62 protein-coding genes and 2 riboswitches (2 of these 64 only partly in view) are annotated in these 57004 nt (G+C 37.7%); of the genes, 55 read left to right on the top strand and 7 right to left on the bottom strand.

Annotated features, from left to right (window positions below):
• From IGL37_RS06715 to IGL37_RS06655, 13 genes are all read left to right on the top strand, one after another.
• Positions 1–588 carry the 3' portion of an SGNH/GDSL hydrolase family protein gene (locus IGL37_RS06715; protein ID WP_002380349.1) on the top strand. The gene continues 312 nt to the left of window position 1, outside the view, so the window shows 588 of its 900 coding nt (coding positions 313–900); the start codon falls outside the window, past its left edge; its stop codon occupies positions 586–588.
• Entirely contained in the window at positions 581–1234 is a 654-nt protein-coding gene (locus IGL37_RS06710; protein WP_002357446.1) for a YpmS family protein, read from the top strand. Before IGL37_RS06715 ends, IGL37_RS06710 begins: the two co-directional genes overlap by 8 nt.
• 16 nt (positions 1235–1250) lie before the next feature.
• Positions 1251–1766, top strand: a complete 516-nt coding sequence (gene msrA / locus IGL37_RS06705; protein ID WP_002377304.1) for a peptide-methionine (S)-S-oxide reductase MsrA — start codon at positions 1251–1253, stop codon at positions 1764–1766.
• 5 nt (positions 1767–1771) lie between these two features.
• Positions 1772–1990 (top strand): YozE family protein, encoded by a 219-nt coding sequence (locus IGL37_RS06700; protein ID WP_002364020.1) that lies wholly within the window; start codon positions 1772–1774, stop codon positions 1988–1990.
• 87 nt (positions 1991–2077) lie between these two features.
• Positions 2078–3520: a S41 family peptidase gene (locus IGL37_RS06695; protein ID WP_050590288.1), complete on the top strand. Its 1443-nt coding sequence runs from the start codon at positions 2078–2080 to the stop codon at positions 3518–3520.
• Between the two features lie 18 nt (positions 3521–3538).
• The gene (gene lepB / locus IGL37_RS06690) at positions 3539–4093 is read left to right on the top strand and encodes a signal peptidase I (RefSeq protein ID WP_002382369.1); all 555 of its coding nucleotides are present in this window, start codon (positions 3539–3541) and stop codon (positions 4091–4093) included.
• A gap of 114 nt (positions 4094–4207) precedes the next feature.
• Positions 4208–4657 carry a hypothetical protein gene (locus IGL37_RS06685; protein WP_002357452.1) on the top strand — a complete coding sequence of 150 codons (450 nt, stop codon included), beginning with the start codon at positions 4208–4210 and terminating at the stop codon, positions 4655–4657.
• Between the two features lie 148 nt (positions 4658–4805).
• Positions 4806–5174: a GntR family transcriptional regulator gene (locus tag IGL37_RS06680; RefSeq protein ID WP_002357453.1), complete on the top strand. Its 369-nt coding sequence runs from the start codon at positions 4806–4808 to the stop codon at positions 5172–5174.
• The gene (locus IGL37_RS06675; protein WP_033917933.1) at positions 5171–6025 is read left to right on the top strand and encodes an ATP-binding cassette domain-containing protein; all 855 of its coding nucleotides are present in this window, start codon (positions 5171–5173) and stop codon (positions 6023–6025) included. Before IGL37_RS06680 ends, IGL37_RS06675 begins: the two co-directional genes overlap by 4 nt.
• A gap of 1 nt (position 6026) precedes the next feature.
• On the top strand, positions 6027–6758 hold the full coding sequence (locus tag IGL37_RS06670) for a hypothetical protein (protein ID WP_002360209.1): 732 nt from the start codon (positions 6027–6029) through the stop codon (positions 6756–6758).
• A gap of 192 nt (positions 6759–6950) precedes the next feature.
• A complete protein-coding gene (locus IGL37_RS06665) occupies positions 6951–7631 on the top strand; it encodes an ABC transporter ATP-binding protein (protein ID WP_002357457.1) in 681 nt (226 codons plus the stop codon).
• Positions 7632–8915, top strand: coding sequence for an ABC transporter permease (locus IGL37_RS06660; RefSeq protein WP_002378364.1), 1284 nt, complete (start codon positions 7632–7634; stop codon positions 8913–8915).
• A 90-nt stretch (positions 8916–9005) separates the two neighbouring features.
• Positions 9006–9974, top strand: coding sequence for an NADP-dependent oxidoreductase (locus IGL37_RS06655; RefSeq protein WP_002415541.1), 969 nt, complete (start codon positions 9006–9008; stop codon positions 9972–9974).
• 79 nt (positions 9975–10053) lie between these two features.
• Here IGL37_RS06655 and IGL37_RS06650 read toward each other — a convergent pair whose 3' ends face one another.
• The 4 genes from IGL37_RS06650 to IGL37_RS06635 form a co-directional block, all read right to left on the bottom strand.
• Positions 10054–10656 carry an alpha/beta hydrolase gene (locus IGL37_RS06650; RefSeq protein ID WP_002361880.1) on the bottom strand — a complete coding sequence of 201 codons (603 nt, stop codon included), beginning with the start codon at positions 10654–10656 and terminating at the stop codon, positions 10054–10056.
• 12 nt (positions 10657–10668) lie between these two features.
• Positions 10669–11631 carry a ring-cleaving dioxygenase gene (locus tag IGL37_RS06645; RefSeq protein ID WP_033601946.1) on the bottom strand — a complete coding sequence of 321 codons (963 nt, stop codon included), beginning with the start codon at positions 11629–11631 and terminating at the stop codon, positions 10669–10671.
• Between the two features lie 10 nt (positions 11632–11641).
• On the bottom strand, positions 11642–12070 hold the full coding sequence (locus IGL37_RS06640; RefSeq protein ID WP_033592055.1) for a MarR family winged helix-turn-helix transcriptional regulator: 429 nt from the start codon (positions 12068–12070) through the stop codon (positions 11642–11644).
• 128 nt (positions 12071–12198) lie between these two features.
• Entirely contained in the window at positions 12199–12993 is a 795-nt protein-coding gene (locus IGL37_RS06635; RefSeq protein ID WP_002364009.1) for an SDR family NAD(P)-dependent oxidoreductase, read from the bottom strand.
• Positions 12994–13189: 196 nt separating this feature from the next.
• Here IGL37_RS06635 and IGL37_RS06630 point away from each other — a divergent pair, with 196 nt between their 5' ends.
• Positions 13190–13942: a DUF7006 family protein gene (locus tag IGL37_RS06630; RefSeq protein ID WP_002385886.1), complete on the top strand. Its 753-nt coding sequence runs from the start codon at positions 13190–13192 to the stop codon at positions 13940–13942.
• A gap of 104 nt (positions 13943–14046) precedes the next feature.
• Positions 14047–14769 carry a TraX family protein gene (locus IGL37_RS06625; protein ID WP_002357468.1) on the top strand — a complete coding sequence of 241 codons (723 nt, stop codon included), beginning with the start codon at positions 14047–14049 and terminating at the stop codon, positions 14767–14769.
• Between the two features lie 59 nt (positions 14770–14828).
• On the opposite strand, the gene IGL37_RS06620 is transcribed toward IGL37_RS06625, so the two are convergent.
• Positions 14829–15863, bottom strand: coding sequence for a YdcF family protein (locus IGL37_RS06620; RefSeq protein ID WP_033917934.1), 1035 nt, complete (start codon positions 15861–15863; stop codon positions 14829–14831).
• 281 nt (positions 15864–16144) lie between these two features.
• Here IGL37_RS06620 and ptb point away from each other — a divergent pair, with 281 nt between their 5' ends.
• From ptb to IGL37_RS06585, 7 genes are all read left to right on the top strand, one after another.
• Positions 16145–16966, top strand: a complete 822-nt coding sequence (gene ptb, locus IGL37_RS06615) for a branched-chain phosphotransacylase (protein ID WP_002364006.1) — start codon at positions 16145–16147, stop codon at positions 16964–16966.
• Positions 16967–16984: 18 nt separating this feature from the next.
• Positions 16985–18067: a butyrate kinase gene (gene buk / locus IGL37_RS06610; RefSeq protein WP_033917935.1), complete on the top strand. Its 1083-nt coding sequence runs from the start codon at positions 16985–16987 to the stop codon at positions 18065–18067.
• A gap of 5 nt (positions 18068–18072) precedes the next feature.
• Entirely contained in the window at positions 18073–19482 is a 1410-nt protein-coding gene (gene lpdA, locus IGL37_RS06605; protein WP_033917936.1) for a dihydrolipoyl dehydrogenase, read from the top strand.
• A 10-nt stretch (positions 19483–19492) separates the two neighbouring features.
• A complete protein-coding gene (locus tag IGL37_RS06600) occupies positions 19493–20485 on the top strand; it encodes a thiamine pyrophosphate-dependent dehydrogenase E1 component subunit alpha (RefSeq protein WP_002374771.1) in 993 nt (330 codons plus the stop codon).
• 21 nt (positions 20486–20506) lie between these two features.
• Positions 20507–21493 carry an alpha-ketoacid dehydrogenase subunit beta gene (locus tag IGL37_RS06595; RefSeq protein ID WP_002357475.1) on the top strand — a complete coding sequence of 329 codons (987 nt, stop codon included), beginning with the start codon at positions 20507–20509 and terminating at the stop codon, positions 21491–21493.
• A 23-nt stretch (positions 21494–21516) separates the two neighbouring features.
• Positions 21517–22815 (top strand): dihydrolipoamide acetyltransferase family protein, encoded by a 1299-nt coding sequence (locus IGL37_RS06590; RefSeq protein ID WP_033917937.1) that lies wholly within the window; start codon positions 21517–21519, stop codon positions 22813–22815.
• A 143-nt stretch (positions 22816–22958) separates the two neighbouring features.
• Entirely contained in the window at positions 22959–24011 is a 1053-nt protein-coding gene (locus tag IGL37_RS06585; protein WP_002384478.1) for a PTS sugar transporter subunit IIC, read from the top strand.
• A gap of 8 nt (positions 24012–24019) precedes the next feature.
• Here the strand turns inward: IGL37_RS06585 and IGL37_RS06580 are convergent, their stop codons facing one another.
• Positions 24020–24910 (bottom strand): LysR family transcriptional regulator, encoded by an 891-nt coding sequence (locus IGL37_RS06580; protein WP_002365698.1) that lies wholly within the window; start codon positions 24908–24910, stop codon positions 24020–24022.
• 176 nt (positions 24911–25086) lie between these two features.
• Between IGL37_RS06580 and IGL37_RS06575 the strand changes: the two genes are divergently transcribed.
• The 12 genes from IGL37_RS06575 (at position 25087) to IGL37_RS06520 (ending at position 38088) form a co-directional block, all read left to right on the top strand.
• Complete coding sequence (locus tag IGL37_RS06575; RefSeq protein WP_033594756.1) at positions 25087–26028, top strand: 2-dehydropantoate 2-reductase; 942 nt, start codon at positions 25087–25089, stop codon at positions 26026–26028.
• 275 nt (positions 26029–26303) lie between these two features.
• On the top strand, positions 26304–27155 hold the full coding sequence (gene ylqF / locus IGL37_RS06570) for a ribosome biogenesis GTPase YlqF (RefSeq protein WP_033917938.1): 852 nt from the start codon (positions 26304–26306) through the stop codon (positions 27153–27155).
• A gap of 1 nt (position 27156) precedes the next feature.
• A complete protein-coding gene (locus IGL37_RS06565; protein ID WP_033917939.1) occupies positions 27157–27924 on the top strand; it encodes a ribonuclease HII in 768 nt (255 codons plus the stop codon).
• Between the two features lie 60 nt (positions 27925–27984).
• Positions 27985–28848 (top strand): DNA-processing protein DprA, encoded by an 864-nt coding sequence (dprA, locus tag IGL37_RS06560; protein ID WP_002382350.1) that lies wholly within the window; start codon positions 27985–27987, stop codon positions 28846–28848.
• Positions 28849–28938: 90 nt separating this feature from the next.
• The gene (locus IGL37_RS06555; protein WP_002394473.1) at positions 28939–29592 is read left to right on the top strand and encodes a CPBP family intramembrane glutamic endopeptidase; all 654 of its coding nucleotides are present in this window, start codon (positions 28939–28941) and stop codon (positions 29590–29592) included.
• Between the two features lie 184 nt (positions 29593–29776).
• Positions 29777–31855, top strand: a complete 2079-nt coding sequence (gene topA, locus IGL37_RS06550) for a type I DNA topoisomerase (protein WP_033917940.1) — start codon at positions 29777–29779, stop codon at positions 31853–31855.
• Positions 31856–31962: 107 nt separating this feature from the next.
• Positions 31963–33270: an FADH(2)-oxidizing methylenetetrahydrofolate--tRNA-(uracil(54)-C(5))-methyltransferase TrmFO gene (gene trmFO / locus IGL37_RS06545; protein WP_033917941.1), complete on the top strand. Its 1308-nt coding sequence runs from the start codon at positions 31963–31965 to the stop codon at positions 33268–33270.
• A gap of 211 nt (positions 33271–33481) precedes the next feature.
• A complete protein-coding gene (xerC, locus tag IGL37_RS06540; RefSeq protein WP_002357488.1) occupies positions 33482–34381 on the top strand; it encodes a tyrosine recombinase XerC in 900 nt (299 codons plus the stop codon).
• Positions 34382–34409: 28 nt separating this feature from the next.
• Entirely contained in the window at positions 34410–34958 is a 549-nt protein-coding gene (gene hslV / locus IGL37_RS06535) for an HslVU peptidase proteolytic subunit (RefSeq protein ID WP_002357489.1), read from the top strand.
• Between the two features lie 14 nt (positions 34959–34972).
• Positions 34973–36376, top strand: a complete 1404-nt coding sequence (gene hslU, locus IGL37_RS06530; protein ID WP_002360239.1) for an ATP-dependent protease ATPase subunit HslU — start codon at positions 34973–34975, stop codon at positions 36374–36376.
• A gap of 20 nt (positions 36377–36396) precedes the next feature.
• A complete protein-coding gene (codY, locus tag IGL37_RS06525) occupies positions 36397–37179 on the top strand; it encodes a GTP-sensing pleiotropic transcriptional regulator CodY (RefSeq protein WP_002357492.1) in 783 nt (260 codons plus the stop codon).
• A gap of 33 nt (positions 37180–37212) precedes the next feature.
• On the top strand, positions 37213–38088 hold the full coding sequence (locus IGL37_RS06520; RefSeq protein ID WP_002363997.1) for an aldose 1-epimerase family protein: 876 nt from the start codon (positions 37213–37215) through the stop codon (positions 38086–38088).
• A gap of 41 nt (positions 38089–38129) precedes the next feature.
• Here the strand turns inward: IGL37_RS06520 and plsY are convergent, their stop codons facing one another.
• On the bottom strand, positions 38130–38759 hold the full coding sequence (gene plsY, locus IGL37_RS06515; protein WP_002360243.1) for a glycerol-3-phosphate 1-O-acyltransferase PlsY: 630 nt from the start codon (positions 38757–38759) through the stop codon (positions 38130–38132).
• Positions 38760–38964: 205 nt separating this feature from the next.
• Positions 38965–39124, top strand: a riboswitch (cobalamin riboswitch).
• A 118-nt stretch (positions 39125–39242) separates the two neighbouring features.
• On the opposite strand from plsY, the gene IGL37_RS06510 reads away from it, so the two are divergent.
• The 21 genes from IGL37_RS06510 to eutH all read left to right on the top strand — a co-directional run.
• Positions 39243–40271 (top strand): ABC transporter substrate-binding protein, encoded by a 1029-nt coding sequence (locus tag IGL37_RS06510; protein ID WP_033918015.1) that lies wholly within the window; start codon positions 39243–39245, stop codon positions 40269–40271.
• Positions 40264–41271, top strand: a complete 1008-nt coding sequence (locus tag IGL37_RS06505; RefSeq protein WP_002361862.1) for a FecCD family ABC transporter permease — start codon at positions 40264–40266, stop codon at positions 41269–41271. Before IGL37_RS06510 ends, IGL37_RS06505 begins: the two co-directional genes overlap by 8 nt.
• On the top strand, positions 41268–42035 hold the full coding sequence (locus tag IGL37_RS06500; protein WP_002357498.1) for an ABC transporter ATP-binding protein: 768 nt from the start codon (positions 41268–41270) through the stop codon (positions 42033–42035). The genes IGL37_RS06505 and IGL37_RS06500 overlap by 4 nt, the downstream gene beginning before the upstream one ends.
• A 141-nt stretch (positions 42036–42176) precedes the next feature.
• Positions 42177–42620, top strand: coding sequence for a EutP/PduV family microcompartment system protein (locus IGL37_RS06495; protein WP_002363995.1), 444 nt, complete (start codon positions 42177–42179; stop codon positions 42618–42620).
• A complete protein-coding gene (locus IGL37_RS06490; RefSeq protein ID WP_002408470.1) occupies positions 42617–43198 on the top strand; it encodes a cob(I)yrinic acid a,c-diamide adenosyltransferase in 582 nt (193 codons plus the stop codon). Before IGL37_RS06495 ends, IGL37_RS06490 begins: the two co-directional genes overlap by 4 nt.
• A 44-nt stretch (positions 43199–43242) precedes the next feature.
• Positions 43243–43392, top strand: a riboswitch (adenosylcobalamin (AdoCbl) riboswitch).
• Between the two features lie 292 nt (positions 43393–43684).
• Positions 43685–44815, top strand: coding sequence for a 1-propanol dehydrogenase PduQ (locus IGL37_RS06485; protein WP_430598835.1), 1131 nt, complete (start codon positions 43685–43687; stop codon positions 44813–44815).
• 159 nt (positions 44816–44974) lie between these two features.
• Positions 44975–45322: an ethanolamine utilization microcompartment protein EutS gene (eutS, locus tag IGL37_RS06480; protein ID WP_002345864.1), complete on the top strand. Its 348-nt coding sequence runs from the start codon at positions 44975–44977 to the stop codon at positions 45320–45322.
• Between the two features lie 27 nt (positions 45323–45349).
• Complete coding sequence (locus tag IGL37_RS06475; RefSeq protein ID WP_002357503.1) at positions 45350–45922, top strand: ANTAR domain-containing response regulator; 573 nt, start codon at positions 45350–45352, stop codon at positions 45920–45922.
• Positions 45923–47356 (top strand): sensor histidine kinase, encoded by a 1434-nt coding sequence (locus IGL37_RS06470; protein ID WP_002357504.1) that lies wholly within the window; start codon positions 45923–45925, stop codon positions 47354–47356.
• A 66-nt stretch (positions 47357–47422) separates the two neighbouring features.
• Positions 47423–48871: an ethanolamine ammonia-lyase reactivating factor EutA gene (gene eutA, locus IGL37_RS06465; RefSeq protein ID WP_052133303.1), complete on the top strand. Its 1449-nt coding sequence runs from the start codon at positions 47423–47425 to the stop codon at positions 48869–48871.
• A 17-nt stretch (positions 48872–48888) separates the two neighbouring features.
• Entirely contained in the window at positions 48889–50253 is a 1365-nt protein-coding gene (locus IGL37_RS06460) for an ethanolamine ammonia-lyase subunit EutB (protein ID WP_002357506.1), read from the top strand.
• A gap of 17 nt (positions 50254–50270) precedes the next feature.
• Positions 50271–51182, top strand: coding sequence for an ethanolamine ammonia-lyase subunit EutC (gene eutC / locus IGL37_RS06455; RefSeq protein WP_002363986.1), 912 nt, complete (start codon positions 50271–50273; stop codon positions 51180–51182).
• Positions 51183–51195: 13 nt separating this feature from the next.
• Complete coding sequence (gene eutL / locus IGL37_RS06450; RefSeq protein ID WP_002357509.1) at positions 51196–51849, top strand: ethanolamine utilization microcompartment protein EutL; 654 nt, start codon at positions 51196–51198, stop codon at positions 51847–51849.
• Positions 51850–51862: 13 nt separating this feature from the next.
• A complete protein-coding gene (locus tag IGL37_RS06445) occupies positions 51863–52381 on the top strand; it encodes a BMC domain-containing protein (protein WP_033917944.1) in 519 nt (172 codons plus the stop codon).
• Positions 52372–53850 carry an acetaldehyde dehydrogenase (acetylating) gene (locus tag IGL37_RS06440; RefSeq protein WP_002357511.1) on the top strand — a complete coding sequence of 493 codons (1479 nt, stop codon included), beginning with the start codon at positions 52372–52374 and terminating at the stop codon, positions 53848–53850. The genes IGL37_RS06445 and IGL37_RS06440 overlap by 10 nt, the downstream gene beginning before the upstream one ends.
• 123 nt (positions 53851–53973) lie before the next feature.
• Entirely contained in the window at positions 53974–54264 is a 291-nt protein-coding gene (locus tag IGL37_RS06435; protein ID WP_002357513.1) for a BMC domain-containing protein, read from the top strand.
• A 67-nt stretch (positions 54265–54331) separates the two neighbouring features.
• Positions 54332–54901, top strand: coding sequence for a hypothetical protein (locus IGL37_RS06430; RefSeq protein ID WP_002357515.1), 570 nt, complete (start codon positions 54332–54334; stop codon positions 54899–54901).
• 3 nt (positions 54902–54904) lie between these two features.
• A complete protein-coding gene (gene eutD / locus IGL37_RS06425; protein ID WP_002357516.1) occupies positions 54905–55540 on the top strand; it encodes an ethanolamine utilization phosphate acetyltransferase EutD in 636 nt (211 codons plus the stop codon).
• A gap of 14 nt (positions 55541–55554) precedes the next feature.
• Positions 55555–56154: a TIGR02536 family ethanolamine utilization protein gene (locus tag IGL37_RS06420; protein WP_002357517.1), complete on the top strand. Its 600-nt coding sequence runs from the start codon at positions 55555–55557 to the stop codon at positions 56152–56154.
• 12 nt (positions 56155–56166) lie between these two features.
• A complete protein-coding gene (locus IGL37_RS06415) occupies positions 56167–56430 on the top strand; it encodes a EutN/CcmL family microcompartment protein (protein WP_002357519.1) in 264 nt (87 codons plus the stop codon).
• Between the two features lie 12 nt (positions 56431–56442).
• Positions 56443–57004 carry the 5' portion of an ethanolamine utilization protein EutH gene (gene eutH / locus IGL37_RS06410; protein ID WP_002357520.1) on the top strand. Its footprint extends 539 nt past the window's final position, so 562 of the gene's 1101 nt are visible here — the first part of the coding sequence; its start codon is at positions 56443–56445; its stop codon lies off the right edge, out of view.

The following is a 57004-nucleotide window of genomic DNA, read 5'->3' as shown; positions in this document are numbered from 1 at the left end:
AGTGACCAAATTTTAAAACGAATCAAAGAAAAACCTGAAATTCAAAAGGGCCTTGCCTCTGCGGACGTGATTACGCTAACGGTTGGTGGAAATGACTTAATGAAAGTAATTAGTAGTAATATTTTCGACTTGAAAGTCAGCTCGTTCAATCGTCCACAAAAAGCCTATCAACGCCGAGTAAGACGATTACTTGAAGAAATCCGAGAATACAACGAGAAAGCCCCTATTTATGTCTTAGGAATTTACAATCCCTTCTACTTAAACTTTTCCGAAATTACAGAAATGCAAGAAATCGTTGATAACTGGAATCAAGCAACCGAAGAAATGGTTCAAGAGCAAAAACGAGCCTATTTCATTCCTATCAATGATTTACTCTATAAAGGTCGTGGCGATGAAGTTGGCGTAACTGGTGGCGACTCAGAAACTACAGGAAGTAGTGCTAGCAAAGAGGATTTAAACAATTTGTTATATGAAGAAGATCGCTTCCATCCGAATAATCTTGGCTACCAAATTATGGCCGGAGCTGTCCGGAATGAAATGGTCAAGACAGAGAAAGAATGGATAACCAAATCAGAAGGTAGTGAATAAAATGAATGAAGAAAAGCCAAAAACAAGTAAATCAATTAAAAAGACACAACCAACCAATCTTAAACGAAATCCCTGGAAAATCGCTTTTCTTGTTCTAGTGGGTTTAGTCATTGGTAGTGTAGCTTTCGTGACATTTCGAGCAACACAAGTTCGCGAACCAGATTTAAAGAAAATACCAGCAATTGTTGAAAAAGAAGGCGAGCCAGTGGTCACCATTCAGTCAAAAAAACAACAAGTGAACAAACTGATTGACTTTTATTTAGCCGACTTTCAAAAAGGTTCGGAGATCAAATATAAATTTTATTTAGAAAATGATGCTTTATTAAATGGAACATTTCAGGTGTTAGGGCATGACATTCCTTTTTACTTATATTTTGATCCTTACGTGATGGCGAATGGTAATGTACAATTAAAAGCAAAAAGTTTATCTATAGGAACGTTAGGCTTGCCAATTAAAGAAGTATTGAAATTTGCTAAACGTTCTTACAAACTACCTAAATGGGTTGAAATCAATCCAGATGATCAAACTGTTTTATTACGTTTAGATCAGTTTAGAATGCAAAATGGTCTATTTGTTCGAGCAGAAAAGATTAATTTAGTTGACGATGACATTCGAATGAATATATACTTGCCAAAAGAGAAATAAAAAAGGAGTGTTAGAGATGGAAGAAAAAGCAATTTTTGCAGGCGGCTGTTTCTGGTGTATGGTGCAGCCTTTTGATACACAACCAGGGATTATCTCAGTTGTTTCGGGTTATACAGGTGGGCACGTGCCTAATCCAACATATGAACAGGTTCTAACACACACAACAGGCCATACGGAAGCAGTAGAAATCACTTTTGATCCAGCGATTATTTCTTACGAACAATTAGTGGAGATTTATTGGCAACAAACAGATCCTACTGATGCTTTCGGTCAGTTTCAAGACCGCGGCGATAATTATCGGCCAGTTATTTTTTATCGTTCCCAAGAACAAAAAGAAATTGCTGAGAAAAGTAAAGAACGTCTAGCTAATAGTGGTCGTTTTACAGAACCAATTGTTACCACCATCGAACCAGCAGCACCATTTTATCCTGCTGAAGAATACCATCAAGACTTTTATAAAAAAGACGCTTTGCGTTATGGATTGTCCCATCAACGTAGAAGTGAATTTATCGAAGAAAAATGGAGTGATTAATTTACATGAGACGAAGCTTTTACCATTACTTAATGACATTAAAAGGTCCGGCTAAAGATTCTGAAACTGATTTTGCCAATGAAGCGGCCAAAGATATTCAGTTTCCAAAACAAACCGAGGATTATCATGAACTTTCTTCTTATTTAGAAATGAATGCTGACTATTTAAGCAACATGGACATCTTTGATGAGTTATGGGAAAAGTACCTTGAAAACAATAAATAAATCCAGAGGAAAAGCAAACAAAGCTTTTCCTCTTTTTTCATTCATGTTATAGTAAACAAAAGTAGTGACGAATTTGTTAGAAATGAGATGAAATCTATGAAGAACAAACGAACTGTTCCTTTTTATCAATATATTATTTCGCTCCTCTGTGTCGCATTTTTAGCTGGAGGAAGTAGTTATATTTATTTTGATCATCGTGTTAAAAAGATGAGTCAAGAAGGGGCAATTACCAATGCTGATTTAAGCAAAGTGCAGGATTTATATAATGAAATTAGTACCAATTATGTAGGTGAAGTAGATAAAAATGAATTAGTTGAAGGCGCCTTAAAAGGCATGTCTGAAGCTATTGGAGACCCATACTCAACTTATCTAAATGAATCTGCTGCCAATGATTTAAACGAAAGCTTATCTGGCGATTTTGAAGGAATTGGTGCCACTATGACAATGAAAGATGGCGAACCAGTTGTAGCAGAGGCCCCTGTAGCAGATTCCCCAGCTGAAAAAGCGGGAATCAAAGAAGGCGATATTATTGAAAAAGTTGATGGTACAGCTACAAAAGGGATGAAACTAGCAGAAGTCGTCTCAAAAGTCCGAGGTAAAAAAGGAACTTCCGTTGAATTGACTATCCAAAGAGAGGGAGAAACTAAAAATATCTCAATCAAACGTGGGAAAATTCCCGTTAAAACAGTGACTGGTGAGTTAGACAAAAAAGATGCACAAATTGGCTCGATTAAAATTACGTCCTTTGGTAAAAAAACATATCAAGAATTGAAAGAAACAATCACGAATTTACGAGACAAAGGAGCTAAATCCTTTGTAATTGATGTACGCCAAAATCCTGGTGGACTGCTAGATCAAGCAGAGCGAATGGCCAGTATGTTTTTAAAAAATGGCGAAACAATTGTTCAATTTGAAGACAAAAAAGGACGTACGATGAAAGAAGTTGCTTCCAAAGAATTAGACGGCGGCTTTAAAGTAAAAGAACCTGTTGCAGTTATCATTGATGGCAATAGTGCCAGTGCATCCGAAATTTTTGCTGCAGCACTGCATGAATCTGCGAATGTCCCATTAATTGGAACGAAAACATTTGGCAAAGGAACGGTCCAAACGGTGAAGGATTTAAATGACCAAACCGAAATAAAATTGACTGTTTTAAAATGGTTAACACCAAAAGGCGAATGGATCAACGAAAAAGGAATTGAACCAACCATCAAAGCTGATTACCCCGAGTATGCCTATTTAAAATTGATTCCTCGCGATAAAACGCTAAAAGAAGGAGATCAATCTGAAGATATTCAGAACTTAAATGCTATTTTAGCTGTATTAGCGTATCCTGTTGATGAAAACAATGCAAACTACACCGCAGAAACAAAAGCAGCGGTTAGCGATCTTCAACAGAAAAATGGCTTGCCTGTAACTGGAGAAATCGACAATGAAACAGCCACAAAAATTGAAGCCACTTTAGGTAAATTAATTCTTGAAAATGACGCTGCCTACGATACAGCAGTCAAAGAAATTCAAAAAAACTAGAAAAAAGGTGGCACGAAGTTGAAGAAGAAACGTGATTATGTTGGGTATTTAATGTACTTTCTGAAAATTTTAGTACCAGCAATCGTAGCCGTTTTTATTTTAAGAGGATTTTTCCTGATTCCTGTTCGGGTGGATGGCCATTCCATGCAAAAAACCTTGAATCAAGGAGATATGATTGTGATGGAAAAATTCTCCGCCATTAAACGGTTTGATGTGGTGGTCTTTAAAACAGACACAGGATCGATTCTGATTAAACGTGTGATTGGTTTACCAGGAGAAGCTGTGCGTTACGAAAACGATCAATTATATGTCAATAATCAGCCAATCGCTGAACCCTATTTAACTAAAAACAGAAAAAAAGATCATGAAACGATGCCTTACACTACGAATTTTGATTCAAAAGAATTGTTAATGCAAGAAAAATTACCTAAAGATAGCTATTTTGTACTTGGTGATAATCGCCGTATGTCCAAAGACAGCCGTTCTTTTGGTGCAATACATGCAGATCAAATCTTAGGGAAAGCACAATTTGTTTATTACCCACTCACTCATATGAAGATCATTCCTAAATAAGTAAGACCACTAGTTCGTTTATTTAAATAACGACTAGTGGTCTTTTCTAATCTGAAAAATTGTTCTCTTAGCTGAAAAATGTTAAGGTTAAAGTAATGATAGATGTAGGAGGTCATGCAAATGATTAGAAAAACAATTTTAGCAAGTTCTATCTTAGGCGTTGGGTTGCTAATTGGTGCATGTGGGAATCAAACCCAAACTCAAATGAATTCAACTAATACCAGTGAATCATCACAGCCTAAAGTAACCGAATCAAGTCGCAAGTCATCTGAAAGTGCGTCTAATAACGAAGGTGTATCAAGCGATTCTAGTAAATCCACAAGTTCCACTACAGAATCAGAAATCTTAAAAGGTCTGGCGGAAGAAAAAACGCTAAAAGAAAAAATCCCGTCCTTAAATCAAACAACGATTAAGAAAGTCACTGATAATGAGTATAAACGCATTCTTGTGATGGAAGAAAAGGCTACAGGAACGACCTATAAAAGTATTTTGATAAAAAAACAAAATCGCTTAAAAATTGTCAACGAAACAACCGATGAATTGTTATACAATGGAACCCTATAAGAATGAAACCATTCAATAAACTCAAAAGTATAGCCATTGTTTTCAAAGAAAAATTTCTTTGGAAACAATGGTTTTTTTATTGACAAAAGAATTTCTAGGATATATAGTTAGTTACATAAGTAGTTAACCATTTAAGCGAGGTGTAAAAATGGAATTTAATTTTTCGGGGGAAAAGCCTTTATTTCAGCAAGTAGCCGATCAGATTGCCGAAGGAATTTTTAATGGCGCTTACTTAGAAGGCGAACAAATTCCCTCAACCACAGAAATATCAAAAAGTTATCAAATCAATCCAGCCACCGTTTTAAAAGGAATGAATTTATTAGTAGAACGACAGTTGATTGAAAAGAAACGGGGGATTGGCATGTTTGTTTTACCAGGCGCTCAAGAGAGAGTAAGAAGTGCACGGAAAGAAGAATTTTTAAATAAAGAAGTCTTAGAAGTTGTCGCAGAAGCTAAAAAATTAGGGATTACAGCTGAACAATTAAAACAACTAATTGAAAGAGGGTATGACGCATGAGTTTGCGGGTGGAATCAGTAAGTAAAAAATATCATCAAAAAAAAGCACTAGATAATATTTCAATTACTTTTGAAAAAGAAACGATTTATGGGCTCTTAGGCAGAAACGGGGCTGGTAAAAGTACGTTATTAAATATCATTAATAATCGAAGTTTTGCCACTTCAGGTTCCGTTCAATTGGCGGGAGAAACAGTGACCGATAATGAGACTGCTTTGAATCATATTTACTTAATGAGTGAAGATAATTTATTTCCTCCTCAGTTAAAAATTAAAGATATTTTTAAAACGACTGAAGGTTTTTATGGATCCTTTGACTGGTCTTTAGCCAAACAAATGTTAAGCGATTTTGATTTAGATGGTAAAAAGACATTCAAAAAATTATCAACTGGTTATCGGAGTATTGCTAAACTAATAGTGGCGCTATCCGTCCCCTGTGAGTATATTTTTTTAGATGAGCCAGTCTTAGGTTTAGACGCCAATCATCGGGAATTATTTTATACTTATTTAATTGAGACATACCAAGAACGTCCCCGTACGTTTGTGATTTCCACCCATTTGATTGAAGAAATTGCGAATTTATTAGAAGATATTATCATCATTGATCAAGGAAAATTGATTCGCGCAGAATCCATTGAAACAATTTTGAAAAACGGTCGCATTATTTCTGGGCCGAAAGAACAAGTAGAGCGCTATACTCAGTCATTGGAAATCTTAGGCATGGACACTTTAGGTGGGGCAGTTACGGCTTACGTGTACGGCGACTTGCCGACTGAAAAAGCAGAGGTTCAAATTGCGCCGCTAAATTTACAAACATATTTTGTACAATTAACCAATAGAAAGAAGGAAAAGTAAAATGAAATTTAAAACAGCTTTGCGGTATCGTGTTATTTATCAAGTCCGTTCCTTAGCAATTTATTTTGGCTTTTATGCTTTGTTCGGCATTCTTTTTCCTCTTATTGGGTTGCTCTTTTCTAACGACGTGAATACTGTCAGCTCTGATGCAGTAATTCCTTGTCTGGTTTTTATGGGGATACTATCATTTTTGGGAATGAACACAGATTTTAAACTGTTTATTCAAAACGGGCTTTCCCGCTGGACAATTTTTTTGGTGAATTTTGTAAGTAATGCTATTTTATCTTTGGTTGGATCCTTGGCTGTACTTGTACTGATTAAAGTATTTAGCGGCAATTTCATTTCTCATTTTCAATTATCAATGAAATTAATTGATGTCTATGCGCAAGGAAACTTTTTCATGTCGTGGTTGCTCTTTTTTATCTTACTAATGCTTAGCGGCTCACTTGGCTTGTTAGCAGGTGTCTTTAATGATCGGATAGATGGCGTAAAAAAACTCATTGTTTTATTGCTGTTATTAATGATTCCTATTTTACTGGGCACGATTGCACAATTAGGGGGGGCACCAATGCGCCTGAGAATGCTCCATGTCTTGCAAGCAATGGTTGGTTATCAATCCACTGGTTTTACTGTCCTACCACTTCTTCTGACAATCAGTTGCTTTGTTGGCATTAATCTTGGTTTGGCCTATTTATTGAATAAACATCGTGAAATTAAACGCGTAAATGCATAACTAATTAATAAGAACATGTTCAATGAGGTGAATTTGGAACATGTTCTTATTGTTTTAATTGAGAGATACATCGGAAGTACCATGACAAAGGAAAGGGCTTCCGTCAAAATAGAAAGAGAAGAAAGGAGTATGAAAAGAGTAAAAAACTTTGTAAATAAGTAAACGACAAAGAATGAAAAATGGAGGGGTAACATGGCGGTAATTGAAGCAAAAAATATTAAAAAAAGTTATGGAAAGAACGAAACAAAATTTGATGCGTTAAAAGGTGTTGATTTAAAAGTTGAAAAAGGTGAATCTGTGGCCATAATTGGTAAAAGTGGCTCTGGGAAATCAACATTTATGCACATTTTGGCATTGTTAGATCAACCAACTTCAGGAGATATTTATTTAAATGGTAAAAATGTTACTAGTATTAGAAAGAAAGTGCTGAATAAAACGAGAAATGAAGAATTTGGTTTTGTTTTTCAACAATTCTTTATGAATGCCAAGGATACAGTTTTAAATAATGTTCTTTTACCATTAAAAATTGGTGGGATTTCCGGTAGCAAGAGGAAAAAGATGGCTTTAGATGCGTTAAAAGCAGTCGGTTTGGAAGATAAAGTTCAAAATAAAGCGAATAATTTATCTGGTGGCCAAAAACAACGGGTATGTATAGCGCGTGCTTTAGTTAATAATCCGCAAATTATTTTTGCAGATGAACCTACAGGGAATTTAGATTCTGCCACTGGGAAGAAAATTGAAGAATTGTTATTTGATTTAAATAAAAATAAAGGAATTACCTTAATTATTGTGACACATGATCCAGACTTAGCAGCACGTTGTGATCGGCAAGTTCATGTTCGAGACGGCTTGATTGTAGGAGGAGATGAGTAAATGAAATTTAGAGATATTTTAAAATCAGCTAGTACCAATTTAATGCGTAATAAAGGTCGAACCGTATTGACCATTATTGCAATCTTTATTGGAGCATTTACCATAGCTTTAACTACAGGAGTCAATATTGGTGTAAATGATTATATTGACAAACAAGTCGGCAGTGTCGGTGGTGCAAATCAGCTATTTATTCAGCCAAAAATGGAGATGAATGTTGGTAACGGAACAGAACCAAGTAAATATAATCCAGAGAAAAAAACCAGTACGATTCAACAACAAAGTATGCTTGCTGAAAAAGATATTGAGAAGATTAAAAAAATCTCGGATGTTACATCAGTGGAACCAATGAAATCCGTTGCTATCGATTATATAAAAGGAGCAGATAAGTATAAATATGTATTTTCAGCTACTTCTGCGCTAGATGAGATGACCATTGATTTAGCGGCTGGCCGTAAAGTTTCGCAAACGAGCCAGGACTTCGAAATTAATTTGTCACCAGAATATGTAAAAGCGCTCGGCTATACATCTAGTAAAGCTGCCGTGGGAGAAACAGTTCAATTAGGTATCTCAAGTTCCTTGAAAGGACAAGAGCAAGTTATTGAAGCAAAAATTGTTGGCGTTAGAAATGCCAGTGTCATTCAAAATGGGCTCTCGTTGATGAATAAAGCATTGATTGATAAAGTTGTCTCAATCAATCAAGCAGATCTTCCAGAACATTTAAAAAATCAATACGCGATGATTATTGCTGAAGTTAAAAAAGACAGCACGCCAGAGCAGATTAAGGACATCAAAAAAGATTTAGACAAAGCTGGCTATTTAGCGACTACTGTCGAAGATGAAATTGGCATGATTCGTAATATAATCAATGCAATCACTGGCGTTTTAACCATGTTTGGTGCAATTGCCTTGTTAGCTGCAAGCTTTGGCATTATTAACACGCTGTATATGTCTGTCCAAGAAAGAACGCGAGAAATTGGTTTAATGAAAGCCATGGGACTTAGCAACGGGAAAGTCTTTACAATTTTTAGTGTTGAGGCGGCTTTAATTGGCTTTTTTGGCTCAATATTAGGCATTTTAGGAGCTGTTGGGGTTGGAAATTTAGTTAATCGTTTAGCAACGGATTCTTTTTTAAAGGCTTTAACAGGATTTAAATTAATTCAATTTTCATTGCCATCTTCACTAACGATTATCTTAGTTATTATGTTTATTGCTTTTTTAGCAGGAACTTTACCAGCTCGAAGAGCAGCAAAATTAGATCCAATTGAATCTTTACGTTATGAATAATAGACTAAAAACAGCCACTTTCTCTCAATTTAACTAAAGCATATTCTTATATAAAAAGAAGGCAATAGGCGTATACTAAAAGTGTGAAAAATGAAACAAATGAGAGGAAGTTGGTTTATGAAAGCTGTTGTGATTAATCAGTACGGAAGTAAAGAGGTACTTGAAGAAGCAGAAGTAACACTACCGAAATTATCGGAACATCAAGTGTTGGTAAAAGAATACGCGACATCAATTAATCCGATTGATTGGAAATTGCGTGAAGGATATTTAAAACAGATGTTTGATTGGTCCTTTCCGATTATTCTTGGTTGGGATGTCGCTGGTGTGATTACAGAGGTGGGGAGTCAAGTAACGGATTGGCAAGTTGGCGATAAAGTTTTTGCTCGTCCTGAAACTACTCGTTTTGGTACCTATGCAGAAGTAACGATTGTGGATGATCATTTATTAGCAAAAATCCCTGAAACAATTAGTTTTGAAGAAGCTGCTGCCGTTCCGTTGGCTGGTTTAACCGCTTGGCAAGCATTGTTTGATCATGGTCACCTTAAAGAAGGAGAAACTGTTTTAATTCATGCTGGTGCAGGTGGGGTCGGTACTTATGCGATTCAACTAGCAAAAGAAGCGGGCGCACATGTCATCACGACCGCTAGCGCAAAAAATCATGCCTTACTGAAAAAAATTGGTGCAGATGAAGTGATTGATTATCATACAACGAATTTTGCAGAGGTATTAGCTGATGTTGATTTGGTTTTTGATACAATGGGTGGTGAGGTTCAAAAAAATAGTTTTGACGTCTTAAAACCAAACACAGGTCGTCTTGTTTCAATTGTGGGCATTGAAGATAAACAATTGGCAGCCGAAAAAAATATTACTGCTGAAAGTATTTGGCTTCAACCAAATGGAGAACAATTACAAAAAATTGCTGATTTGATGGCAGCTGGAAAAGTGAAATCAATTATTGGTGAAGTTTTCCCTTTTTCTAGACAAGGGATTTATGATGCACATGCACTCAGTGAAACGCACCATGCAGTTGGTAAAATAGTTGTTCAAATGGCAGAATAAAAAGAAGCTCAGACAGTGAATTATCTTAAAATAGAAAAAGTGGGTCCTAAGTCATTTCGACTTAGGACCCACTTTTTTGTTAAGAGGACAGATGTGCCAACCAAGTTTGTGTTTCCTTAATTTCTTGATAAGTTAATTGATGACTTTGTGTCCAAACCTCTTGTACGGTTGCTCCATGATTCTGAAATAATTGAATCACACGCATACTCTCAGGAAGTGGGACAATCGGGTCATGCTCTCCTAGAGATAATAAAACAGAAGTGTCGGTCAAGTCTGGTTGATTGGTCAATTCAACAGGAAACATGGGATGATAGAGGACAGCTTGATGGTAACTATCGGGATGAGTAAGCAATAATTGAATAGCGATATTGGCCCCATTTGAATAGCCAATAAAAATAATTTTATCCAATGAAAATTGATGCTCGTTAGCGGCTTGTTGAATAAACTTATGAAGCGCCTCGCCGCGTTTTTCTAGATCTTCTAAGTCATAATGACCTTCCGCTAGGCGCTTAAAATAACGATTCATTCCATTTTCTGAAACATCACCACGAATACTTAGCACAGTAGCTTGTTTATTTAGTTCTTGGGCAATTGGTAGGAGAGATGTTTCATCACCACCTGTACCGTGAAGTAGCACAAAGACAGGTGCTTCAGGATGTCCTTTTTTAAAAATTGAATGCATGTTTTTTCCTCCTTAGGCTCGTTTTGTATTGAACGGCTTGATAACACTCTCAATATACTCACGACGGTTTTCTAAAAATGGCGCAAGAGATAACTTTTCTCCTAATGTTTCGTAAGGTTCGTCCCCCATAAATCCTGGTTCATCGGTGGCTAATTCGACTAAAATATGTCCAATGCGAACATACAATGATTCAAAGTAATAACGATCGACATAGCCAGAGTTTTGTAAGCCTAAATGATCAAAGAGCGCTTGCCAAGTCCCAAGTGATTTACGATCCGCTAGGCGGAATGCAACGTGATGTACTTCACCATATCCTTGTTGCGCTTGTGAGCTAGTATCATCGTCTACCAAAATGACTTGAGCACCATTGCCACCTTGGCCAACTTCTAGTAAATAGCGATTGCCTTCTTGTGCCACTACGTGAAAGCCTAGAATTTCTTCAAAGACTTCTTTGAATTCATGAAAATAGGAAATAGCTATTTCGACAGGTCCTAAGCCATAAATCGCAAATTCTGTTGGAACAGGTCCTTTTTTCCAAGGGATGCCCGCTGCAACGCCCTGATTTAATTCATCAGAGATTAATTGATACGCTTGATCATCAAAATCCCAAAAGCGAAGGACCTTTTTCCCGAATTCTTCAGAAATACCTGTGTGTTTGACAGCAAATTCATTGAAGCGATTTTCATAATAAGTCAAAGCTGCATCTGAAGGAACCCGGAACCCTGTTCTTGAAATTGTATTGGTTCCTTTTAATCCTTTAGGGTTATTGGGAAAATCGAAAAAGGTCATGGTTGTACCTGGTGTACCCAAATCATCGGCAAAATAGGTGTGGTAAGTATAGATATCATCTTGATTCACTGTTTTTTTGACTAAACGCATCCCTAAAACATCTGTAAAGAAGTGATAGTTTTTTTCTGCATCACTTGTCATAGCTGTAACGTGGTGGATTCCTAATAATTGATCTTCTTTTTTCATCATTATTTCCTCATTTCGTTTCATTTGTTATTTTTCGTAAAGTTTTTTGAAGAAGTGTTAATTCTTCGGAAGAGAGTTGTTCAAATGCTTCTGCAATTCGCTTTGCATGCGTCGGGAAAATTTCTTCAATTAATGTTTTTCCAGCTTCTGTTAATTCAACGTAAGTAATGCGTCGGTCTTTTTCACTGGGGGTGCGCGTTACATAGCCTTTTTTATGTAATTGGTCAATAACATAAGTGGTGCTACTGCTAGCGATTAAAATTTTCTCCTTGATTTTTTGGATGGTCTGAGGACCTTTATGGAGTAACAGCTCTAATACTGAAAATTCTGTAATGTTTAAGTCATAACAAGTGACATCTTGCTTGGCAAGTTGCTCTAGTCGATGGCTGGTTCTTAATAAACCGATATAGGCTTTTAAAGCTTCTTGCTGTTGGGTCATTGTTTCACCTCTTTTTATTTCGAATTCGAGATAAATATAACTTACTTTTGGTAAGTAATCAATTAATATGCTTAAAAAGACAGCCAGCAAAAAATGTGAATTTTTGCTGGCTGTCTTTTTTGTTTAATTTAGAAGATCGTTGGAACTAAGCCGCCATCGATTCTTAAGGCTTCGCCTGAGAAAGAAGAAGAATCTGGGCTGGCCACAAAGGTAACAAAACGACCAATTTCTTCTGGTCGAATGAGCCGTTGGATTTGTGAACGAGAACGATGATTTTTCATGAAATCTTTTTCCCAATCCTCTTTGGGAATGTCTGAATCAGCGTACATATCTTCCAACATTTTTTCTACACCTTCGGTAAGGGTTGAGCCAGGCATAACCGTGTTAACGGTGACATGTGTGCCGACAGTTAAGTTGGATAAACTTTTAGCTAAGGAAAGATTCATCGTTTTTGTCATGCTATATTGGGGCATTTCGCCAGAAGGCATCACCGCTTCTTCGCTAGCAATGAAGATAATGCGACCAAAATCTTGTGCAAGCATTTTAGGTAGATAAGCTTTTGCTAATGCATTGCCTGACAACACGTTCACAGTAAAAAATTTTTCCCAAGTGGCGTCATCGATATCCCAGTATTCCATTGGTTCAAAAATCCCCATATTATTCACTAAAATGTCGACTTTAGGGAATTTTTCAAGCAAAGTAGCTCGTTGACTTTCAATGGAAATATCGGCAGTCCCTGCTTGAGGATGAGTGTCTGGAAACATTGTTTGTATTTCTTTAACAACTTTAGTTACTTCGGCTTCATTGCGCCCATTGATAATGACATCGGTCCCTTCACGAGCCATTTCAATCGCAATTGCTTTGCCAATTCCTTTGGTTGAACCAGTAATTAATGCTAATTTATTCGTTAAGTGTAAATCCATTTAAATCCCTCCAACGTTTGTCTATCTCTAGTGTAGGTCTTTTTCTGGACTTTTAAAAGGAAAAAGTTTTTTCGGCCCGCGAGAAACAAGCCCCAATAATTACTTAACAGCTGAATTTTCACTTTTTGGGCGTAAAACGAGTAATTATTGTCAGTAAAAAAGCGTCACTTTTTTGATAGAATAACTAGAGACGAAATTGGCTAAGACCAATTTTGTAAAATTGTACATAAAAAAGAAGAGTGGGAATGCTATGAAGAAACAATATTACTGGAATATACCCGATAACTTACTAAACTCGTTAAAACAGCGAAAAAAGTTATACAACTTTTATAAAAATGAACAAAATAAGGCAAGAGAATTAGTAGAGAATTGTCAGTCGGTTCTTTTTCCTGAATTAGTTGCTTCGCTGAATAAAATAGATGAGCGGATTAAATTATTGATATTCTATCAAAATTTAGAAGATTGTGAGCTTTCAGAAGAAGAAATTATTACTGTGATTGAGCGAGAATATTTTGTGACTTTTTATGAAACAATTGAAGAACCGACCACTGAAATTATTAGTAGTCATTCTATGTATTATTTATTGCAACAGCCGACTAAAGAAATGCTTTGGGATTTAGACTTTAGTAACATGTTAAAACAAGGTCAGTTAGTTGATTTAATGGATTATCAAAAATTGACCAAATGTTATCAAAAGTTGCAGAATCAAGCTAAAAATTTGATTGAAAAATTAAATAAAGAAACATTTTACACATTCTATAGTCAACTTTTATTGATTGATTGCCAATGCAAATTATTAATAGAAGAGGCGCTTCTGAAAGAAGAATCATTGATGACGGTCGATGAATGCTTAATAGCCATTAAGCAAGAAATTCGAAAAATTCATTTTGAACAATTTAAATACCAACATTATTTATTTGAAGATTTATCTTTGCGGTACCAGGTTTAACGAAAGTGACAAAAAGAATGGTTGAATCTAACAAGAATGTTCGTTGTTTTCTGTTATATAAAAAGATATGATAGTTTCTGTAGAAAAAATAAAGGAGACGATTCATGAACGCAAATCGCTTAAAGTTATTGATGATGGGGTTAATGGTTCTTGACCATATTAGTTATTTTGTTCCGCCAGAATGGGCACTGATTTTTCATGTAATTACTCGTTGTGTCGGTGTGTTTTTTGGTTACATGGCTGTAGAAGGGTTCAACTATACACGGAATGTTTATCGCTACAATGGTCGTTTGTATATTTGGGCAGCAATCATGTTTGTTGGAAATACGCTTCTAAATCATTTAGTGAATAATCCAGCTGTCGCTGTTCACAACAATATTTTCTTCACCTTAGCCCTTGGTGTCAGTATGTTAATTGTGACAAAAGCGATGCTAGAGATGCCAAAAATCAGCTTAAAAATTGTTTTATTGATTAGTATATTAGCAATTTTAGGAATAGGAGCAATGTTTGCTGAAGGTGGCATTGTGATGTTACCTTTTATGTTGATTACGTATCTAGCCAGAAAGAGACTTGTCTTACGGAACTGTTTATATGGTGCATTAGCGCTCTTTTTCTTAGTTACAAGTTTTCAATGGTTGGGAGATTGGCCAACGACAATTGAAATGTTAGCTTATAATTCTGATTTTATGTTTATCACTGTGTTACCATTTATATCGCTTTACAATGGTGAGAGAGGGAGCAAAGCACCATTTTTCAAATATTTATTTTACGGATTCTATCCGCTCCATTTATGGCTGATTGCATTGATAGCCAATTACGTTCATTAAACCTTTTTATATTAAAAGAATAAAAACAGCGACTCACAAAAATGTGAGTCGCTGTTTTTTTAGATGGGTAAGATACTGATTCCTAAAAGAAGAGTGACAAGTAGAAAAACAAAAAGCACAATTCGCTTATCATGAACCAGTAAGGCAATGTATTCTCGGATTAGAGCAGTTGGTAAAAAATATAAGGCAGTTGGCGCCCCGACACCTTCAGCTTTTAAGCCGACACGATGGGCATACATAGCTCCTCGTAAGACATGATAGTTATTTGTTGAAAAAATAACAGAGGGTTGTTTAGAATCAGACGGCATCTTTTGCCAATCTGCCTGAATTATTGCTTTAGAAAACAACATATTTTCATAAGTGGTTGTGGATTGGTCCTCCATCAAAATTGCTTCTGCAGGAATATTTTGTGAAAGCAAATATTTTTTCATTGCGAAAGCTTCGGCCACAGGTTCGTCAGGACCTTGACCACCGCTGACTACAAATTTAGCGGTGGGATTTTTTTCATAATATTCAATCCCTTTATCTAACCGACTCTTCAAAAGTGGAGGTACTTCCTCGCTACGAATTCCCGAACCTAAAACAATGATATAATCAACCGCTTTTTTTAAAGGAATCATTTGGTACATCCATGAATACAAGACGTAAGCAGCAAATAGAAAGGTCAGCAAAAGATCCATTAACAATAGAAAAAGTAAGAACAGAAAAAGCATATAAGGTATTTGCGCTGTGCCAACTGATAATAAATATAGAAAGGCTGGTAAAGCAATTAATAAGTTCAGCCCTAAGCCCGCCGACAATTTAGCCGTGACACTTTTGCCTTCTTTCGTTTGCATCGTACGTGAGTTAAAAATAAAGTAAAGGCAAATGCCGATAAACACAGCGGGAATTAATAGATAAGCAATGGCCAAAGTAATTAGGTCGCCATTCTTAAAATGTAAATAAATTTTGTCTAGTCCGATAAATAGTAAGGTGACTAATGACATTAAGGTGCCAGAAGCCAGAGTGATACCGCCGAGGATACTGCGGTTATTAATTTTTAATATACCAAATCCTAGTAGGGCGATAAACAAAAAGAATAGTAGTAGTGCCATTTAATTCCTCCTAAAAATAAGTATCTAAAGTATAACATGCTTTAGAATCTGACATAAATAAACAGCTGTGCCGAAGCATAAGTTTTCCTTTCATTCTTAGAAAAGAAGTTTTTTCATGAAAAGTAAATTAGATAACAATTGTTTAGAGAAAGAAAAGCTTGATTTACTAAGCTTTTCCTTCTCTATAAAAAATATTAATAAGGACATAAAAATTAACAATTTGTATGCGCTTACATACTGAGGTAGATTTAAAGTGTAAAGAAGAAAAATGAGGTGAGAAAATGATCACTGTTTCAATTGCAGGAGGTTCACAACCAGAGATTTTACAGCTAGTTAAAAAAGCGCTAAAAGAAGCCGAGCAACCGTTGCAGTTTATTGTATTTGATACAAATGAAAATCTTGATACTGAAAATCTCTGGAAATATGTTCATTGCTCAGATGAGGCCGCGGTAGCACAGGAAGCTGTCAGTTTAGTTGCAACCGGTCAAGCACAAATTTTATTGAAAGGAATTATTCAGACCCACACATTACTAAAAGAAATGTTGAAAAGTGAGCATCAATTAAAAAATAAACCGATTCTTTCCCATGTAGCAATGGTGGAGCTGCCTGCGGGAAAAACCTTCTTGTTAACCGATTGTGCGATGAATATCGCCCCCACTCAAGCGACCCTCATTGAAATTGTTGAAAATGCTAAAGAAGTCGCCCAAAAATTGGGACTGCACCACCCGAAAATTGCTTTGTTAAGCGCAGCGGAAAATTTCAATCCTAAAATGCCTTCGTCTGTTTTAGCAAAAGAAGTCACGGCACATTTTAATAATCAACAAGAGGCTACGGTTTTTGGTCCACTTTCGCTTGATTTAGCGACCTCTGAAGAAGCGGTTGCGCATAAACGTTACAGCGGTCCTATCATGGGGGATGCAGATATTTTAGTGGTTCCAACTATTGATGTTGGAAATTGTTTATACAAATCATTAACCTTGTTTGGGCACGCCAAGGTGGGAGGAACGATTGTTGGCACAAAAGTCCCAGTCGTTTTAACATCTAGAAGCGATTCGACAGAAAGCAAATTCCATTCATTAAGATTTGCCATGAGACAAGTTTAAAAAAAGGAGCAGAAAACAATGGAAACAGTATTGGTTATTAATCCTGGCTCGACCTCCACTAAGTTAGCGCTTTTTGCTAATCATGATTGCTTGGCGGAAGAAACGCTTAGACATAGCGTCCAAGAATTGGCACCTTTTGAAAATGTTGTCAGTCAAACACCATTTCGAAAACAAATGATCGCGGAATTTTTAGAAACACATAACATCACACAATTAGCCGCTGTCGTAGGGCGTGGTGGTTTGCTTAAGCCTATTCCTGGCGGTACGTATCTTGTCGATCAACAAATGCTAGAAGACTTGCGGACAGAACGCTTTAATACCCATGCTTCAAATTTAGGGGCGATTTTAGCTAATGAGTTTGCAGAAAAATATCACGTGTCAGCCTTTATTGTCGATCCTGTTGTTGTAGATGAGCTACAGCCATTAGCCAGGATTTCCGGATTAAAAGGCATTCACCGACGTAGCGTTGGTCACGCCTTAAATCAAAAAGCGGTCGCTCGAAAAATCGCTGAGGATTTAGGGAAAACATATGAGCAAAGCAATTTTATCGTTGTTCATTTAGGTGGGGGCATTAGCTTGGGGGCGCATCAAAAAGGCCGCATGGTGGATGTGGTAAATGGGCTTGATGGTGAAGGTCCTTATACGCCTGAACGCAGTGGTGCCTTACCGCTTGTTGAATTTGCGCAATGGATACTTGAACAGGAGTTGACGATTAGCCAAGTGAAAAAGCTAATTGCGGGTAATAGCGGACTTAAATCATACCTAGGTGAAACAGATTTACGGCATATCCAAGCACAAATAGCTGCAGGTGATCAAACAGCAAATTACTATTTAAAAGGAATGTGTTACCAAATCGCAAAAAGTATTGGCGAGATGGCCGTGGTTCTTGAAGGCGCAATTGATGCAATTATTTTAACAGGGGGCGCAGCCTATTCGCAAACCGTTGTTCAAGAAATTAGTCAAAAAGTCACTTGGATTGCACCAATTAAGGTTTACCCAGGTGAAATGGAGATGGCTGCTTTATATGAAGGCGTCAATCGGGTATTAACAGGGGAAGAACAAGCTTTAAATTATAGTAAAGCAAAAATTGAGCAGGAGTGATCAAAATGGCGGAACAAACAGATTTACTGATTTTAGGTGGCGGAACAGGAGGCTATGTAGCAGCAATTCGAGCCGCACAAAAAGGGCTAAACGTCACAATTGTTGAAAAATACAAATTAGGTGGCACTTGTTTGCACAAAGGCTGTATCCCTACAAAAGCTTTATTAAGAAGCGCAGAAGTTTTTGATACCTTAAAACAAGCGGCTTCTTTTGGGATTGAAACAGAGGCAGCGTCCATTGATTTTTCTAAAATACAACAACGGAAAGAAGGAATTGTTGAGCAGTTGCACAAAGGTGTTGAAGGCTTATGCAAGAAAAATAAAATCAAAATTTTAGCAGGCGAAGGTGCGATTTTAGGTCCCTCCATTTTTTCACCAGTCTCTGGCGCAGTGGCAGTTACGTTTAATGATCCAACACGGGAAGAAGAAATTATCGTTCCTAAAAATGTCATTATTGCGACAGGTTCTAGTCCTAAAACATTACCTAATTTGCCACTGGATGAAGAATTTATCTTATCTTCTGATGGGATGCTTGAATTAGAAGAATTACCAGAATCAATTGCAATTATTGGTGGTGGCGTTATTGGTGTCGAGTGGGCTTCTTTATTAAATAGTTTAGGTGTCAACGTAACTATCATTGAATTTTTGGATCGTTTACTTATAAATGAGAGTGCAACAATTTCTAAAGAATTAAAGAAACGTTTAGAGCAACGAGGAATCAACATTTTATTAGGTAGCAAAGTCCAAGAAGCGAAAGTTACCGGGCAGAAGGTTCAAATAGAAGTTGTAGGACAAGAAAGCCTCGCTGTTGACAAAGTCATGGTAGCAATTGGGCGTCAACCCAATATCAATAAGTTAGGGTTACAGAATACCTCAGTGAAATATACTGACAAAGGCATTGAAGTAAATGAATTTTATCAAACCACAGAAGGACATATTTATGCGATCGGTGATTGTATCGATACACTCCAACTAGCACATGTGGCTATGAAAGAAGGAGAGTTAGCTGTTCAGCATCTTTTAGGCGAGACAGTTGAACCTTTAAATTATACAAACGTGCCTCGAGGTGTTTATACAAATCCTGAAATAGCAAGTGTCGGCTATACTAGAGAAACTTTACCAGCAGATAAAGAAGTAGTGATTGGTACCTTTAATTTTAATGGTAATGGTAAATCACTTGTTTATGGAGAAACAGATGGCTTTATAGAAGTAATTCGTGACAAGAAGACCGATGATTTATTAGGGGTTTCTATGATTGGGCCACATGTCACGGATTTAATTGCCGAAGCAAGTACTGCCATGTATTTAGATGCCGCGCCCATTGAAATTGGTGAAGCAATCCATGCGCATCCAACAATGACAGAAGTATTGCAAGAAGCAGCCTTAGATACTTATGGCTTAGCGATTCACAAATAGAGAAAGGTTGATGAAAATGAAAGCGCTTAAAAAATCAGGTTTATCAAAAGAAGAATTGATTCAGGCATATCGTCAAGTACTAAGAGGACGTCGTTTAGACGAACGGTTGTGGCAATTAACAAGGATTGGTAAGACCTCTTTCAATATTTCTGGTCAAGGGGCAGAAGTTGCACAAGTAGCGATGGCGATGGCTTTTGATCCTCAAAAAGATTATTTTTTACCGTATTATCGTGATATGACCGCGTGCTTGGTTTGGGGCATGACCTCAAAAGATATTTTAATGGGTTCTTTTGGAAAAGAAGCGGATCCTTCTTCCCATGGTCGTCAAATGCCGAATCATTATGGTTCAAAAGAGCATAATATTGTTTCCTTCTCTTCAACAGTAAGTACACAAATGCCATTAGCGACAGGTGTTGGTTATGCAGCGCAACTTCAAAAAGCTGATTTTGTTGCATTGACCACCACTGGGGAAGGCTCTGCCAATCAAGGAGAAGTCCAAGAAGCTATGAACTTTGCAGGCGTAAAAAAATTACCAGTCATTTTTGTTGTTGAAAATAATGAATATGCGATTTCTGTCCCAATTGAAGAACAGTATGCCAATAAACGAATGGCCGATCGCGCGAAAGCTTATGGCTTTGAAGGTGTAACCGTTGATGGTAGTGATTTTACTGAAGTCTATCTAGCATTTAAAGAAGCAGTAAAAGCGGCTCGCGGGAAAAAAGGACCAAAATTGATTGAATTAATGGTTTCGCGCTTGACTTCTCATTCCGCTGACGATGATCAATCTGTTTATCGTTCAAAAGAAGAAATTGAAGAAATGAAAAAGAACGATGCAGTGAAGCTTTTTGAAAAACAATTATTAGAAGAGGGCTATTTAACAGACGAAGACATTGCCAAAATTGATGAAGAAATTCGTGCAGAAATCAATCAAGCAACGGATGAAGCAGAAGCAATGCCAGATCCTGTACCGACATCAATTTTAGAAGAAGTGTATGCAAAATAAGAGAAGAGGAGAAGAAATATAATGGCTGAGATGACTTATTTAGAAGCAATTAACTTAGGAATTTCTGAAGAAATGGCTCGTGATGAAAAAGTAGTTATTTTTGGAGAAGATGTCGGCGGCGACAAAGGCGGCGTGTTTGGTGTAACAAAGGGCTTGGCTGCTAAATACGGTGACGAGCGTTGTTTTAATACACCGTTAACAGAAGGCTTAATTGGTGGTTTAGCTGTCGGCTTAGGTTTAATGGGCTATCGCGCAATTGGTGAATTTCAATTTGCGGATTACATTTTGCCTGCAACCAATCAATTGTTATCAGAGGCTCGGACAATGCGCTATAGAACAAAAGGCGATTGGACTGCGCCAATCGTTTATCGGACACCTTATGGCGGCGGTGTTCGTGGTGGGCTGTATCATTCTCAGTCTACAGAAAAAGTTTTTTGTGGACAACCAGGATTAAGAGTGGTGACCCCCTCTAATCCTTATGATGCAAAAGGGATGATTAAAGCAGCGATTCGTTCCGATGATCCAGTCATTTTTTACGAACATAAGCGTTTATATCGTTTACTAAAAGATGAAGTGCCTGCAGATGATTATATCGTACCAATTGACAAAGCCAATGTCGTTAGAACGGGTAGTGATTTAACCGTGATTAGTTATGGCATGACCTTGCAATTAGCTTTAGCTGCGGCGGAAAAACTAGCCGCTGAAGGAATTGATGCCGAAATCGTCGATGTTCGCTCATTATATCCTTTAGATCGCGAAACATTAGTGGCTGCAGCTAAGAAAACGGGGAAGGTTTTACTCGTAACAGAAGACAATAAAGAAGGCAGCGTGATGAGTGAAATTGCGGCAATGATTTCAGAAGATGCTCTCTTTGATTTAGATGCACCGATTCAACGACTTGCAGGACCTGATTGTCCAAGCATGCCTTATGCATTACCTTTAGAAAGAGAATTTTTAATCAATGAAGAGCAAGTATTAGCAGCAATGAAAGAATTAGCAGAATTTTAATTGAAGCAAGGAGGAAAAAATAAATGGCCACAAAAGAAATCAAAATGCCTCATCTAGGCGAAAGTGTCACAGAGGCAGCCATTGTCCAATGGTTAGTTAAACCAGGAGATTCAGTGAAACGCTATGATCCCTTAATGGAAGTCGTTTCTGATAAAGTCACCACGGAAGTCCCATCAGATTTTGATGGTGTAGTAAAAGAATTTCTGATTTCTCTAGATACAGATGTGCCCATCGGAACAGCGGTGATGACGTTAGAGACAGAAGAAACAACCGAAAAAACAGAAGAAGCTACTTTAGCGCCAGTGAAAGAAGCAAGTGCGGAACAAGCGCAAGAACATGAAACGGTTGCAACAACAAGCACTGCGACGTCTCATCAAAAAAATAATGGTCGTTATTCCCCAGCAGTCCTTAAAATTGCCCAAGAAAAAAAGATTGATTTAACACAAGTTACAGGGACAGGTCGTGATGGTCGAATTACTAGAAAAGATGTTACAAACTTTACACCAACACAGGCAAGAACACCTAAGCAAGCAGTGAGTCCAGGAACTAGCCCTTCAATTTCAGAGGAGCCAGTTGCTTCGCAAAATGAAAGCGCCGCAATAGCTAGTCCAACTGAAACAACCACAGATAAAATTGTCTCTGCAGATCCTGTACGTAAAGCAATTGCTAAAAAAATGGTCCAAAGTGTCAACGAAATCCCTCACGCTTGGTTAATGGTGGAAGCGGATGTGACCAACTTAGTCCAACTTAGAAATTCATTAAAAGATGAATTTAAACAACAAGAAGGCCTGTCTCTAAGCTTCTTCCCATTTTTTGCCAAAGCAGTCATTCAAGCGTTAAAGAAAAATCCAAAAATCAATACATCTTGGGATGATGGCTCAATTATTTATCATAAAGATGTTAATTTATCCATAGCTGTAACGACAGACGAGCATCTTTACGTGCCAGTGATTCAACAAGCGGATAACTATTCGATTGCAGGGCTAGCTAAAGAAATCAATCGCTTGGCACAAGAAGTCCGACAAGGAACGCTAGCAAGCAAAGAAATGCAAGGAGGGACCTTTACTCTTAATAATACTGGAACACTAGGTTCCGTCCAATCGATGGGAATTATTAACCATCCACAAGCTGCGATATTACAAGTAGAGTCAATTAATAAACGCCTTGTGCCAACCGCAGATGGAGGCTTTAAAGTGGCAGATATGGTTAATTTATGTCTTTCTATTGATCATCGAATTTTAGATGGACAACAAGCAGGTAAGTTCTTGCGAGATGTTAAAGATAATTTAGCGAAATATAATGCGGATACGGATGTATATTAAAAATCGTTCCTTGCTTTAGTTAAATAAAAAGCGCCTCAAAGAAATAAGCGCTCTTCTTTGAGGCCGCTCTTTATCTAACAGAAAGTTCAATCATTCTCAAACTTGTTTTAAAAAAACAAAAATAATCAATAGGAGTGTTGAAAATGCCCACTGATAAACTGGATGCTCAATTAACCCCAAGAATATTTTTTAACAAAGTGTTAGCTGGAACAGCTTCCGGCACCATTATCGCCTTAATTCCCAATGCTGTATTAGGAGCCATTTTAAAATATTTTGCAGAATACAAGATTATCGAAATGATTATTCATGCGGCGCAAATTTTCCAACTAGCCACCCCTTTAATTATTGGTGGACTGATTGCTTTTCAATTTGGCTTAACGCCACAAAAAATGATGATTGCTGGCGGTGCAGCATTTGCTGGCTCTGGCGTGATTAAATTTAATTCAGAAGTGAAAGGCTTTATTGGTGCAGGCACTGGTGACATCATTAATATTATGATTACCGCTTCTGTTGCAGTCTTACTTTTATTAGTCATCGATAAAAAATTCGGTTCAGTGGAAATCATTGCTTTACCGATCGTTGTTGGAGTAGGTGCAGGCTTGTTTGGCATGTTGATTTACCCATATGTGACACAAATCACGGTCGCCATCGGGAAAGTGATTAACAATTTTACTGATTTTCAGCCAATTATCATGAGTATTTTAATTGCTTGTTCATTTGCTGCACTGATTATTTCACCAATCACTACTGTGGCAATCGGTTTGGCGATTCAGTTGAATGGCTTGTCTGCAGGTGCTGCCGCAATGGGAATTGCAGCCACAACTGTTGTTCTTGTGATTAATTCTTGGAATGTCAACCAATCGGGAGTGACACTGGCTGTCTCTTTGGGCGGTATGAAAATGATGATGCCTAACTTATTTAAATACCCAATTATTTTAATTCCTTGTTTATTTACAGCGACTATTTCAGCAATTCCTGTGGTTCTATTCAACATTTCAGGAACCCCACAATCGGCTGGATTTGGCTTGGTTGGACTCGTGGGGCCACTTGCTTCATTGGATGCGGGCTTAGGGATCTTACCCTTACTCTTTTCTTGGTTTGTTGTTCCAATTGTCGCGGGTTTATTCTCAAAATTCTTATTTGAAAAAGTGTTGAAACTTTATGATAGTAAAGTCGTCTTTGCTTATCAAGGCTAGATTATCCATTAATTTTCTTTAATGATTTGGATAAAATCTCTAACATCTTCTGTCATACTAAAATCGCGGCGCAAAGCAATGCCGATGGGGAAATAGTCAAACTTATCTTTTAAAGGAATCCATTTCAGTCCCTGACTTTTTCCCACTTCATAATATTCAATCGGCAGCAAACAAATCGAATTATTTTTTTGTAAACTATAAAGAAGTACTTGTAAATCATCGTTATGCAAAATGATATTCGGCTCATAACCGAAGCTCCGAGTCCGATCTAGTAGTAGGCGACCAATCATAAAATTATCACTTAACGATGAAAATCGTTGATCTTTCAAATCTTTAAAAGTTAATTTTTCATATTGGGAGAGAGGATTTGATTCTGGTACTACGACATAAACATGGTAGCCTTTGGTAGTCGTTTCTAAAGGTTCAATATGAATAATTTCAGGTAAGGTATTTGGGAAAGAAATTAGTCCCATATCAATTTCTTTATTTGCTAACATCGTTTGTAATTTTGGCGAGCCATCTTGCTGTAATATTAAATTCACATGTGGATGGGTTGTTAAAAATCGTGAAATTTCTTTCATAAATTGTACAGCAAATAAAGTAGTTAAGCCTAAACGCAATTGCTTTTTAACTGGTTTCTGGTTCATTTCACGAATATCTGTTACCAATTGATCGAATTGAAAAACAACTTCTTGGCCATGTTCATATAAATAAAGACCTGTATCGGTTAATTGAAACGGTTGATCAGAATGATCAAACAACGCTGTGCCTAACTCAGATTCCATTTTTTTCAATGCTAAAGAAAGTGTTGGTTGGGTGACAAATAAATTGCGAGCGGCCGCCGATAAACTGCGGGTATTAACAATTTCAATGAAGTACTTTAAAAGCTGAATATTCATCAGAAACTCCCCTTCTTTTTAAAAGCGCTTACAAAAATGCGCTTGGATAAAAAATAACAAATAGATCACTTATAATATAACATATGTTTTGCCTTTTTATGGTTATAAAAGTAAGAGATAGAGATTTTCTTAGCAGATTTTTATCTAAAAATAAAAAATTGAACGGAGGAAAAGAAATGAAGATTATTATCGCAGGTGCTGGCGCTATGGGCAGTCGCTTTGGACTAATGTTACATCAAGCAGGAAATGACGTTATTTTTGTTGATGGTTGGCCAGAACATATTGAAGCAATAAGAAAAAACGGGTTAGTTGCTGATTTTAATGGCGAAGTGGTGACCGCTAAAATTCCTATTTATCCTCAGACAGAAGTAGCAAGCATCGATTTTACAGCAGACTTAGTTATCCTATTTACAAAAGCAATGCAACTGGCAGGAATGCTTGAAGCATTAGAACATTTCCTTAATAAAAATACGAAAGTTTTATGCTTGTTAAATGGAATTGGTCACGAAGATATTATCAAAAAATACGTGCCTTACGAAAATATTTTATTAGGAAACACAATGTGGACCGCTGGGTTAGAAGGACCTGGCAAAGTAAAATTATTTGGCAATGGTTCGATTGATTTACAAAATTTAGGAGCGCAAAGTGAACAAGCAGCAGAAGCAGTCATTAAGGTATTAAATAACGCTGGCTTAAATGCTCGTTATTCTGAGAATATTTTATCATCCATTTATAAGAAGGCCTGTGTGAATGGAACAATGAATGGTTTATGTACTTTGTTGGATTGTAATATGGCAGACTTTGGCGAAACAGAGCAAGCAGATCAAATTGTTCAACAAATAGTTAATGAATTTTTAGCAGTCGCTGAAGTGGAACAAGTTACGTTAGATAAACAAGCAGTTCTTCAACAAATCCGCTCATGTTATAATCGAGAAACAATTGGTTTGCACCACCCATCGATGTATCAGGACTTAATAACCAATCATCGTTTAACCGAAATTGATTATATCAATGGAGCAATTGTTCGCAAAGGGAAAGCCTATGGGATTGCTACACCGTACTGTCAGTTTTTAACAGAGTTAATTCATTGTAAAGAAAATTTACTTCATGCTAAATAACAAGTAAAAACAGAAATACTCTTGAGTCAGTCTTGAGAAGAGCTTGACCTACTAATTTCTATACTTTGCCAGTGTACAAGGCTGAGACAAAATCCAAAGTGAGTTTGGCTCAGCTTTTTTGTTTTTTTAAGAACACTACAGAAAATAAATCAAATCCGTGAAAAATATGTTAAACTAGAGAAGGTGTTTTTTCGCAAGAATCTACGCGGAACACAGGACTCGTTGAAGAATTGAATCAAAGAAACAATGTGTTAAAGAAGGGATTTGAACAGATTATGACCATTCAATGGTTTCCCGGCCATATGGCCAAAGCAAGAAGAGAAGTTTCTGAAAAAATCAAATATGTCGATATTGTATTTGAACTAGTTGATGCGCGGTTACCGCTTTCTTCCCGTAACCCAATGATGGACCAAATTGTCCAACAAAAACCACGATTAGTCCTTTTAAATAAAGGGGACTTAGCAGATAACGACCAAAATAAAAAATGGCAACATTACTTTCAAAAGAAAGGGTACCAAACCCTAGTCATCAATGCCCAACAAAATAAAGGAATCAATAAAATTGTGCCAGCAGCCAAGGAAGCGTTAAAAGAAAAATTGGCTCGTGAACAGGCGAAAGGCTTGAAACCGCGTGCGATTCGCGCAATGTGTATTGGGATCCCCAATGTTGGTAAGTCAACCTTAATGAATCGTTTAGTCGGAAAAAAAATTGCGCAAACTGGGAACAAGCCAGGCGTGACAAAAGGACAACAATGGTTACGCTCTGGTTCCCAATTGGAATTACTGGATACACCAGGGATTCTCTGGCCAAAATTTGAAGATGGGGAAATTGGGAAAAAATTAGCTTTAACTGGCGCTATAAAAGATCAATTATTGCATCTAGATGATTTGGCGATTTATGGACTAGAATTTTTTGCACGTTTTTATCCGCAACGTTTGATGGAACGATATGGTTTAACAGAAGAAGAGCTATTTTTACCTGCTCCAGAACAGTTGATGTTAATTAGCCAAAAACGTGGTTTTAGAGATGATTATAATCGAGCCAGCGAAATGATTATTTTAGAAATTCGCAGTGGAAAATTAGGTACGTATACTTTGGACCGCTGGGAAGAACTAGGAGACGAATAACATGGCAAAAGAGTCGATTCAGGCAATCAAAGAAGCGCTGTTAACTGTCACTGATGCAACCGATGAACGATTAGCAAGCTGGCGAGAAGATGAACGTTCAGGAGTGCAACAAGCGATCAAACAATGGGAACGTCACCAGTTAGCCAAAGAAAAAGAATGGCAACTTTTTAAAGAAATGAGTCAATTTGAGGAAGCGGCCTATAAAAAAGGCCATCGTTTAATTGCGGGAATTGATGAAGTAGGCCGCGGACCATTAGCTGGTCCCGTTGTGACAGCAGCAGTTATTTTGCCGAAAGATTGTCAATTATTAGGCTTAAATGATTCAAAAAAACTATCTGCTAAAAAACGGGAAACGTTATATAACCAGATTCAAGAACAGGCTGTCGCTATCGGGTTAGGTATCGCTGATCAAGGAGTCATTGATCAAATTAATATTTATCAAGCAACTAAACAAGCGATGAAAATGGCAATTGACGATTTAGCTTTTACACCAGATTATTTATTAATTGATGCAATGCAGTTAGACGTTCCCCAACCACAAGAAAGTTTGATTAAAGGGGATGCACGCTCCATTTCAATTGCAGCAGCCAGTATTATTGCAAAAGTAACAAGAGATCGATTAATGGAAGAATATGATGAATTATATCCTGGATATGGATTTAAAAACAATGCAGGCTATGGAACAAAAGAACATCTTCTCGGGTTAGAAAAATACGGTGTAACACCCATTCATCGACGTACGTTTGCGCCAATAAAAGATATGATTTAAAAATAAAACACTTTTTTTACGTATTCTTATTTTAAGAAGATGTGAAAGAGGTGTTTTTTGTTGGAAATTTTACAACGACAATTATTATTTAAATTAGCGGTATGCCAAGGAATTGGCAATTTAGGTATCTTAAAAGTGTTACAAGAAGCTATCGCACAAAAGCGTGTTGATTTTTCCAGTACAGAAATTATTAGAATTGCTGAAATCAAGAAATATCGTGAATTATTTGAACAATCTTGGTTACACCATACGATTCATAGTGAAGCGTTATATATACGACAATGCCAACACCAATTTATGACAATTTTAGATGCCGTCTATCCTAAATTATTACGAGAAATTTATAATCCACCAGCAATTCTTTTTTATAGAGGAAATTTACAATTGTTAAGTAGAAGGAAAATTGGCATCGTCGGCGCTCGCTATGCCACTTCGTATGGGTTAAGAGTGACTGAAGCTCTGGTTCCTAAAATAGTCAAAGAAGGATTCACAATCGTTAGTGGTCTTGCCAAAGGCATTGATAGTCGTAGCCATGAGATGGCCATCCAGAACGGGGGTCAGACAATTGGAATTTTAGGCACTGGATTAGATGTATATTATCCGTATGAAAAGAAAGAATTACAGCAAACTATGAAGCAGAATCAGCTTGTTTTAACAGAATATGTGAATGGGAGTGGGCCGAAAAAATATCATTTTCCTGCACGTAATCGCATTATTGCTGGATTATCTTTAGGGGTCTGCGTGATGGAAGCTCGTAAGAATAGTGGCTCTTTAATTACTGCACAAGCGGCGATGGATTACGGGCGCGAGGTATTTGCCGTACCGGGAAGTATTTTCCAGTCTTTTTCAACAGGCTGCCATGAATTAATTCAGGACGGCGCTAAATGTGTTCAGACAATTGATGATATTTGTGAAGAATTGTGACTTTTACTAATTGTGAATTGACAACCTACGTTCACTTCGGTACTATTTAATCAGATTTTAATCTTTTGGTTGGTAGTTAGGAGTGTCTAAATGGAAACGGTTGTTAGAAAAAGATGGTTGTTTGGTATGCAGCTACTGGGCTTTTTGATTTTGGATCAAATTCCTTTGATGATGGTCTCAGTTGTTCAATTTTCTACAGAAAATTTTTGGTTTCGCTTTGTTAGTGGATTAGTGGCTGTTGGACTTGGTGCCTATTTCGTCTATCTATTTGTTGCTTTTTTGAAAAAGAAAAAGCTCATAACTTGGACTTTTTTAGGAATCAAAGAAACCTTGCCAGTGGTCTTGTTAGGTTTGGTGATAATCTTTTGTGTGGGAATATTTGGTGATTTCTTATTACGTCTGGAAGGATTAGAGACGACCTCTAACCAACAAAGTGTTGAAGAAATTGTCCAATCTATTCCTAAAGGGCTTATACTTATTTTTGCAGGTGTGATTGGGCCAATTTTCGAAGAGGGAATTTTTCGTGTCGGGATTCAAGCGTTTTTCAAGCCAGCTTCAAAAATAGGCATACTCGTTTCTTCTATTTTATTTGCACTTGTGCACACGCCGACAGATATAGGTAGTTTTGTTATTTATTGGGGCATGGGTTTAGCTTTAAGTTGGGTATATCTACGCACGGGTCGCTTTGAAGCTGCTGTCTTGACTCATTTTATTTGGAATGTTATAGGTATTTTAATGCTTTAGGATAAAATCTATAAATCATAGGCATTTTTTATTTATAAATTCGGACAGTCAAACAGAAATGACAGAAATGTTAGAAAGCCTAGTCTTGACAAACCTATTCTATATAGCATATGATGTATTACGATTTGTGCGTTTTTTACATATATTATATAGTAGGAAAGCGAACGCGAAAGGAGCTAATTGAATGGCCTATAAGTATCTCGTGATTGTAGAATCACCTGCCAAAGCCAAAACAATTGAAAAATATCTAGGAAGAAACTACAAGGTGGTTGCCAGTGTTGGTCACATTCGCGATTTACCAAAAAGTAAAATGGGGATTGATATTGAAAATAATTATGAACCTCATTATATTTCGATTCGCGGAAAAGGCGATGTCATCAAAAGTTTAAAAGCGGCTGCAAAAAAAGCTGAAAAAGTCTATCTCGCAGCCGATCCGGACCGAGAAGGTGAAGCAATTGCTTGGCATTTAGCTTATCTTCTTGGCCTTGATTTAAAAGATAAAAACCGTGTGGTATTCAATGAGATCACTAAAGAAGCGGTAAAAGCGGCATTTAAAGAACCTAGAACCATCAACGTTGATTTAGTTGATGCGCAACAAGCACGGCGCATTTTAGACCGTTTAGTTGGATACTCGATTAGTCCTATTTTATGGCGTAAAGTCAAAAAAGGTTTGAGTGCTGGTCGTGTGCAATCTGTTGCTTTAAAAATGATTATTGATCGAGAAAATGAAATTCGAGAATTTAAACCTGAAGAATATTGGAGCATTGATGGGAATTTCCAAAAAGGTCGCAAGAAATTCAAAGCAAATTTCTGGGGCGTAGATGGTAAAAAGAAAAAATTACCAAATGCAGAAGCGGTGAAAGAAATCACTTCTCGGATTGACGGTAAAGATTACGATGTTACAAAAGTTGAGAAAAAAGAACGGAAACGTAATCCTGCATTACCTTTTACAACCAGTAGTTTACAACAAGAAGCGGCACGTAAATTAAATTTCCGTACCCGTAAAACCATGATGGTTGCGCAACAATTGTATGAGGGAATTGCTTTAGGGAAACAAGGCACTGTGGGGCTGATTACCTACATGCGTACAGACTCAACCAGAATTGCCGATTCCGCCAAAGCAGAAGCTGCTGAATTCATTGAAAAGACCTACGGAGATGAGTTCTCAGCACATGGCGGCCGCAAAGCAAAAAATACGCAAGGTGCACAAGATGCCCATGAAGCGGTTCGTCCGTCAAGCGTTTTAAGAACACCTGATGAAATGAAGAAGTATTTAGATAAAGATCAATTAAAATTATATACTCTTATTTGGTCGCGATTTGTAGCTAGTCAAATGACACCAGCGATTTTAGATACCATGAAGGTCACGCTTCAACAAAACGGCGTAACGTTTATTGCCAATGGCTCCAAAGTGAAATTTAAAGGGTTTATGCAAGTATATGTTGAAGGTCGCGATGATGGTAAAGAAGACAAGGAAAATATTTTACCTGAATTAGTGGAAGGTAACGTTGTTAAATCGGTCGATATCGAACCGAAACAACACTTTACTCAACCACCGGCTCGTTTTAGTGAAGCCACGTTAATCCGGACTTTAGAAGAAAATGGTGTGGGCCGACCATCAACGTATGCGCCAACATTAGAAACCATTCAACGGCGTTATTACGTGAAGCTAACCAATAAACGGTTTGAACCAACGGAATTAGGTGAAATTGTGAATTCTCTAGTTTCAGAGTTTTTCCCACAAATTGTCGATACACATTTTACAGCGACAATGGAAACGGACTTAGATAAAGTCGGTGAAGGCCAAGAAAAATGGGTTGAAGTTGTCGATCGTTTCTACAAGCCCTTCGAAAAAGAATTAACAAATGCCGAAGAAAAGATTGAAAAAATCCAAATTAAAGATGAACCAGCAGGCTTTGACTGCGAACTATGTGGACATCCAATGGTGATTAAACTGGGTCGCTACGGAAAATTTTATGCATGTAGTAATTTCCCAGATTGTCGGAATACAAAAGCGATCGTTAAAGAAATTGGCGTGACGTGTCCTGTGTGTCACGAAGGACAAGTTATCGAACGCAAATCAAAGAAAAATCGGATTTTCTATGGCTGTAGTCGGTACCCAGAGTGTGACTTCACTTCTTGGGACAAACCAGTAGGCCGACCATGTCCAAAATGTGGGCAATATTTAGTAGAGAAAAAAGTTAAAGGCGGCAAACAAGTCGTTTGTATCAATGGCGATTATGAAGAAAACGTCCAAAAATAAGAAAAATTGAGACCGAAGAATTTACTTCGGTCTTCTCTTTTAGTAAAATGAATTGAGTTTGTAAGAGACAGCTCTTAACTTCTTGACATAGAAAGGAATTTTTATACATGACAAAAAAAGTCACAATTATTGGTGCCGGTTTAGCCGGAAGTGAATCGGCATGGCAAGTGGCCAATGCTGGTGTACCAGTTGATTTATATGAAATGCGCCCTGTCAAAAAGACACCAGCGCATCAAACAGAAAATTTTGCAGAGTTAGTTTGTTCTAATTCATTACGTGGAAACAGTTTAACCAATGCGGTAGGTGTTTTGAAAGAAGAAATGCGCCGTTTAAATTCAATCATTATTGGTAGTGCAGATCAAACCGCTGTACCAGCTGGCGGCGCCTTAGCAGTTGACCGTGATTCTTTTTCTGAAACAATCACTGAAAAAATTAAAAGTCATCCATTAATTACAATCAAAAATGAAGAAATCACTGATATTCCGGAAGGGATTGTAATTATTGCAACGGGTCCCTTAACCTCTGAAAGCTTATCTCAAAAAATTCAAGAATTTAATGGTTCTGAAGGCTTTTATTTTTACGATGCAGCAGCACCAATTATTGATAAATCAACAATTGACATGGATAAAGTTTATTTAAAATCTCGTTATAACAAGGGCGAAGCGGCTTACTTAAACTGTCCGATGACTGAAGAAGAATTCAATGCTTTTCATGAAGCGCTAGTCAATGCAGAAGTGGTTCCTTTACGCACGTTTGAAAAAGAGAAGTTTTTCGAAGGCTGTATGCCCATTGAAGTAATGGCGCAACGTGGCATTAAAACCATGTTGTTTGGCCCAATGAAACCTGTCGGACTAGAAGACCCTAAAACAGGTAAACGCCCTTATGCTGTAATTCAATTACGTCAAGACAATGCTGCAGCTTCTTTATACAATATTGTTGGTTTCCAAACGCATTTAAAATGGGGCGAACAAAAACGAGTATTCCGTATGATTCCAGGATTAGAAAATGCTGAATTTGTTCGCTATGGCGTCATGCATCGTAATAGTTTTATGAATTCTCCAGAGTTGCTAAAACCAACCTACCAATCAAAAAAACGTGACGATCTGTTTTTTGCTGGACAAATGACTGGTGTTGAAGGATATGTTGAAAGCGCGGCAAGTGGTTTACTTGCAGGTATTAACGCAGCTCGTCTTGCCAAAGGGGAAGAGCCGATTGAATTCCCTCGCGAAACGACTTTAGGAAGTATGGCTTATTATATTACACATGCAGAAGGCAAACATTTCCAACCAATGAATGCAAACTTTGGGCTTTTCCCAGAGTTACCTGAACGAATTCGTGACAAAAAAGAACGCTATGAAGCAATTGCTAATCGGGCCTTAGATGTCCAAGCTCAAGTTATCCAATCTTTAGACTAAATTAGAAAAAATATGAGAAAAGACCGAGCATCATTGCTAAGAAATGTGATGATACTCAGTCTTTTAATTTTTAGAAAAAAATAACAAAAGCTAAAGAATAGTTAAAATTGTGAACATATTTAGAAATATTGATTAAATTCTGACAACTTAATTGTCTTTTGAAAAAGGTTATGCTAAAGTTACTTTGTAATCGAATGAGGAGGGCTATCACATGGAAGAAAAGAATTGGCCTGAGTTATTTGCTCGTTATCTTATTGTCGAAAGAGGCTATTCAGAAAAAACAAAAAAAGCATATCAAGAAGATATACAACATTTTTTTTCGTTTTTAAAGACTTCAGGTAATGACAATTATTTGACTGTGGAACATTTGGATGTTCGGGCTTATTTGAGCGAATTATACGATCAGGAATATAGCCGCAATTCGATTAGTCGAAAAATTGCCAGTTTGCGTTCTTTTTATCAATTCTTATTAAAAAATGAAGCAATCCAAGAAAATCCTTTTTCCTATGTTCATATGAAAAAGAAGCAGTTACGGTTGCCCCGTTTTTTTTATGAAAAAGAAATGGATGCATTATTTGAGAGCGCACAAGGCGAGCAACCGCTTGATTTGAGAAATCAAGCGTTGCTAGAAGTTCTGTATGGGACTGGCATTCGGGTCAGTGAATGTGCGAACTTAACGGTGGACGCAGTTGACTTTCAAGCTTCTGTTTTATTGGTTCACGGAAAAGGAAATAAAGATCGCTATGTGCCTTTTGGTTCATTTGCACAAGACGCCTTAAAGGATTACTTAGAGAATGGCCGCGCGCTATTAATGACAAAATATCAAAAAAAACATCCGTATGTCTTTGTTAATCATCATGGTGAACAAATCACGCCAACAGGGATTGAATATGTCTTAAACCAACTAATTAAAAAAAGTTCATTAAATGCGGAAATTCATCCCCACATGTTACGCCATACATTTGCGACACACTTATTAAATAATGGCGCCGATATGCGGACAGTTCAAGAATTATTAGGACATGCTAATTTATCCACAACTCAGATATATGCGCATGTGACAAAAGAAAGTTTACAAAAAAATTATCGAACGTTTCATCCTCGTGCATAATGGAGGTAAACGTCTAGGAGGAACAATAATGGTTGAATCACAATTTCACTCTACAACAATTTGTGCAGTCGAAAAAGATGGAAAATTTGCAATGGCTGGTGACGGCCAAGTAACAATGGGCGAATCTGTCGTTATGAAAGGTACGGCCAAAAAAGTGCGCCGTATTTACAATGATGAAGTCGTTGTCGGTTTTGCAGGGAGTGTGGCAGATGCCTTTACATTAGAAGAAAAGTTTGAAGGAAAATTAAATGAATACAACGGAAACTTAACGAGAGCTGCGGTTGAGTTAGCCCAAGAGTGGCGTACACAACAGTCTATGCAAAAATTAGAAGCTATGCTGATTGTGATGAATAAGGAAGAAATGCTCTTAGTTTCAGGAACTGGGGAAGTCATCACACCAGACGATGGTATTTTAGCAATTGGTTCAGGCGGTAATTTTGCTTTGTCCGCTGCAAGAGCCATGAAAAACTTTGGCGATAAAGAAATGCCAGCGAAAGAGATTGCTAAAAATGCCTTAAATATTGCTGCAGATATCTGTGTATTTACGAATCATAATATCATTGTAGAAGAATTATAAGCGAGGGAAAATCCATGAATGAATTAAACAAAACACCAAAAGAAATAGTCAAAGAACTAGATCAATATATTGTTGGACAGCAAGCTGCCAAAAAATCAGTGGCGGTAGCTTTACGTAACCGCTATCGTCGCTTGCAATTAGAAGAAAATATGCAACAAGATATTACGCCTAAAAACTTACTAATGATTGGACCAACAGGTGTTGGTAAAACTGAGATTGCTCGTCGTCTCGCAAAAATTGTCAATGCGCCTTTTGTAAAAGTTGAAGCAACCAAATTTACAGAAGTAGGCTATGTCGGTCGGGATGTCGAATCAATGGTTCGAGATTTAGTAGAAAATGCGATCCAAATTGTTGAAAAACAACAATACAGTCGCGTGTACGCGCAAGCGTTGAAAAAGGCCAATCAACGTTTAGTCAAAGTATTAGTGCCTGGAATTAAAAAAGAACAAAAACAGGCTGGCGGTAATCAATTTGAACAAATGATGAACATGTTTAACATGGCTCAGCAACAGCAAGAAGCACAAGAAGAAGTAACGGAAGATATTCGAACGAATCGCCGAACAATTTTGGAACAGCTGGAAAAAGGTCTATTAGATAATCGTGAAGTAACAATTGAAATTGAAGAACCGAAGAAAACGATGCCAGCTATGAACAATGGCCTAGAACAAATGGGTATCGACTTAAATGAAACGTTAGGCGCTCTGTCACCAAAGAAAAAAATCGAACGTACTGTAACGGTGAAAGAAGCACAAGAATTATTAGTGAAAGAAGAATCAGCAAAAATTGTCAATGACGCTGATATCCATAGTGAAGCTATTCGTTTAGCTGAATCAAGCGGAATTATTTTTATCGATGAGATTGATAAAATCACCTCCAAAAGTCAACAAAATTCGGGCGAAGTCTCTCGTGAAGGAGTACAAAGAGACATTTTGCCGATTGTTGAAGGCTCCCAAGTTAACACGAAGTATGGTCCTTTACAAACAGATCACATTTTATTTATCGCTTCAGGTGCTTTCCACTTGTCAAAACCAAGTGACTTGATTCCAGAATTACAAGGCCGCTTCCCAATTCGAGTTGAATTAGATGATTTAACGGCTGATGACTTCGTAAGTATCTTAACTGAGCCAAACAATGCTTTAATTAAACAATATGTAGCATTAATCGGTACAGAAAATGTTTCAGTCATCTTTACCAAAGAAGCAATTGAACGGTTAGCACACATCGCTTATGATGTAAACCGTGATACAGATAATATCGGGGCGCGTCGTTTACACACAATTTTAGAACGTTTATTAGAAGATTTATTATATGAAGCACCAGATATGCAAATGGGTGAAATTACGATTACCGAAGCATATGTCAATGAAAAATTGAATGACATTGTTCAAAATGAAGATTTAAGTCGTTATATCTTATAAAAAAGGCTGGAGGAGAAAAGATGGCTACATTATTAGAAAAAACACGTCAAGTGAACGAGCTTTTGCAAAAAAACAATCTGTTTGACGTACAAGCAGAACTTCCGTACAACAAAATGGCAATGATTTTAGGGGATATTTTAGAAAGTAATGCGTATATTATTAGCAGTTCAGGGGATTTGTTGGGGTATACTGAAAAATTAGATGTTAATAATGCCCGTATCAAAAATATGTTTAAAGAGAAAAAATTTCCTCAAGGATACACCGAGGCCGTGGATATGCTCAAAGTAACCGAAGCAAATATTCCAATAGATAGTGATTTAACTGCATTTCCTTTTGAATCACGAGAGCTGTATCCGTTTGGGTTAACCACTATTGTGCCTTTGTACGGTGCTGGCAAACGCTTGGGTACGATTATTTTAGCGCGTGTTGAAAAATCCTTTAACGAGGATGATTTAGTGTTAGCTGAATATAGTGCGACCGTTGTCGGCATGCAAATTTTGTATCATCAATCCAGAACAATTGAAGCAGAAGTTCGCAGTGCGACTGCCGTGCAAATGGCCATCAACACTCTTTCCTATAGTGAATTAAAAGCCGTCCATGCCATTTTTGAAGCCTTAGATGGCGAAGAAGGTCGTTTAACTGCTTCAAGTATTGCAGATGAAATAGGCATTACTCGTTCCGTAATTGTGAATGCCTTAAGAAAATTAGAATCAGCTGGAATTATTGAATCACGTTCTCTTGGTATGAAAGGGACTTATTTAAAAGTGTTAAATCAACAATTTATTAAAGAGTTGGAAAAATAAGCAATTGCTCGTATCAACTAGGAGGACAACGCAATGACTGTACAAATTGAAAATGAATTTCTAATCGCAACATTTGCTGAAGAAGGAGCAGAATTAGTAAGTTTACAATCAAAAGAAACCGGCATTGAATATATTTGGCAAGGAAATCCTGAATTTTGGGCCCGCCATGCGCCCGTACTTTTTCCGATTGTCGGTCGTCTAAAAGAAGATACGTATATGTACCAAAATCAAGCGTATCATTTAACTCAACATGGTTTTGCTCGTGATCAAGTATTTGATGTGATTGAAAAAGGTGGAGAAGAAGTTTCTTTTTCACTAAAATCAACAAAAGAAACCAAGAAGAAGTATCCTTTTGATTTTGAACTAGTGATTACTTATACATTAGAACATCAAGAATTGACTGTAAACTACCAAGTAGAAAACACAGGGAAAGAAGAGATGTATTTTGGGATTGGTGGTCATCCAGCCTTTAATGTACCTTTAGAATCTTCACTAACGTTTGAAGATTATTATCTAAGTTTTTCACCTAAAAAATCACGGACACAGATTCCCTTAGCAGGCCCGTTTATTGATTTAGCGAATAAAACGCTAGCCCAAACGAATACCAGCTTTGACTTAACGCATCAATTATTTGAAAATGATGCAATGATTTTTGAAACAAAAGGTCAAACAGCAATTACGATTGCCACAGACGAAAGTGACCATCAAGTCACTTTGAGTTATCCAGAAATGCCTTTTGTGGGGATTTGGTCACCGACACCGAAAGAAGCGCCTTTTGTCTGTATCGAACCTTGGTGCGGGATTGCTGATGCTGTCGACGCAACTGGCCAACTCGCTGAAAAATTTGGCATCAATAAGTTACCAGCTAACGAACTATTTAAAACACAGTATATGATTAGTGTAAAATAAAGAAAAAGGCTGTGAACATTATTTGTTCACAGCCTTTTTCTTTATTTTTTTGCACGTAAGCCAAAAGAAAGGCGACTTTCTGTTCCATTTTTAATTCGCTGAATGTTTTCACGATGACGGACAAAGATAAAAGTAGTCAAAGCAATCGCAATCACGGTTAATAACCAGTTAAATGTTGGTAAAATAGCTGGGACAGTGAAAGGCAAAATAATAGTAGAAAGTGTAATTAGTACAGCGCTAATCATACTTGTTAAACTCACCATACTGGTTAGATACAGACAAATCACAAAAATAAGAGCAGAATAAATAAAAAATGTGGGGCTGTATGCTAATAACATGCCAGCGCTAGTGGCTACGGCTTTACCACCTTTGAAATTGGCAAAAATAGGGAAGGTATGCCCTAAAACAGCTGCTACCCCAAAGAAGAGCGGATTCACGCCTTGTAAACCAAACAAATAGGGTAATGAAGTGGCTAACGTTCCTTTCAAGATATCCATTAATAATACCGTAATTCCGGCAGGTTTCCCTAAGACACGAAATGTATTGGTTGTTCCTGTATTCCCACTCCCAAATTGGCGTATATCTTTTTTAAAGAAAAGTTTACCAATCCAAACACCTGAGGGAATCGAACCTAATAAATAGGCAACAAGTAACAAAATGACGATTTTCATCAAGTTAACCTCTTTCTTATTCAAACTAGGATTTATTTTATCATGAATAGAAAAACGGAACAACGTCTAATAACTAAAACAAGAAAAGTTTTTCTTTTGCTTGAGGAAGCGTTGACAAATGATTGATAACCGTTATAATAAATGTGTGTCATTAGACAAAGACGTCTAATCACTGGTTTGAAAATTAGTTATCAACGAAGATACAATATATATGTACTTATGAAGTGTCAGGGAAAGAGGTGCGAATCCTCTACAGACCTACCTACTGTATGGTGGATGAAACCAATAAGACCACAGATTATTCTGGAAGGATTGGGAGTAAGAAGAAGCTAAGTCAGGATACCGGCTTGATAAGTCTAATCATTCTTTTGTAGGAAAAAGAAGGGGCTTTGAAGATAACTGGCTGAGTATATCATTAGCATAGTTAAGTGACTGCTTTTTTTCTATTGGAGAAAAAAGTGGTTTTTTTGTATTGTTTTGACGTTGAGACAAAGGAGGTTCATTTCAGAAAATTTTCCCCAAAATAAAATAGACGAATGCGAGGATGAAAAAATGAAAAAATTTACTTTAACAATGATGACTTTAGGTTTAGTAGCAACACTTGGCTTAGCAGGATGTGGTAAACAGGAAAAGAAAGCAACTACCTCTTCTGAAAAAACAGAAGTAACGTTACCAACCAAAGACCGTAGCGGTAAAGAAATTACTTTACCCAAAGAAGCAACCAAAATTATTTCCCTAGTACCATCAACAACAGAAGTGATTGAAGACTTAGGTAAAACCGACCAATTAATCGCAGTTGATACTCAAAGTAGTACAATGATGACTGATTTAAAAAAATTACCACAAATGGATATGATGGCTGTCGATGCCGAAAAATTGATTGCCTTGAAACCACAAATTGTTTATGTGAATGACATCAATTTAGCTAGCTCAGAAAGTGTTTGGAAACAAGTGGAAGATGCTGGAATTACAGTCGTTAATATCCCCACTAGTACAAGTATCAAAGCAATCAAAGAAGACGTCCAATTCATCGCGGATAGCTTATCTGAACATGAAAAAGGACAAAAGTTAATCAAAACAATGGATCAAGAAATCGACGAAGTAGCCAAAATTGGTAAAACCATTAAAAAACCAAAAACTGTTTTGTTTGAAGTAGCTGCCTTACCAGACATTTATAGCTTTGGTAATGGGACATTTTTAAATGAAATGATTGAAACAATTGGGGCAAAAAATGTTTTGGCAAATGAAAAAGGCTGGTTACCAGTGACAGAAGAAGCGGCCGTTGCTGCAAAACCAGAAGTCATTTTAACCAATGTTAACTATATGAAAGATCCCGCCAAAGAAATTTTAGCTCGTAAAAACTGGGAAAACGTTCCTGCAGTTCAAAACAAAGAAGTTTTCGAAATTGATAACATGTCTAGCTCTTTACCAAATAACCACATTACCAAAGCATTAAAACAAATGGCAAAAGCTGTTTATCCAGAGGAATACAAGGATTTAAAAGATGAGTAAAAAAACGTGTCTCATACTGATGCTCTTGATCAGTATGAGCATGCTCTTTTTGGGTATTAAAATTGGAAGTGTTCAGATTTCGTTAACGGATTTGCTTCAAATTTTAGTGAAAAAGACGGTTTCAGAAGACGGGATTTTAGAGGGAATCATCTGGAATGTTCGGTTACCGCGTGTCGTGATGGCCTATCTCGTGGGCGCAGGCTTAGCAGTAAGTGGCACGGTGATGCAATCGCTCTTAGGTAATCCTTTAGCTTCTTCGTATACTTTGGGCGTATCAGCGGGAGCATCCTTAGGCGCTGCGTTAATCATGGTAACTGGAGTAACTGCTTCGATCTTAGGGGCATTTTTATTGCCTTTAACTGGTTTTATCTTTGGCTTAGCAACGGTCTTTTTAGTTTTGTTATTTACGCAAACAATGGATAGTCAAATGTCCAATCAAACAGTTGTTTTAGTGGGAATGATTATGACCTTGTTTGTCGGTGCTATTTTGACGTTGATTACAGCACTTTTCCAAGATTATTTGAAACAATTAGTCTTTTGGCAAATGGGTAGTTTTTCTGGCAGTAATTGGCAAAAAATTGCTATTTATTGTCCAATCTTGCTTGTCAGCAGTCTGTTTCTTTGGTTTGATGCCAACGCATTGGATGTTCTCGGTTTAGGAGAAGAACATGCGATGTTAGCGGGAGTAGAAGTCAAAACAGCAAAACTACGCATTATTCTTTTGGCTAGTTTATTGGCAGGAAGTGCGGTTTCATTTGTCGGTGTGATTGGTTTTGTTGATTTAATAGCACCACATATTGTCCGTCGCTATCTAGGGGCGACTCATCGCTGGCTGATTCCCGGTTCGGCAATTTTAGGTGGGACCATCATGGTAATAGGGGACACAATTGCCCGCACGATTTTATCACCAAGAGAAATTCCCATCGGGGCCGTAACAGCCTTGATTGGAGCGCCATTCTTCTTGTATATTTACTTTAAAAAAAGGGGCGTTGCTGCATGATTGAATTAAAAAAAACAGCTGTAACACTCCAACAAACCCCCATTTTAAAAGATATTTCTCTCGTTTTTCCGACAGGTAGTAAAACTTGTATTTTAGGTCCAAATGGTTGCGGTAAAACGACACTTTTAAAAACGATTGCCGGACTTGTCCCTTATAGTGGTTCTGTTTTAATTGATGGTCAAGAAGTTCATGGACAAAAGCGGAAGGAATTGGCAACGAAAGTAGCGATGATGAGTCAATTCACGACAGTTGCTTTTGATTATACGGTTTACGAAACAGTTTTGATGGGGGCGTATCGACAACAAGCACAACGTTTTTTACCTATTGTTTCTAAACAAGAAAAAGAACGAGTCCTTTATTATTTAGAACGCACGGGTTTATTGCCTTTAAAAGATAAAGTTGTCAATCAGCTTTCAGGAGGACAACAACAACGAGTATTTTTGGCTAAATTATTTGTACAAGATCCAGAAATTATTTTATTGGATGAACCCAATAATCATTTGGATATTCGTTATCAACAAGAATTGATTCAGCAGTTAAATGAGTGGAGTGCGCAAGAAGGGAAAACGTTAATCGGGGTGTTTCATGATATCCGTTTAGCGTTAACGCTAAGTGAAAAAATTGTGTTTATGAAGCAAGGGAAAGTGGCCGCGCAAGGTGATTTTCAAACGTTGGCTTCCAAAGAATTTTTACAAACAATTTTTGAAACAGATATTGTCTCCTATTTTCAGAAACAACATAAAGTTTGGGAAACTATTCAATAATTTTGACAAGTTTTTTGGAAACAGGTAAGATAAAGGCAAAGAATCAGAAACACAATGGCGTGTTTTAACAAATCGGCAAAGGAGCCCAAGACTAAGTACGTGATGGTACTTGCTTTGGGCTCCTTTTTTATGGAGGTAGCGATGAAACGAATCATTTTAATGGGAGCTATCGGTTGTGGCAAAACCACGTTATGTCAAGCTCTGCAAGGCAAAGAATTAATTTATGATAAAACACAGGCGGTGGAATTTCATACAGAAATGATTGATACACCAGGCGAGTTTATTTTGCATCGACAATATTATAATGCATTAAACGTCACAGCGGCAGAAGCAGATGTGATCGGTTTGGTTCAAAGTGCTGTAGAAACACAACAAGTTTTTTCACCAGGATTTGGTAGTATTTTCCCGAAAGAAATCATTGGTATTTTAACCAAGATTGATTTAGCACAAGATTCTCAGCAGTTAGAGATTGTTCGGCAACAATTAAAAAGTGCGGGTGCAACAAGAATTTTTGAAATTTCTTCTGTTGAAAAAATTGGCTTGCAAGAATTAGTAGATTATTTAGAGGAGGATGAAGCAGAATGAAAATTTATACAAAAACTGGCGATAAGGGAATGACGAAATTAGTCGGCAGCTCAACCGTCGCTAAGGATTCTGATCGAGTTGAAAGTTATGGAACGATTGATGAATTGAATTCTTGGGTCGGCTATATTATCAGCCAACTTCCACAAGAAAATCAAGAAATTAAAGAAGAACTAGAAGCTTTACAACATTTACTTTTTGATGCGGGAACAGATTTGTCAACACCGATTGAAGCACAACGACCATTTAAATTACAAAAGGAAAGTGTGCATTGGCTAGAACAGCGGATTGATTTCTACACTGCACAATCACCAGATATTGATCGTTTTATTTTACCTGGCGGAACCTCAGCAGCCAGTATGGTTCATGTGGCTCGGACGATTGCACGGCGCGCAGAACGCATCATTGTTCGTTTAAATTGGACAGCCAAAATTAACGAAGAGGTATTAATTTTTACCAATCGTTTATCAGATTATTTTTATGCGTTGGCTCGCTATTTAAATGTTCAAGCACAACGACCTGATGTTTTTTATGAACGAAGCGAAAAGGTTTTCCATAAAATTAAAGAAGATGGATTGTAAACAGTTGCTTTTCTAAAAAACTTATGGTAAATTTCAGATAGATTAAACGAATATTTTATGAAAAATATGAATGGAAGCCAGTGAGAATCTGGCACGGTCCCGCCACTGTGAAGAAGCAAGGTTGCTTTTAAGTCAGGTCTTTTCATTTTCTCATTATTGGGCATGCTGTTTCGAGGCAAAACAGGATGTTTCTTAACAACGCTTGTGTTGAAAATCCAGCCCAAGATATTTGTATTAATCCAATTAATGGCACGAGGAAGTGCTTTTGGGAATTTTGGGCTGGTCTTTCAATGTTGAAGGAGATTTCAGGTACAATGACGTACTGCTATATTCCCTTTTTTTATTGACAATTAATTAAAGGCGTTGTACTCTATGGATAAGGTTTCGTGTACAATGGCGTATACATAAGGAAGCAAAGACGCTTCAGACAGATGATTTTTCGTTTGTTTGAAGTGTCTTTTTGTATTTTATTAAGGAGGAATTGAGATGAAAACAATTCATTTCCCTACCGAACTATGGGTAGGAGAAGGCGCATTAGCCAATTTGGAAACACTTCATGATAGACGTGTTTTCATTGTCACAGATCCATTCATGGTTGACTCTGGATTTGTGAATGAAGTGACAAAGCATTTAACAAAAAGTGAATGGCAAATTTTTAGTGATATCATCCCCGATCCACCAATTGATAAGATTGCTGCGGGAATTAAGCAGTTAGCGACATTTCAAGGAGATACGATATTAGCTTTAGGTGGGGGATCCGCTATTGATGCGGCCAAAGCAATGAAATTTTTTGGCAAACGTACTTTGCAAACTCAGATTGCTGAGTTTATTGCGGTTCCTACAACTAGTGGAACTGGTTCAGAAGTTACGAATTTTTCAGTGATTACGGTTGCTGAAACTGGCACCAAAATCCCGCTTGTAACAGATGAAATTCAACCAGAAATTGCGATTTTAGATACAAATTTAGTGATGAGTGTGCCACCAAAAATCACAGCGGATACAGGAATGGACGTCTTAACGCATGTTATTGAAGCGTATGTTTCAACAGAAGCAAATCCGATTTCAGATGCGTTGTGCGAAAAAGTCGTTCGCTTAGTATTCGACAATTTAGAAATAGCCTTTAATGAGGGTAGCAACCAACAAGCCCGTGAAAATATGCATTTAGCTTCATGTATGGCAGGGATGGCGTTTAATGTTACTTCGTTAGGCTTGAATCACGGTATTGCTCATGCGGCCGGTGCGCGTTTACATGTGCCACATGGACGAATGAATGCAATGCTCTTACCTGAAGTCATTGCATATAACAGTGGCTTAGCGAATGGCAAAGTCACCAACGAACCAACAGCTAAACGTTATGCGCAGTTAGCAAATTGTCTAAATGATACACAGACAACCAATGCACGGATTGGTGTTCAACAATTTATTCGACAAATCAAGCAACTCCGTCAAAAATTAAACATGCCTGCCACTTTTAGTGATTATGGTTTACCAAAAGAAGAGGTCCAAGCTGCGATCCAAAAAATAACTGAAGGCGCATTGATGGATGGCTGCACCAAAACAAATCCTGTCCAACCAACAGCAGCAGAAGTGACAAAAATTTTAAATTCTATCTTATAAGCGATTGACAGGATGAAATCGATAACATATAATGTGGGTAGCACAACGGCGTGCTTCAAAATTTAAGAGCAAAGAAGCTCCTTAGTAGAAAGCGAAAGTGGAACCTTTACGTTTTTTATTGAGGATTTTTTATTTGCTAAATTAAAGGAGCGAGTCTGGTTGGAAGAAAAACAACGAATGATTCAAGAATATGTTCCTGGGAAACAAGTAACGTTAGCGCACATCATTGCTAGTCCTAATAAAGAAATTTATACAAAATTAGGGTTGCCAGAAGGCACCAGCAATGCACTAGGTATTTTGACAATCACTCCGAGCGAAGCGGCAATTATCGCTGTTGATATTGCGACTAAAAGCGGAGATATCCAAATCGGTTTTATTGATCGTTTTTCTGGATCGGTAGTCATTTCTGGTGACGTAAGCTCAGTGGAAGCAGCCTTACAAGCGGTGATTGAAGGTTTACAACAGATTTTAAACTTTTCTGTAACTTGTAAAATTACCAGAACATAGCGTTGAAAGGACAAGGGCGTGAAGAAAATGGATGGACGAATTGTAATAGTCGATGATGAACCTATTACGAGACTCGATATTCGTGATATTGTGATAGAAGCAGGGTACGAAGTAGTCGGTGAAGCAGCTGATGGTTTTGAAGCAATTGAAGTATGTAAAAAAACACAACCTGACCTAGTATTAATGGACATTCAAATGCCAATTTTAGATGGTCTAAAAGCAGGTAAAAAAATTGTTCAAGACCAACTAGCCAGTAGTATTGTCTTTTTATCTGCATACAGTGACGTACAAAATACGGACAAGGCTAAAAAATTAGGTGCACTGGGTTATTTAGTTAAACCTCTAGATGAAAAATCATTAATACCTACAATTGAAATGAGCATTGAACGAGGCAAACAAACGCAGCTGTTACTAAATCAAATCGATAAATTAAGTTTAAAATTAGAAGAACGTAAAATTATCGAAAAAGCCAAAGGTATTCTTGTAAAAGAAAATCATATATCGGAAGAAGAAGCCTACCAAATGTTGCGTACGTTAAGTATGAACAAACGCGCACGTATGAGTGAAATTGCAGAATTGATTGTAATGGATGATGAATAAATGAAACGATTAGAGCAATTATGTCACCAATATACCAATCTTTCAGAATCAGACATTAAAGAATTACAACGTACAGCACGTTATCTTTCTTCGACGACACTCTATCAAAGTGCAGATGTTTTTATTGATGTGTATAAGGAAATGTCACAGCAAGCACTAGTCGTTTATCATAAGCCGCCTGCGAAGACAACTTCTTTATATAGCGGAGATGTCGTCGGGATGGAAGCTTTATTAAAAAATGAACCTGGTGTTCTGCGTACCATGCAAACTAGCTTAAATAGCATTGGTTTGTTAGCAGTGACTCAGGAAAATCGTTTGATTAAGCAAAATATCTATCCCATTCGCAATGAACATCGAACGATTGGTGTCATTATTGTCGAGATTGCGGCAGATGAAGAGATTCAAGCGGACTTACAAAAAGAGGAGCTAAATAACTGCCAGTTAGCAAAAGTAGCGAAATCAACTAGTCAAGTCGACGCATTATTTATTGATCAATTGGCAGAAGCCGTTTTGATTTTTGATGCGGCAGGTCACTTATTAATTACCAATCACAATGCACAAGAGCTTTATCGCAAACTTGGTTATCGGGATAATATCATTGGAATGAGTTATGACAATTTGTCCATCGATTATACAACTTTTGAATATGTGTTGTATCAAATGAAATATAAAATGAGTAATCAACCAATTGAAAGCAAAACGACCTACCTTAATTATTATTTTAAGGTTCGGAAAGTGTGGTTGGCATCAGAAGAACAACTGATTATGATTATTCAAGACAATACAGAATTTAAAGAAAAAGAAGCGGAAATTATTTCCAAATCTGTTGCGATTCGTGAAATTCATCATCGTGTTAAAAATAACTTGCAATCGGTGGTTTCCTTATTGCGTATTCAAGAACGGCGAACGCAAAGCCCCGAAGCAAAAAAAGTCCTTCATGAAAGTGTCAATCGAATTATGGCGATTGCAGCCACCCATGAATTGCTGTCAAAACAAGTCAAAGATGACGTTGCTTTACGGCAAACATTGGAAGCAGTGATGTATAATTTTAGACATCTTTTTCAAGGCGCACAACCCATTGAGATGATGATGGATGTTGATCCAGCCATTATGGTTTCTAGCGAACAAATGGTCACCATTTCCCTTGTTGTCAACGAACTATTACAAAATATTTTTGATCACGCATTTGAGCCACAAACAAGTGGCGTTGTTAAACTTAGTGGAACATTAGATAATAAAATGATTACCATTACTGTTACAGATAATGGTAAAGGCTATGACGTTCATCAAAGTAACGAGACCAGTTTAGGTTTGATGATTGTCAAAAGCTACGTAAAAGATAAATTAAAAGGAAAAATTACAATTGAATCCAATAAACAGGGAACTAAAACCTGTTTCTATTTCGAACAGAACACCAGTGATGTTGTTCATTGATTAAGCAAAGGCGCTTAAAGAAAAGTAGAAAGAAATTTTCTAACGATTCTTTAAGTGCCTTTTTGTATGCAAAAGGAGGCGAGTCAGGCGATGTCGAAGGAAACACTTTTAACCGTGGGGATTGATTTAGGGACGTCTACAACCCAATTAGTCTTGTCAGAATTAACTGTTGAAAATTTTGCCTCTGCGTTTACAGTACCACGTATCAGCATTTCTGATAAAAAAGTCATTTACCGAAGTGACATTATCTTTACACCCTTACTTAACCAATCAGAAATTGATGCAGAACCTATCAAAGCGTTTGTAGCGGAGCAATATCGCCAAGCAGGCATTCATAAACAAGATATTCAAATGGGTGCGGTAATTATCACAGGTGAAACTGCTCGAAAAAGCAATGCCAACAATGTGCTACGAGCACTTAGTGGCTACGCAGGTGATTTTGTCGTTGCTACGGCTGGTCCCGATTTAGAAAGTATCATTGCCGGAAAAGGCGCTGGCGCTCAAACTTATTCTGAAACGAAACGCAAACCAGTGGTTAATTTAGACATTGGTGGTGGAACGACAAATTTAGCTGTCTTTAAAGATGGTGAAGTGAATGATACGGCTTGTTTTGACATTGGCGGACGCTTAATTAAATTAGATCAACAACAAAAAATCACCTATATAGCTCCGAAGATTCAAGAAATTATAAATAAAAAAGGGCTAACCTTGCACCTTGGTGACCAAGCCACCGAACAAAACTTACTGCCAATTATTTCGGAATTAGTTGCCGTGTTAGAAAATAGCATTGGCTTGGGGACACAAAGTCCGTTCTACCAGTTATTAGTAACCAACCATCCACTACGAAAAGGTGAGGAATTACCAATTGTAACATTTTCTGGTGGTGTGGCTGATTGCTTAAATACGACAAGTACGAATCTCTTTAAATATGGGGACATCGGCTTACTTTTAGGAAAATATCTGAGAAAGTCACTGATTTTTTCGGAAAAAGAAGTCTTAGAAAGCGCAGAAACAATCCGAGCGACGGTCGTCGGAGCAGGTTCACACACTGCTGAAATTAGCGGAAGCACGATCGCTTACCGTGAGCAAATTTTGCCGGTAAAAAATATCCCAATTCTAAAATTAGCGCAAGAGGATGAAACCCTTACTGTGACAGAACTAGGCCAGCGAATCCAAGAAAAACTCAATTGGCATCGTATTGAAGAAACACCCCAGATTGCCCTAGCAATTAGAGGTATGAGCAATCCAACATTTGCTGATATTCAACGCTATGGTCAAGGGATTGTGGAAGGATTAGCTAGTTTAGTTGCTGAACAAATTCCCATTATTGTTATGGTGGATGAAGACATGGCGAAAGCTTTAGGGCATGCCTTAAGTGCCCATCTGCCAAAAGACTATCCGTTTATCTGTCTTGATTCGGTCAAAGTAGAAAACGGTGATTATGTAGATATCGGTTTACCAGTGGCAGAAGGAGCCGTCCTTCCAGTCATTGTTAAGACCTTAGTATTTAATTAAAAAGGAGCGACACAAAGATGATTTTAAAAACCAAACTATTTGGCAAAGTCTATCAATTTACATCCGTTAAAGAAGTCTTAGCCAAAGCCAATGAAGAAAAGTCTGGCGACAAGTTAGCTGGCGTAGCTGCTAATTCAGCCGAAGAACGCGTGGCAGCGAAAGTCGTTTTATCGGAATTGTCCTTAAATGACTTGTTTAACAATCCCGTTGTTGATTATGACGAAGACGAAGTGACACGCATTATTATTGACCAAGTCAATATGCGAATTTTTGAAAGTATTAAACATTGGACAGTTGCAGAATTACGAGAATTTATCTTATCTTCGGAAACAACCGATTTTGATATCAAACGAATTTCCCGTGGACTCACTTCAGAAATGATTGCTGCTGTCTGTAAATTAATGTCCAACATGGATCTAATTGTTGGCGCAAAAAAAATCAATATTGAAAAAACCGCCAACACAACGATTGGCCGTCCCGGAACTTTTTCAAATCGTTTACAGCCAAACCATCCAACCGATAATGTCGATGGCATTATGGCATCAGTTATGGAAGGTCTTTCTTATGGCGCCGGTGATGCGTTAATTGGTTTGAATCCTGTTGATGATTCTACAGAAAGTGTTAAACGGATCTTAAACAAATTTGAAGAGTTCCGCAGCGAATGGGAAATTCCAACACAAACTTGCGTGCTTGCTCACGTAACGACACAAATGGAAGCCATGCGTCAAGGCGCGCCAACTGGCTTAGTCTTTCAATCCATCGCTGGTTCAGAAAAAGGGAACACAGCATTTGGTTTAAATGCAGAAATTTTAGCTGAAGCACAAGATTTAGCGCTTCACAGTGGTCAAGCAGCTGGTCCTAATGTGATGTATTTTGAAACAGGTCAAGGCTCAGAACTTTCTTCTGAAGCAAACTTTGGCGCAGACCAAGTGACAATGGAAGCGCGTTGTTATGGCTTAGCCAAAAAATTTGATCCGTATATTGTAAATACCGTTGTCGGCTTTATTGGACCAGAATATCTTTACGATTCAAAACAAGTCATCCGCGCTGGTTTAGAAGATCATTTCATGGGCAAATTAACAGGAATTTCAATGGGTTGTGATGTCTGCTACACCAACCATATGAAAGCTGATCAAAATGATATGGAAAACTTAGCAATGTTATTAGCAACAGCTGGTTGTACGTATATCATGGGGATTCCTCATGGCGATGATGTCATGTTAAATTATCAAACAACTGGGTTCCATGAAACTGCGACGATTCGTGAAACATTAGGCTTACGTCCAATTAAAGAATTTGAAGAATGGATGGAAAAAATGGGCTTAATGGAAAACGGAAAATTAACAAGTCGCGCTGGCGATGCATCTGTATTTATTAAATAAACGAGGTGAGAATACAAATGAACGAAAAAGAATTAAAAGAAATGATTGCCGGAATTTTAACAGAAATGGTCGCTGACAATCAAGCGGTTTCGACTGCCACTGTGACTGCTGAAGAAAAACCAGTCACAACACACGTCACTGAAACGACAGAAATTGAAGAAGGCCTAATTCCTGACATTACTGAAGTAGATTTACGTAAACAATTACTATTGAAAAATGCCGTAGATCCTGAAGCACTATTAAAAATGAAAGCTTTCTCGCCAGCTCGTTTAGGCGTTGGTCGTGCAGGGACGCGTTATATGACTAGTTCAACATTACGTTTCCGAGCAGACCATGCGGCAGCACAAGATGCAGTCTTTTCAGACGTAAGCGAAGACTTGGTAAAAGAAATGAATTTTATTTCTACAAAAACAATCTGTAACAGTAAAGATGAATATTTAACACGTCCAGATTATGGTCGTCAATTTGATGAAGAAAATAGTGAAATCATTCGGAAAAATACGACACCAAAAGCCAAAATCCAAATGGTCGTAGGGGATGGCCTTAGTTCAGCTGCTATCGAAGCGAATATTAAAGAAGTCCTACCAGCAATTAAACAAGGATTAAACATGTACAACTTAGATTTCGACAATGTAGTTTTTGTTAAATATTGTCGCGTGCCAGCAATGGATAAAATTGGTGAAATCACTGACGCTGATGTTGTTTGCTTGCTAGTTGGCGAACGTCCTGGTTTAGTAACAGCTGAATCTATGAGTGCCTACATTGCTTACAAACCAACTGTCGGTATGCCAGAAGCACGGCGGACAGTTATTTCAAATATTCACAAAGGTGGGACACCGGCTGTTGAAGCAGGGGCCTACATTGCCGAAATTATTAAAAAAATGTTAGACAAGAAAAAATCTGGTATTGATTTAAAAGAAGCTGAATAAAGGAGGATTTCTCATGAAAAATGATCGTCTAGGCGCAAATGTCCTAAGTATGAAAGTCATTCCCAATGTCGATCCGGCATTAGCAAAAGAATTATCATTGAAACCAGAACATCGCTCATTAGGAATTGTTACTTCCGATTGTGATGATGTCACTTATGTTGCATTAGATGAAGCAACCAAAGCCGCCGATGTTACTGTAGTTTACGGTAAAAGTATGTATGCTGGCGCAGCAAATGCTTCAACCAAATTAGCCGGTGAAGTGATTGGCATTATTGCTGGTCCGAGTCCTGCCGAAGTCAATAGTGGCTTGAGTGTCATTACGCAAGTCATTGAAGAAGAAGCCAGCTTCTATAGTGCTAACGAAGATGACAGCATTGTTTATTTTGCACATGTAGTATCAAGAACGGGTAGCTTTTTATCTGAACAAGCGAATATTCCTGAAGGTGAAGCGATTGCTTATCTGATTGCACCACCGCTAGAAGCAATGGTTGGCTTAGATGCAGCAATGAAAGCTGCCGATGTTCAAATGGGTGTCTTTTATGGCCCACCTTCTGAAACGAACTTTGGCGGCGCCTTATTGACAGGTAGTCAATCTGCATGTAAAGCTGCTTGCAGTGCGTTTGAACAAGTCATTCAAAATATCGCTGACAATCCGTTGAGTTATTAAGGATGTGACCTGAATGAAAGCATTAGGAATGGTCGAAGTCAAAGGATTTTTAGGTGCCATTAGTGTGGCCGATGCGGCATTGAAAGCCGCCGACGTTACTTTGTTAAAAGCTGAAATTATTAATGGCGGTTTAACAACTGTGGAACTGATTGGTGACGTTGCCGCGGTTCAAGCTGCCGTTGAAGTAGGCACGGAAGTAGCTAAAGAATTAAATTGTTTAATTGCTCATCATGTGATCTCACGGGCTGATGCTCAAACGGAAGTGATTTTATCAGATCCAGAACCCAAGTCAGCACCTGAACCGATGGAACAAGTAGAAGTAATTGAAGAAGAGATTGAAACACCAGATTTGGAAGAACACACAGGCACACGCCAAAAATTAGAAACACAACGCGTGGTTGATTTACGCAAACAAGCCTACAAAATGAACCTAAGTAGTTTAAAGAAAAGTGAGATTAAATTTGCCAATAAAGAAGCTTTAATTCAAGCAATCATGGCTGAAATAGAAAGAAGTGAAGACGAGTGGAATTAGTAGATAAAGACTTACGTTCCATCCAAGAAACAAGAAATTTAATCAGAAAAGCCAAAGAGGCACAGCAAGTATTAGCAACATTTTCGCAAAAACAAATCGATGCGATTGTCCAAGCAGTTTCAGAGGCTACATTTAACCAACGAGAAAAGTTAGCGAAAATGGCCAATGAAGAAACAGGATTTGGTATCTATGAAGATAAAATCATCAAAAATGCTTTCGCTTCAAAAGTAGTATATGACGAAATGAAGGACAAAGCTACAGTTGGTGTGATCCATGATGATGCTGCCAAAAAAGTCACTGAAATTGCTGTCCCAGTTGGTGTAATTGCAGGATTAATTCCTTCTACCAACCCGACATCAACAGTCATTTACAAAGCATTAATTTCATTAAAAGCTGCCAACAGCATTGTTTTTTCACCACATCCCAATGCGTTGAAATCGATTATTGAAACAGTAGAAATTATCCAAAAAGCGGCTATTGCTGCAGGGGCACCAGAAGGTTGTGTCTCGGTCATCAAAACGCCAACCATGCAAGCGACCAGCGAATTAATGAAAAATAAAGAAACAAATTTAATTTTAGCTACTGGTGGAAACGCAATGGTTAAAGCAGCGTACTCTTCTGGAACACCAGCAATCGGTGTTGGGCCTGGTAATGGACCAGCCTACATCGAACGAAGCGCAAATGTTCCTCATGCAGTGAAACAAATAATGGATTCAAAAACTTTCGATAACGGTACAATTTGTGCATCGGAACAATCAATTATTGTTGAAACTGTCAACCGTGAAGCGGTCAAAGAAGAGTTAATTAAGCAGGGAGCGTATTTCTTAAGTCCAGCCGAAGCCGACAAATTAGCTAAATTTATTTTACGACCAAACGGTACAATGAACCCGCAAATCGTGGGTCGTTCCGTTCAACATATTGCTTCATTAGTTGGTTTATCTATTCCAAAAGATCGCCGCTTAATTGTTGCCGAGGAAACACATGTAGGCTTGAAATATCCATTTTCAAGAGAAAAATTGGCACCGATTATTGCTTTCTATACAGTTGAAAACTGGGAAGCAGCTTGCGCGTTATCAATTGAAATTTTGAAAGGTGAAGGTGCGGGTCATACAATGGGCATTCACACAGAAAACAAAGAAGTCATTCGTGAATTTGGCTTAAGAAAACCCGTCTCTCGTTTGCTTGTTAACACCTCTGGTACACTTGGCGGCATTGGTGCTTCAACTAACTTAGTGCCAGCATTAACACTTGGCTGTGGCGCAGTTGGTGGCAGCTCAACTTCTGATAATATTGGGGTTGAAAATCTGTTCAATTTACGTCGTGTTGCATATGGCGTGCGTGATTTAGAAGAGATTCGTCAAGAATTTGGTCAAACATCAACCACATCTGTGGCTACTTCTTGCGAAACAACCAATCAAGAAGAACTAGTAAATGCCGTGGTGGCTCAAGTTTTAGCTCGCTTAAACTAACAAGAAACGAGCGAGTAAGAGTAAAACAAATGAATTATTGGATTTAGGGTTTGGGACCTAAGTCAAATTGCTAATTGTCCCAAATTTTTAAAAATAAAACATACATCTTAGGAGGAAATTATAATGTCAAGTACAAATGCTTTAGGAATGATCGAAACTCGTGGTTTAGTAGGTGCTGTTGAAGCAGCCGATGCAATGGTGAAAGCGGCAAACGTTACTTTAATTGGAAAAGAACAAGTCGGTGGCGGTTTAGTTACAGTAATGGTTCGCGGTGACGTTGGTGCTGTAAAAGCAGCAACAGATGCTGGTGCTGCCGCAGCAGAACGTGTTGGCGAATTATTATCTGTCCATGTAATTCCACGTCCACATACAGAAGTAGACGCTATTTTACCACACGCAACAACTGAATTATAATTTTGATTTTTTGGGGCAGAGGTAGGTTCATTACTTCTGTCCTAAACTTTCATTGAGGAGGGGTGTTATGACAGTTATTACAGAAGATATGCTTCGCAACAAAAGGCTTAAAAAAGAACTAGAAGATGGCACGGATTTTGTGTTTCCTGTAGGCAGTTTTCTGACGCCAGCCGCCAAAAGCTATCTACGCGAGCATCGGATTAATAGCAGCTTCTCTTCAACAAACCCATTGCTTTCTGAGGTTCATTCAGTGAAGGCCTCCTCACAAAAACAAAAACAAGAACATTTATCAAAAGAAACAATTTATGAGATTCGGCACTTAAGCCATCTATTGTATTTGCCTTTCTTAACGAATGAAGCGTTATCAACAGAAGGTTGGTTATATTTCGAACAACAACAACAGTGGTTAGAGAAGTTTATTTTAGAACAGTCGATTGTAATGGAACCAGTCATTTTGGAATCAAAGGTAACTATTCTAACTAACCAACAGAGACAATGGCGCTATTCCTCAAAAGAAATTCAATTACAACTAGATAAAATTATTCTCCAGTTAAAAGGAGAATCACAACTGTTCGGCCTTTTTCAATCTTGGGCTACAGAATTAATTAGCACCATGGCTGAAATATCACGAAACTAGGAGATGAACAAATTGGATTCAATGAATGAAATTGTTGAAGAAGTTGTTAAACGAATTCAGCAACAACAACAAAATACTTTTGAAGTTGAAGCTTCTGGCCGACATGTTCATTTGTCTCGTCAAGAGATTGATGCATTATTTGGACCAGGATATCAACTAACAAAAGTGAAAGATTTATCACAACCTGGACAGTTCGTTTGTAAAGAACGAATTACGGTTGCTGGACCTAAAGGACTTTTTCAAAATGTGGTTATTTTAGGCCCTGAACGTAGCGAATCACAAGTCGAAGTTTCTATGACGGATACGCGTATTTTAGGAATTAATGCCCCAGTTAGAGAGAGTGGCAAGACAGAAGGGACACCTGGCGTCACGCTGATGAACGGATCAGCAGTTGTGACATTAAGTCACGGCTTAATTGTTGCCAAACGTCATATTCACATGACACCAGAAGATGCCTTAAAAAATAAAGTAAGCAATAGCCAAATTGTGCAAGTCAAAGTGGAAGGCACACGTCCGTTAATCTTTGATGATGTGGTTGTGCGAATCAGTCCGCGATTTGCAACGTACATGCACATTGACTACGATGAAGCCAACGCTTGCGGCTTAACCAAAGGAGCTCGTGGCTATATTCTTAAGTAAAAGGAGGAAGGACAATGAACGTTTCTGAAATGGAAAATTTGATTCAACAGATTACTGATCGAATTTGCCAACAATTGCTGTCGTCGTCTTATTCAGTGGCTTTAGCAGAAGCAAAAGAAGCATTTCCTGAAGAAATGTTTGTTCGTTTTCCTGATGTAAATTGGGTAACCAAGGAGCAGAAGCTAGCACGAGGCTTGGTTGTAAAGAGGCTAACGATTTCCCAAGTAAATGCGATTGCGCATTTACAGGAAACGGATGAATTAGTCAAAAACATCTTAGCATTCTTATTTGAAGGTAAGCCGGTATTGGTTTTAACCCCAATACCTTCAGTGACTAAAAATTCACGATTGAAGTATCGTTTGAAACAAACGATTCAGGAAAACGTGGACATGTGCCAACAGTTTGGGCTGATTTTTTATCATGATTCAGAAAATTACGCTGTGTTTCAGGCGGCCTGTCAAAAACAACTTCGTTCTTTGGCTGAGACCAAACGAACCTACATTACTGAAAAACAATTGATAAGAATGACAGAATCAGGTGTTTCTTTAAGTAAAAACGCCTATTTAACCCCGTTAGCGAAAGATTATGCTAGGAAACATCAATTGCTGACGTAAGGAGGAAAAACGATGCTTTTAGGAAAAGTGACTGGTAGCCTTTGGTCAACAAGAAAAGATGAAAAATTAAATGGCTGGAAATTTATGATGGTTGATATTTTGAATCAAGAGGACGAAAAGCAAGGATTTTTAATTGCTGCTGACAACGCTGGAGCTGGTGTCGGGGACAAAGTGTTAATTAGTCAAGGCAATGCTGCCCGTATTTCGGCAGAAGATCCGAATGTCCCAATTGATGCAATGATTGTTGGTGTCATTGATTCTACAGAGGAAGAATAGGGAGGACGAGACATGAGCATTAATGAAATTATTATGTATATTATGGTTCTTTTCATGATTATTGGAGGAATCGATAAATGTATTGGCAACAAACTAGGTTTAGGGGAGCAATTTGAGGAAGGGATTATGGCTATGGGTTCTCTAGCGCTTTCTATGGTAGGGATTATCACTTTAGCGCCTGTCTTAGCCAATCTTTTAAGTCCGATTGTCGTTCCTGTCTATGAATTACTAGGGGCTGATCCAGCAATGTTTGCCACAACCTTATTGGCCAATGATATGGGCGGCTTTGCGTTAGCGCAACAATTAGCCAATGATCCGCAAGCTGGTTTATTTGCGGGGGCAATCTTAGGTGCAATGATGGGACCAACGTTAGTCTTTACAATTCCAGTAGCGCTTGGCATTATCCAAAAAGACGACCAACAATTCTTAGCAACAGGTGTTTTGAGCGGGATTATTACAATTCCTTTTGGTTTATTAGCAGGTGGTTTAACAGCGGGCATGCCATTGTCATTGATTATTCCTAACTTAATCCCAATTATTATTGTTGCTGCTTTAATTATTTTAGGTTTATGGT

This window comes from Enterococcus sp. AZ119, from assembly GCF_050546175.1.
In the GTDB taxonomy this organism is placed as follows: Bacteria; Bacillota; Bacilli; order Lactobacillales; family Enterococcaceae; genus Enterococcus; species Enterococcus faecalis.
Note: the sequence above shows the minus strand (reverse complement) of the source record. Positions and strands in the feature narration are given on the sequence as shown.

What these genes read in the sequence shown, in the direction of transcription:
- msrA (WP_002377304.1), top strand. Translation starts at nt 1,251, where the DNA reads ATGGAAGAAAAAGCAATTTTTGCAGGCGGCTGTTTCTGGTGTATGGTG.
- IGL37_RS06700 (WP_002364020.1), top strand. Translation starts at nt 1,772, where the DNA reads ATGAGACGAAGCTTTTACCATTACTTAATGACATTAAAAGGTCCGGCT.
- IGL37_RS06695 (WP_050590288.1), top strand. Translation starts at nt 2,078, where the DNA reads ATGAAATCTATGAAGAACAAACGAACTGTTCCTTTTTATCAATATATT.
- IGL37_RS06685 (WP_002357452.1), top strand. Translation starts at nt 4,208, where the DNA reads ATGCAAATGATTAGAAAAACAATTTTAGCAAGTTCTATCTTAGGCGTT.
- IGL37_RS06680 (WP_002357453.1), top strand. Translation starts at nt 4,806, where the DNA reads ATGGAATTTAATTTTTCGGGGGAAAAGCCTTTATTTCAGCAAGTAGCC.
- IGL37_RS06675 (WP_033917933.1), top strand. Translation starts at nt 5,171, where the DNA reads ATGAGTTTGCGGGTGGAATCAGTAAGTAAAAAATATCATCAAAAAAAA.
- IGL37_RS06670 (WP_002360209.1), top strand. Translation starts at nt 6,027, where the DNA reads ATGAAATTTAAAACAGCTTTGCGGTATCGTGTTATTTATCAAGTCCGT.
- IGL37_RS06665 (WP_002357457.1), top strand. Translation starts at nt 6,951, where the DNA reads ATGGCGGTAATTGAAGCAAAAAATATTAAAAAAAGTTATGGAAAGAAC.
- IGL37_RS06660 (WP_002378364.1), top strand. Translation starts at nt 7,632, where the DNA reads ATGAAATTTAGAGATATTTTAAAATCAGCTAGTACCAATTTAATGCGT.
- IGL37_RS06655 (WP_002415541.1), top strand. Translation starts at nt 9,006, where the DNA reads ATGAAACAAATGAGAGGAAGTTGGTTTATGAAAGCTGTTGTGATTAAT.
- IGL37_RS06650 (WP_002361880.1), bottom strand. Translation starts at nt 10,656, where the DNA reads ATGCATTCAATTTTTAAAAAAGGACATCCTGAAGCACCTGTCTTTGTG.
- IGL37_RS06645 (WP_033601946.1), bottom strand. Translation starts at nt 11,631, where the DNA reads ATGAAAAAAGAAGATCAATTATTAGGAATCCACCACGTTACAGCTATG.
- IGL37_RS06640 (WP_033592055.1), bottom strand. Translation starts at nt 12,070, where the DNA reads ATGACCCAACAGCAAGAAGCTTTAAAAGCCTATATCGGTTTATTAAGA.
- IGL37_RS06635 (WP_002364009.1), bottom strand. Translation starts at nt 12,993, where the DNA reads ATGGATTTACACTTAACGAATAAATTAGCATTAATTACTGGTTCAACC.
- IGL37_RS06625 (WP_002357468.1), top strand. Translation starts at nt 14,047, where the DNA reads ATGAACGCAAATCGCTTAAAGTTATTGATGATGGGGTTAATGGTTCTT.
- IGL37_RS06620 (WP_033917934.1), bottom strand. Translation starts at nt 15,863, where the DNA reads ATGGCACTACTACTATTCTTTTTGTTTATCGCCCTACTAGGATTTGGT.
- ptb (WP_002364006.1), top strand. Translation starts at nt 16,145, where the DNA reads ATGATCACTGTTTCAATTGCAGGAGGTTCACAACCAGAGATTTTACAG.
- buk (WP_033917935.1), top strand. Translation starts at nt 16,985, where the DNA reads ATGGAAACAGTATTGGTTATTAATCCTGGCTCGACCTCCACTAAGTTA.
- lpdA (WP_033917936.1), top strand. Translation starts at nt 18,073, where the DNA reads ATGGCGGAACAAACAGATTTACTGATTTTAGGTGGCGGAACAGGAGGC.
- IGL37_RS06600 (WP_002374771.1), top strand. Translation starts at nt 19,493, where the DNA reads ATGAAAATGAAAGCGCTTAAAAAATCAGGTTTATCAAAAGAAGAATTG.
- IGL37_RS06595 (WP_002357475.1), top strand. Translation starts at nt 20,507, where the DNA reads ATGGCTGAGATGACTTATTTAGAAGCAATTAACTTAGGAATTTCTGAA.
- IGL37_RS06590 (WP_033917937.1), top strand. Translation starts at nt 21,517, where the DNA reads ATGGCCACAAAAGAAATCAAAATGCCTCATCTAGGCGAAAGTGTCACA.
- IGL37_RS06585 (WP_002384478.1), top strand. Translation starts at nt 22,959, where the DNA reads ATGCCCACTGATAAACTGGATGCTCAATTAACCCCAAGAATATTTTTT.
- IGL37_RS06580 (WP_002365698.1), bottom strand. Translation starts at nt 24,910, where the DNA reads ATGAATATTCAGCTTTTAAAGTACTTCATTGAAATTGTTAATACCCGC.
- IGL37_RS06575 (WP_033594756.1), top strand. Translation starts at nt 25,087, where the DNA reads ATGAAGATTATTATCGCAGGTGCTGGCGCTATGGGCAGTCGCTTTGGA.
- ylqF (WP_033917938.1), top strand. Translation starts at nt 26,304, where the DNA reads ATGACCATTCAATGGTTTCCCGGCCATATGGCCAAAGCAAGAAGAGAA.
- IGL37_RS06565 (WP_033917939.1), top strand. Translation starts at nt 27,157, where the DNA reads ATGGCAAAAGAGTCGATTCAGGCAATCAAAGAAGCGCTGTTAACTGTC.
- IGL37_RS06555 (WP_002394473.1), top strand. Translation starts at nt 28,939, where the DNA reads ATGGAAACGGTTGTTAGAAAAAGATGGTTGTTTGGTATGCAGCTACTG.
- topA (WP_033917940.1), top strand. Translation starts at nt 29,777, where the DNA reads ATGGCCTATAAGTATCTCGTGATTGTAGAATCACCTGCCAAAGCCAAA.
- trmFO (WP_033917941.1), top strand. Translation starts at nt 31,963, where the DNA reads ATGACAAAAAAAGTCACAATTATTGGTGCCGGTTTAGCCGGAAGTGAA.
- xerC (WP_002357488.1), top strand. Translation starts at nt 33,482, where the DNA reads ATGGAAGAAAAGAATTGGCCTGAGTTATTTGCTCGTTATCTTATTGTC.
- hslV (WP_002357489.1), top strand. Translation starts at nt 34,410, where the DNA reads ATGGTTGAATCACAATTTCACTCTACAACAATTTGTGCAGTCGAAAAA.
- hslU (WP_002360239.1), top strand. Translation starts at nt 34,973, where the DNA reads ATGAATGAATTAAACAAAACACCAAAAGAAATAGTCAAAGAACTAGAT.
- codY (WP_002357492.1), top strand. Translation starts at nt 36,397, where the DNA reads ATGGCTACATTATTAGAAAAAACACGTCAAGTGAACGAGCTTTTGCAA.
- IGL37_RS06520 (WP_002363997.1), top strand. Translation starts at nt 37,213, where the DNA reads ATGACTGTACAAATTGAAAATGAATTTCTAATCGCAACATTTGCTGAA.
- plsY (WP_002360243.1), bottom strand. Translation starts at nt 38,759, where the DNA reads ATGAAAATCGTCATTTTGTTACTTGTTGCCTATTTATTAGGTTCGATT.
- IGL37_RS06505 (WP_002361862.1), top strand. Translation starts at nt 40,264, where the DNA reads ATGAGTAAAAAAACGTGTCTCATACTGATGCTCTTGATCAGTATGAGC.
- IGL37_RS06500 (WP_002357498.1), top strand. Translation starts at nt 41,268, where the DNA reads ATGATTGAATTAAAAAAAACAGCTGTAACACTCCAACAAACCCCCATT.
- IGL37_RS06495 (WP_002363995.1), top strand. Translation starts at nt 42,177, where the DNA reads ATGAAACGAATCATTTTAATGGGAGCTATCGGTTGTGGCAAAACCACG.
- IGL37_RS06490 (WP_002408470.1), top strand. Translation starts at nt 42,617, where the DNA reads ATGAAAATTTATACAAAAACTGGCGATAAGGGAATGACGAAATTAGTC.
- IGL37_RS06485 (WP_430598835.1), top strand. Translation starts at nt 43,685, where the DNA reads ATGAAAACAATTCATTTCCCTACCGAACTATGGGTAGGAGAAGGCGCA.
- IGL37_RS06475 (WP_002357503.1), top strand. Translation starts at nt 45,350, where the DNA reads ATGGATGGACGAATTGTAATAGTCGATGATGAACCTATTACGAGACTC.
- IGL37_RS06470 (WP_002357504.1), top strand. Translation starts at nt 45,923, where the DNA reads ATGAAACGATTAGAGCAATTATGTCACCAATATACCAATCTTTCAGAA.
- eutA (WP_052133303.1), top strand. Translation starts at nt 47,423, where the DNA reads ATGCAAAAGGAGGCGAGTCAGGCGATGTCGAAGGAAACACTTTTAACC.
- IGL37_RS06460 (WP_002357506.1), top strand. Translation starts at nt 48,889, where the DNA reads ATGATTTTAAAAACCAAACTATTTGGCAAAGTCTATCAATTTACATCC.
- eutC (WP_002363986.1), top strand. Translation starts at nt 50,271, where the DNA reads ATGAACGAAAAAGAATTAAAAGAAATGATTGCCGGAATTTTAACAGAA.
- eutL (WP_002357509.1), top strand. Translation starts at nt 51,196, where the DNA reads ATGAAAAATGATCGTCTAGGCGCAAATGTCCTAAGTATGAAAGTCATT.
- IGL37_RS06445 (WP_033917944.1), top strand. Translation starts at nt 51,863, where the DNA reads ATGAAAGCATTAGGAATGGTCGAAGTCAAAGGATTTTTAGGTGCCATT.
- IGL37_RS06435 (WP_002357513.1), top strand. Translation starts at nt 53,974, where the DNA reads ATGTCAAGTACAAATGCTTTAGGAATGATCGAAACTCGTGGTTTAGTA.
- IGL37_RS06430 (WP_002357515.1), top strand. Translation starts at nt 54,332, where the DNA reads ATGACAGTTATTACAGAAGATATGCTTCGCAACAAAAGGCTTAAAAAA.
- eutD (WP_002357516.1), top strand. Translation starts at nt 54,905, where the DNA reads ATGAACAAATTGGATTCAATGAATGAAATTGTTGAAGAAGTTGTTAAA.
- IGL37_RS06420 (WP_002357517.1), top strand. Translation starts at nt 55,555, where the DNA reads ATGAACGTTTCTGAAATGGAAAATTTGATTCAACAGATTACTGATCGA.
- IGL37_RS06415 (WP_002357519.1), top strand. Translation starts at nt 56,167, where the DNA reads ATGCTTTTAGGAAAAGTGACTGGTAGCCTTTGGTCAACAAGAAAAGAT.